At 65.0% G+C, this 54,325-nt stretch carries 52 protein-coding genes, 1 tRNA gene and 4 pseudogenes (1 of these 57 cut by a window edge); 26 read left to right on the top strand and 31 right to left on the bottom strand.

The window, feature by feature from the left end:
- The 5 genes from ACG0Z3_RS03850 to ACG0Z3_RS03830 form a co-directional block, all read left to right on the top strand.
- Positions 1-351, top strand: the end of a protein-coding gene (locus tag ACG0Z3_RS03850) for a permease (RefSeq protein ID WP_394395482.1). It extends 561 nt beyond the left edge of the window; the window shows 351 of its 912 coding nt (coding positions 562-912); the start codon falls outside the window, past its left edge; it ends in the stop codon at positions 349-351.
- Entirely contained in the window at positions 309-806 is a 498-nt protein-coding gene (locus ACG0Z3_RS03845; RefSeq protein WP_394395480.1) for a hypothetical protein, read from the top strand. Before ACG0Z3_RS03850 ends, ACG0Z3_RS03845 begins: the two co-directional genes overlap by 43 nt.
- Entirely contained in the window at positions 790-2,001 is a 1,212-nt protein-coding gene (locus ACG0Z3_RS03840; protein ID WP_394395479.1) for an SDR family oxidoreductase, read from the top strand. The genes ACG0Z3_RS03845 and ACG0Z3_RS03840 overlap by 17 nt, the downstream gene beginning before the upstream one ends.
- 1 nt (position 2,002) lies before the next feature.
- Entirely contained in the window at positions 2,003-3,070 is a 1,068-nt protein-coding gene (locus ACG0Z3_RS03835; protein ID WP_394395477.1) for a class I SAM-dependent methyltransferase, read from the top strand.
- A gap of 144 nt (positions 3,071-3,214) precedes the next feature.
- Complete coding sequence (locus ACG0Z3_RS03830) at positions 3,215-3,898, top strand: helix-turn-helix transcriptional regulator (protein ID WP_394395474.1); 684 nt, start codon at positions 3,215-3,217, stop codon at positions 3,896-3,898.
- A gap of 347 nt (positions 3,899-4,245) precedes the next feature.
- On the opposite strand, the gene ACG0Z3_RS03825 is transcribed toward ACG0Z3_RS03830, so the two are convergent.
- The 9 genes and pseudogenes from ACG0Z3_RS03825 to ACG0Z3_RS03785 form a co-directional block, all read right to left on the bottom strand.
- Positions 4,246-4,380: a hypothetical protein gene (locus ACG0Z3_RS03825; protein ID WP_394395472.1), complete on the bottom strand. Its 135-nt coding sequence runs from the start codon at positions 4,378-4,380 to the stop codon at positions 4,246-4,248.
- A gap of 44 nt (positions 4,381-4,424) precedes the next feature.
- A pseudogene (locus ACG0Z3_RS03820) lies at positions 4,425-5,411 on the bottom strand (DUF3387 domain-containing protein); the annotation flags it as partial.
- A gap of 66 nt (positions 5,412-5,477) precedes the next feature.
- Positions 5,478-7,565: pseudogene (locus ACG0Z3_RS03815) on the bottom strand (type I restriction endonuclease subunit R); the annotation flags it as partial.
- Positions 7,566-7,618: 53 nt separating this feature from the next.
- Positions 7,619-9,118, bottom strand: a complete 1,500-nt coding sequence (locus ACG0Z3_RS03810; RefSeq protein ID WP_394395470.1) for an RNA-binding domain-containing protein — start codon at positions 9,116-9,118, stop codon at positions 7,619-7,621.
- Positions 9,119-9,159: 41 nt separating this feature from the next.
- Positions 9,160-9,468 (bottom strand): annotated as a pseudogene (locus ACG0Z3_RS03805) (type I restriction endonuclease); the annotation flags it as partial.
- Entirely contained in the window at positions 9,465-10,559 is a 1,095-nt protein-coding gene (locus tag ACG0Z3_RS03800; RefSeq protein ID WP_394395467.1) for a Fic family protein, read from the bottom strand. The pseudogene ACG0Z3_RS03805 and the gene ACG0Z3_RS03800, both read right to left, overlap by 4 nt.
- 85 nt (positions 10,560-10,644) lie before the next feature.
- Entirely contained in the window at positions 10,645-11,799 is a 1,155-nt protein-coding gene (locus ACG0Z3_RS03795) for a restriction endonuclease subunit S (RefSeq protein ID WP_394395466.1), read from the bottom strand.
- The gene (locus tag ACG0Z3_RS03790) at positions 11,789-13,357 is read right to left on the bottom strand and encodes a class I SAM-dependent DNA methyltransferase (protein WP_394395465.1); all 1,569 of its coding nucleotides are present in this window, start codon (positions 13,355-13,357) and stop codon (positions 11,789-11,791) included. Before ACG0Z3_RS03790 ends, ACG0Z3_RS03795 begins: the two co-directional genes overlap by 11 nt.
- 4 nt (positions 13,358-13,361) lie before the next feature.
- Positions 13,362-14,144: an NYN domain-containing protein gene (locus ACG0Z3_RS03785; protein WP_394395464.1), complete on the bottom strand. Its 783-nt coding sequence runs from the start codon at positions 14,142-14,144 to the stop codon at positions 13,362-13,364.
- A gap of 216 nt (positions 14,145-14,360) precedes the next feature.
- Here ACG0Z3_RS03785 and ACG0Z3_RS03780 point away from each other — a divergent pair, with 216 nt between their 5' ends.
- A complete protein-coding gene (locus ACG0Z3_RS03780) occupies positions 14,361-14,621 on the top strand; it encodes a helix-turn-helix transcriptional regulator (RefSeq protein WP_394395461.1) in 261 nt (86 codons plus the stop codon).
- 254 nt (positions 14,622-14,875) lie between these two features.
- Here ACG0Z3_RS03780 and ACG0Z3_RS03775 read toward each other — a convergent pair.
- Positions 14,876-14,951 (bottom strand) — tRNA-Arg (locus ACG0Z3_RS03775).
- A 139-nt stretch (positions 14,952-15,090) separates the two neighbouring features.
- Between ACG0Z3_RS03775 and ACG0Z3_RS03770 the strand changes: the two genes are divergently transcribed.
- The 4 genes from ACG0Z3_RS03770 (at position 15,091) to ACG0Z3_RS03755 (ending at position 21,651) form a co-directional block, all read left to right on the top strand.
- A complete protein-coding gene (locus ACG0Z3_RS03770; protein WP_394395460.1) occupies positions 15,091-15,630 on the top strand; it encodes a c-type cytochrome in 540 nt (179 codons plus the stop codon).
- A 164-nt stretch (positions 15,631-15,794) separates the two neighbouring features.
- The gene (locus ACG0Z3_RS03765) at positions 15,795-16,943 is read left to right on the top strand and encodes an efflux RND transporter periplasmic adaptor subunit (protein ID WP_394395459.1); all 1,149 of its coding nucleotides are present in this window, start codon (positions 15,795-15,797) and stop codon (positions 16,941-16,943) included.
- Positions 16,944-16,961: 18 nt separating this feature from the next.
- Positions 16,962-20,249 (top strand): efflux RND transporter permease subunit, encoded by a 3,288-nt coding sequence (locus ACG0Z3_RS03760; RefSeq protein ID WP_394395458.1) that lies wholly within the window; start codon positions 16,962-16,964, stop codon positions 20,247-20,249.
- A 1-nt stretch (position 20,250) separates the two neighbouring features.
- Positions 20,251-21,651 carry an efflux transporter outer membrane subunit gene (locus ACG0Z3_RS03755; protein ID WP_394395457.1) on the top strand — a complete coding sequence of 467 codons (1,401 nt, stop codon included), beginning with the start codon at positions 20,251-20,253 and terminating at the stop codon, positions 21,649-21,651.
- 44 nt (positions 21,652-21,695) lie between these two features.
- Here ACG0Z3_RS03755 and ACG0Z3_RS03750 read toward each other — a convergent pair whose 3' ends face one another.
- Positions 21,696-22,238 carry a lipocalin family protein gene (locus ACG0Z3_RS03750; protein WP_394395456.1) on the bottom strand — a complete coding sequence of 181 codons (543 nt, stop codon included), beginning with the start codon at positions 22,236-22,238 and terminating at the stop codon, positions 21,696-21,698.
- A 198-nt stretch (positions 22,239-22,436) separates the two neighbouring features.
- Between ACG0Z3_RS03750 and ACG0Z3_RS03745 the strand changes: the two genes are divergently transcribed.
- From ACG0Z3_RS03745 to ACG0Z3_RS03735, 3 genes are read left to right on the top strand one after another with little or no spacing between them, the layout of a single operon-like run.
- The gene (locus ACG0Z3_RS03745; protein ID WP_394395454.1) at positions 22,437-23,483 is read left to right on the top strand and encodes a sensor histidine kinase; all 1,047 of its coding nucleotides are present in this window, start codon (positions 22,437-22,439) and stop codon (positions 23,481-23,483) included.
- A complete protein-coding gene (locus tag ACG0Z3_RS03740) occupies positions 23,471-24,163 on the top strand; it encodes a LytR/AlgR family response regulator transcription factor (protein WP_394395453.1) in 693 nt (230 codons plus the stop codon). The genes ACG0Z3_RS03745 and ACG0Z3_RS03740 overlap by 13 nt, the downstream gene beginning before the upstream one ends.
- Before the next feature lie 60 nt (positions 24,164-24,223).
- On the top strand, positions 24,224-25,399 hold the full coding sequence (locus tag ACG0Z3_RS03735) for an acyltransferase family protein (RefSeq protein ID WP_394395451.1): 1,176 nt from the start codon (positions 24,224-24,226) through the stop codon (positions 25,397-25,399).
- Here the strand turns inward: ACG0Z3_RS03735 and ACG0Z3_RS03730 are convergent.
- Both ACG0Z3_RS03730 and ACG0Z3_RS03725 read right to left on the bottom strand, forming a co-directional pair.
- On the bottom strand, positions 25,377-26,588 hold the full coding sequence (locus ACG0Z3_RS03730; RefSeq protein WP_394395449.1) for a cyanophycinase: 1,212 nt from the start codon (positions 26,586-26,588) through the stop codon (positions 25,377-25,379). The genes ACG0Z3_RS03735 and ACG0Z3_RS03730 overlap by 23 nt on opposite strands.
- 58 nt (positions 26,589-26,646) lie before the next feature.
- Positions 26,647-27,447 (bottom strand): class II glutamine amidotransferase, encoded by an 801-nt coding sequence (locus tag ACG0Z3_RS03725; protein ID WP_394395447.1) that lies wholly within the window; start codon positions 27,445-27,447, stop codon positions 26,647-26,649.
- A 290-nt stretch (positions 27,448-27,737) separates the two neighbouring features.
- Here ACG0Z3_RS03725 and ACG0Z3_RS03720 point away from each other — a divergent pair, with 290 nt between their 5' ends.
- Together ACG0Z3_RS03720 and ACG0Z3_RS03715 are read left to right on the top strand one after the other, a co-directional pair.
- Positions 27,738-28,406: a helix-turn-helix transcriptional regulator gene (locus ACG0Z3_RS03720; protein ID WP_394395445.1), complete on the top strand. Its 669-nt coding sequence runs from the start codon at positions 27,738-27,740 to the stop codon at positions 28,404-28,406.
- A gap of 59 nt (positions 28,407-28,465) precedes the next feature.
- The gene (locus ACG0Z3_RS03715) at positions 28,466-29,098 is read left to right on the top strand and encodes a Crp/Fnr family transcriptional regulator (protein ID WP_394395442.1); all 633 of its coding nucleotides are present in this window, start codon (positions 28,466-28,468) and stop codon (positions 29,096-29,098) included.
- Positions 29,099-29,113: 15 nt separating this feature from the next.
- Here ACG0Z3_RS03715 and ACG0Z3_RS03710 read toward each other — a convergent pair whose 3' ends face one another.
- Positions 29,114-30,067, bottom strand: coding sequence for a M48 family metallopeptidase (locus ACG0Z3_RS03710; protein ID WP_394395440.1), 954 nt, complete (start codon positions 30,065-30,067; stop codon positions 29,114-29,116).
- A gap of 58 nt (positions 30,068-30,125) precedes the next feature.
- Here ACG0Z3_RS03710 and ACG0Z3_RS03705 point away from each other — a divergent pair, with 58 nt between their 5' ends.
- Together ACG0Z3_RS03705 and ACG0Z3_RS03700 are read left to right on the top strand one after the other, a co-directional pair.
- Positions 30,126-30,602, top strand: a complete 477-nt coding sequence (locus ACG0Z3_RS03705; protein WP_394395438.1) for a flavin reductase family protein — start codon at positions 30,126-30,128, stop codon at positions 30,600-30,602.
- Positions 30,603-30,649: 47 nt separating this feature from the next.
- Positions 30,650-31,093 (top strand): SRPBCC family protein, encoded by a 444-nt coding sequence (locus ACG0Z3_RS03700; RefSeq protein ID WP_394395436.1) that lies wholly within the window; start codon positions 30,650-30,652, stop codon positions 31,091-31,093.
- Here ACG0Z3_RS03700 and ACG0Z3_RS03695 read toward each other — a convergent pair whose 3' ends face one another.
- From ACG0Z3_RS03695 to ACG0Z3_RS03675, 5 genes are all read right to left on the bottom strand, one after another.
- A complete protein-coding gene (locus ACG0Z3_RS03695; RefSeq protein ID WP_394395434.1) occupies positions 31,094-32,542 on the bottom strand; it encodes a hypothetical protein in 1,449 nt (482 codons plus the stop codon).
- Positions 32,542-33,426, bottom strand: a complete 885-nt coding sequence (locus ACG0Z3_RS03690) for an ABC transporter ATP-binding protein (protein ID WP_394395431.1) — start codon at positions 33,424-33,426, stop codon at positions 32,542-32,544. The genes ACG0Z3_RS03695 and ACG0Z3_RS03690 overlap by 1 nt, the downstream gene beginning before the upstream one ends.
- Positions 33,423-33,815 (bottom strand): GntR family transcriptional regulator, encoded by a 393-nt coding sequence (locus ACG0Z3_RS03685; protein ID WP_394395428.1) that lies wholly within the window; start codon positions 33,813-33,815, stop codon positions 33,423-33,425. Before ACG0Z3_RS03685 ends, ACG0Z3_RS03690 begins: the two co-directional genes overlap by 4 nt.
- Before the next feature lie 646 nt (positions 33,816-34,461).
- On the bottom strand, positions 34,462-34,980 hold the full coding sequence (locus ACG0Z3_RS03680) for a hypothetical protein (RefSeq protein WP_394395427.1): 519 nt from the start codon (positions 34,978-34,980) through the stop codon (positions 34,462-34,464).
- A 583-nt stretch (positions 34,981-35,563) separates the two neighbouring features.
- Positions 35,564-36,118, bottom strand: a complete 555-nt coding sequence (locus tag ACG0Z3_RS03675) for a hypothetical protein (protein WP_394395425.1) — start codon at positions 36,116-36,118, stop codon at positions 35,564-35,566.
- A gap of 136 nt (positions 36,119-36,254) precedes the next feature.
- Here ACG0Z3_RS03675 and ACG0Z3_RS03670 point away from each other — a divergent pair, with 136 nt between their 5' ends.
- Positions 36,255-37,337 (top strand): IS110 family RNA-guided transposase, encoded by a 1,083-nt coding sequence (locus ACG0Z3_RS03670; RefSeq protein ID WP_394395424.1) that lies wholly within the window; start codon positions 36,255-36,257, stop codon positions 37,335-37,337.
- A 301-nt stretch (positions 37,338-37,638) separates the two neighbouring features.
- Here ACG0Z3_RS03670 and ACG0Z3_RS03665 read toward each other — a convergent pair whose 3' ends face one another.
- The 4 genes from ACG0Z3_RS03665 to ACG0Z3_RS03650 all read right to left on the bottom strand — a co-directional run bounded on the left by ACG0Z3_RS03665 (position 37,639) and on the right by ACG0Z3_RS03650 (position 42,090).
- Positions 37,639-38,877: an AAA family ATPase gene (locus tag ACG0Z3_RS03665; protein ID WP_394395422.1), complete on the bottom strand. Its 1,239-nt coding sequence runs from the start codon at positions 38,875-38,877 to the stop codon at positions 37,639-37,641.
- Positions 38,878-39,360: 483 nt separating this feature from the next.
- Positions 39,361-40,047, bottom strand: coding sequence for a restriction endonuclease (locus ACG0Z3_RS03660; RefSeq protein ID WP_394395421.1), 687 nt, complete (start codon positions 40,045-40,047; stop codon positions 39,361-39,363).
- Between the two features lie 612 nt (positions 40,048-40,659).
- On the bottom strand, positions 40,660-41,328 hold the full coding sequence (locus tag ACG0Z3_RS03655; RefSeq protein WP_394395418.1) for a hypothetical protein: 669 nt from the start codon (positions 41,326-41,328) through the stop codon (positions 40,660-40,662).
- Between the two features lie 435 nt (positions 41,329-41,763).
- On the bottom strand, positions 41,764-42,090 hold the full coding sequence (locus ACG0Z3_RS03650; RefSeq protein ID WP_394395416.1) for a helix-turn-helix domain-containing protein: 327 nt from the start codon (positions 42,088-42,090) through the stop codon (positions 41,764-41,766).
- A gap of 44 nt (positions 42,091-42,134) precedes the next feature.
- Between ACG0Z3_RS03650 and ACG0Z3_RS03645 the strand changes: the two genes are divergently transcribed.
- From ACG0Z3_RS03645 to ACG0Z3_RS03635, 3 genes are read left to right on the top strand one after another with little or no spacing between them, the layout of a single operon-like run.
- On the top strand, positions 42,135-42,422 hold the full coding sequence (locus ACG0Z3_RS03645; protein WP_394395413.1) for a DUF4031 domain-containing protein: 288 nt from the start codon (positions 42,135-42,137) through the stop codon (positions 42,420-42,422).
- A 23-nt stretch (positions 42,423-42,445) separates the two neighbouring features.
- Positions 42,446-43,750 (top strand): nucleoside triphosphate pyrophosphohydrolase family protein, encoded by a 1,305-nt coding sequence (locus ACG0Z3_RS03640; RefSeq protein WP_394395410.1) that lies wholly within the window; start codon positions 42,446-42,448, stop codon positions 43,748-43,750.
- On the top strand, positions 43,747-44,418 hold the full coding sequence (locus ACG0Z3_RS03635; protein ID WP_394395408.1) for a uracil-DNA glycosylase: 672 nt from the start codon (positions 43,747-43,749) through the stop codon (positions 44,416-44,418). Before ACG0Z3_RS03640 ends, ACG0Z3_RS03635 begins: the two co-directional genes overlap by 4 nt.
- A 13-nt stretch (positions 44,419-44,431) precedes the next feature.
- On the opposite strand, the gene ACG0Z3_RS03630 is transcribed toward ACG0Z3_RS03635, so the two are convergent.
- The 6 genes from ACG0Z3_RS03630 to ACG0Z3_RS03605 all read right to left on the bottom strand — a co-directional run bounded on the left by ACG0Z3_RS03630 (position 44,432) and on the right by ACG0Z3_RS03605 (position 48,790).
- Positions 44,432-45,268, bottom strand: a complete 837-nt coding sequence (locus ACG0Z3_RS03630) for a thymidylate synthase family protein (protein ID WP_394395406.1) — start codon at positions 45,266-45,268, stop codon at positions 44,432-44,434.
- A gap of 2 nt (positions 45,269-45,270) precedes the next feature.
- Positions 45,271-45,711 (bottom strand): C1 family peptidase, encoded by a 441-nt coding sequence (locus ACG0Z3_RS03625; RefSeq protein ID WP_394395405.1) that lies wholly within the window; start codon positions 45,709-45,711, stop codon positions 45,271-45,273.
- A gap of 194 nt (positions 45,712-45,905) precedes the next feature.
- Complete coding sequence (locus tag ACG0Z3_RS03620; RefSeq protein WP_394395403.1) at positions 45,906-46,991, bottom strand: ImmA/IrrE family metallo-endopeptidase; 1,086 nt, start codon at positions 46,989-46,991, stop codon at positions 45,906-45,908.
- On the bottom strand, positions 46,988-47,356 hold the full coding sequence (locus tag ACG0Z3_RS03615; protein WP_394395400.1) for a helix-turn-helix domain-containing protein: 369 nt from the start codon (positions 47,354-47,356) through the stop codon (positions 46,988-46,990). Before ACG0Z3_RS03615 ends, ACG0Z3_RS03620 begins: the two co-directional genes overlap by 4 nt.
- Positions 47,353-47,622, bottom strand: coding sequence for a hypothetical protein (locus tag ACG0Z3_RS03610; protein WP_394395398.1), 270 nt, complete (start codon positions 47,620-47,622; stop codon positions 47,353-47,355). Before ACG0Z3_RS03610 ends, ACG0Z3_RS03615 begins: the two co-directional genes overlap by 4 nt.
- A 271-nt stretch (positions 47,623-47,893) precedes the next feature.
- Positions 47,894-48,790 carry a hypothetical protein gene (locus tag ACG0Z3_RS03605; RefSeq protein ID WP_394395397.1) on the bottom strand — a complete coding sequence of 299 codons (897 nt, stop codon included), beginning with the start codon at positions 48,788-48,790 and terminating at the stop codon, positions 47,894-47,896.
- 200 nt (positions 48,791-48,990) lie between these two features.
- On the opposite strand from ACG0Z3_RS03605, the gene ACG0Z3_RS03600 reads away from it, so the two are divergent.
- On the top strand, positions 48,991-50,241 hold the full coding sequence (locus ACG0Z3_RS03600) for an N-acetylmuramoyl-L-alanine amidase (RefSeq protein ID WP_394395394.1): 1,251 nt from the start codon (positions 48,991-48,993) through the stop codon (positions 50,239-50,241).
- 123 nt (positions 50,242-50,364) lie between these two features.
- Here the strand turns inward: ACG0Z3_RS03600 and ACG0Z3_RS03595 are convergent, their stop codons facing one another.
- Positions 50,365-51,231 carry an ImmA/IrrE family metallo-endopeptidase gene (locus ACG0Z3_RS03595; RefSeq protein ID WP_394395391.1) on the bottom strand — a complete coding sequence of 289 codons (867 nt, stop codon included), beginning with the start codon at positions 51,229-51,231 and terminating at the stop codon, positions 50,365-50,367.
- Positions 51,231-51,554 (bottom strand): helix-turn-helix domain-containing protein, encoded by a 324-nt coding sequence (locus tag ACG0Z3_RS03590; RefSeq protein WP_394395388.1) that lies wholly within the window; start codon positions 51,552-51,554, stop codon positions 51,231-51,233. Before ACG0Z3_RS03590 ends, ACG0Z3_RS03595 begins: the two co-directional genes overlap by 1 nt.
- A gap of 159 nt (positions 51,555-51,713) precedes the next feature.
- On the opposite strand from ACG0Z3_RS03590, the gene ACG0Z3_RS03585 reads away from it, so the two are divergent.
- From ACG0Z3_RS03585 to ACG0Z3_RS23405, 4 genes and pseudogenes are all read left to right on the top strand, one after another.
- The gene (locus tag ACG0Z3_RS03585) at positions 51,714-52,679 is read left to right on the top strand and encodes a CBASS oligonucleotide cyclase (protein ID WP_394395385.1); all 966 of its coding nucleotides are present in this window, start codon (positions 51,714-51,716) and stop codon (positions 52,677-52,679) included.
- A 5-nt stretch (positions 52,680-52,684) separates the two neighbouring features.
- Positions 52,685-53,203 carry an HORMA-1 domain-containing protein gene (locus ACG0Z3_RS03580; protein ID WP_394395383.1) on the top strand — a complete coding sequence of 173 codons (519 nt, stop codon included), beginning with the start codon at positions 52,685-52,687 and terminating at the stop codon, positions 53,201-53,203.
- The gene (locus ACG0Z3_RS03575; RefSeq protein WP_394395379.1) at positions 53,200-54,129 is read left to right on the top strand and encodes an AAA family ATPase; all 930 of its coding nucleotides are present in this window, start codon (positions 53,200-53,202) and stop codon (positions 54,127-54,129) included. The genes ACG0Z3_RS03580 and ACG0Z3_RS03575 overlap by 4 nt, the downstream gene beginning before the upstream one ends.
- 79 nt (positions 54,130-54,208) lie before the next feature.
- Positions 54,209-54,325, top strand: a pseudogene (locus ACG0Z3_RS23405) (IS5/IS1182 family transposase); the annotation flags it as partial.

Below are 54,325 nucleotides of genomic sequence, written 5' to 3'. Positions count from 1 at the left end.
TTGGTCGGCGGCCTCTTGATCGGCGGCCTCATCTACGGCGCCGTGCCCAAGGAGATGTTGCTCGGCCTGGTCGACAGCGTGCCGCCCGCTCTGCTGTTCGTCGTCTGCGCGTTGATCGGCGTTCCTCTCTATATCTCGCCGATCGCCGCGCTGCCCATCGGCTTCGCGCTGATCGAGAAGGGCTTCCCGGTCGGGCCGCTTGTGACGTTCCTGGTGTCGGCGATCGGCACGAGTCCACCGGAAATCGTGATGCTGCTTCGCCTCTTCCGCCTGCCGCTGGTGTTGGCGCACACCGCGACGGTGATTCTTTGCGCGCTGCTGCTCGGGATCGTGGTCTCGGCAGTCCTCTGAGCTTCATTCCCATCCACAAGGAGCAAGACATGTTTGGATTCTTCAAGAACCCCCACGCCAGCAACGACGCCGCTCTGGTGAAGCAGGCACTTGGCCCGCACGTGGCCGTCATCGTGTCCGCCAGTTGCTGCGTGCAGGGCACAGCGGATACGGATGCCAAGGTCGATGCGGTCGTGCAGTCGGCGCTCAAGAAGGCCGGGCGCGATTGGCCCGTGTTGACCGTGACGGTGACGCAGGCACAGAGCACGCTCGGCACCATTGCGCGCGAATTGGACGAAGCGCAGAGCCAGGTGGCCCGTGAGGTCAGCGAGCTGTTCGCAACGACCGGCCTCAGTGCCTTCCCCGTGCTCATCGTCGATCAGCACATCGTGTCCTACGGCGGGGTTCCTGGCGAGGCGCTGGTGACCGATGCATTGAATCGCAACAGGCAGGTGAGCCATGAAAACGCTGCGTGAGCACGAACGGTTGGGCGGCCGTGTCTTCCTGACGGGCGGCACCGGCTACCTCGGATCGTTGCTCGCCGCCCAGATGCTCCACGATGGCTGGGCGGATGCCGTCGTCATGCCGACACGGTGCGAGACCGCCGGCGAGGTACCGGAGAATCTGGAGCGCGAGCTGAAGGCATTGGGTGCGGCACCCGATGCGGCTGTCGGTCGCGTGCGCACGATTCATTGGACGGGCGCCGAGACAGCCAGCGTCGAATCGCTGGCCGCGCTCCTGCAAGAAGCTCGCATCACGAGCGTCGTTCATTGCGCCGGTTGCCTGGACTACTTCGATGCGCAAGCACTTCGTGCCCTCAATGTCGACTTCACGGCCAAGCTCGTCGAGGCGTCGAAGCAGGCGGGTGTCGGCTGCTTCGTCTTCGTCTCCACCGCCTATTCGGCTGGTTATTCAGAAACGGTGGTTCCAGAGAGTGCATTGAGCGAGCCTGCGCGCGATCCGACTGACTACACGCTGACCAAGCGAGCCGCCGAGCACGTCGTCGCGAAGAGCGGCCTGCCTTTCCTCGTCGTGCGCCCGTCGATCGTGATCGGCAGCTCAGCCGATGGCCGCTACAGCGGCAAGCGCTACGGCCTCTACCAGCAGTGGATGGGTGTCGAGCGCCTGCTGACGGATCGCTACCACCCCGAGTTGCACACGGTGGCGACGGACCAGCCGCTGAACCTGCTGCACCAGGACGTGTTCCAGCGCAGCATGCACGCCACGCTGCGCTGGGTGCCGGACAACGAGTTCGTGAACCTGGTGGTGGCCGACGACGTGGCACCCTCGATGAAGGACCTGTGGCGCTTGTTCTGCGATGTCACGCGACCGCAGCGCGTCAACTTCTACGGCAGCCTCGACAAGGTCGACTTCAAGGCGATCAACGTCCGGCAGCGGGCCTACCTGAGCTTTGCGCAGACGAACCTGGAGATCGGCGCGTATGCGTGGCGCTTTGAGCGAGCCTGGCTCAGCCGCCTGCAGGAGAACGGACTGGTCTTCACGGACACGTCGATGCACACGCTGCGCATCTGCCAGGATCGCTTCGTGTCGACCTCTGCGGCGATGCGCCGTTATCACGAGCGGTTCGGCGATCAGCTGCCGGCTGAAATCGAGTACTGCGATGTAGACGCAACGCCGGCCGCCGTAGCGCTCCAAGCCAAGGCTGCATGACATGAACGCACCACACGAGAACGTCGCGCGTCTGTCGCCCTGGCTGCGCAACATGGCTGGCGCCGCTGACGTGCTGCGCGGCAAGCTCGTCAATGATGTCGACAGCGACACCTGCCGGCTGCTCTGGTGGGGCGTCCATTCCGAGCTGCTGGGCAACTTGGGCGTGCTGGAGGATATCGACGTCGTCGTCGTTGATGCGGACTCGCGTCGCCTGCGGCGCAGCCTGAACGGCGCGGCGCCCGGTGCACAGAAACTGCGGCTGCTGGACTTGGCCGACCTGCGGCGCGACGCTGCGGGCGTCGAGGCCGTGCTGAATGGTTCCGTTGCGCGTGATCTGGACGGTTACCTGGCCCTGCAAGAGCGGCTGGCTCAGCGCTTTGAACAAGCGCCGGCGGTAGCCAGCGGGTCGGTTGACTACATCGTGCAGGACTTTGCGCTGAATCGCGTGGTGGCGGTCGATGAAGCCAGGCTGTTGCAGGAGGCGATGCGTTGCCTGGCCCCAAAAGGGCGGCTGCTCAGCGTGGTCCTCGTTGCCGACGAACTGGTCGCGGAACCCGTGGTTCTGCGAGAAGGCCCGCAGGGTCCGGCGATGCGGCTGCCGACCGAGCGTGAACTGCTGGCAGCCTTCGAGAACGCTGGTTTCCACGGCATCTGCGTGCATTGGGCAGACGCCGACAATCCGGCGGCACTTGAGCGCATCGGTGCCGTCGAGGTGCGTGCCTGCGTCATTGAGGCGTTCAAAGGCAAGCGCGGCCCCTGCTACGAGCTGGGCCAGGCCGTCATCTACGGTGGGCCATGGCGCGAGGTCAAGGATGACGATGGCCACGCCTACCCGCGCGGCGAGCGGGTGGCGGTCTGCGCCAAGACGTTCGACCTGCTGATGCGCGCACCGTATCAAGGGCAGTTCACCGGCCTGCGCAGCGTCAATGAGCCGCCGCTGGATCAGGCCAGGTTGTTCGACTGCAACACGCCGACGCTGCGCGCGCCAGGCGTGACGAAGGGAACGTTGCCATTTGATGGCGCGCAGGCGCCCTCGCAGCTGTGTGCGCCAGGTGGCGGCTGCTGCTGACCCTCCGCAATCCCGGGCTCTGACCTAGGGGGACTCGGTTCAGCGTCCTCTTTGGGCTCATATAGTGCCGAACCGTCCGCACAGTCCGTCATTTTGGAGGGGGACGCTGCCGCGATGCGGCGTGGTTCATTGAAGGATGTGGTCATGGAGCGGGAGAGAGAAGACTGGTCAGAGTTGACTGCCGTGCTGCGGCTGCCGCATTACCAAGGCCTTGATGTCGACTGTGTCGCTGTGGGCCTGTCGTCGCTCGATGTCGCCGCCGTTCAGATCCAGAAAATCCTGTTCCTGGAAGGCGAGATCCATGAGGACCCGCAGACGCTGCAGAGTCATTGCGCTTCGCTGATTGCTGTCTGGAGCGCGGTGAGAGCCCCATCCATGTTGGACCTTGGCGAATGCACCTGTGTTGGACGCCGCATCCTCTTCGGCGAACCCAAGGCGGGCCGCCGTTTTTCCGTTCACGCCCACCCCTTGGGGAACGGCCAGGCCTTGTTCGCCGTCTTCAGTTCGACCACCCGTTGGGACAGTGCTGAATCGGTCAAGGCGCTGGCACTGGATCTGACCGAACGCGCGCGCGAAGTGGTCGAGCGCGTCGGTACCGGGCCGTTTCCGGCCTTGCCGGATGAAGCGGCCAAGGGGTTGGACTGGTATCTCTTCACCGCCCGGGAGATCGAGATACTCAAGCTGGTGGCCGCCGGCCTCAGCAACAAGCAGATCGCGCGTGAGCTGGGCTCCAGCCCGAACACCGTACGCAACCAGATTCACGCCGTTTTCCGCAAGACCGGGGTGTCGAACCGTACGGAGCTTGCGCTCAGGGCAGCGATCGCTTGACCGGCGAGCTGGCGGGGTGCTAGCCAGGCCCGGACGCCGCTCGACCTTGGAGGGGCGGGCGAACGGCCAGCAAAGCGGCCATCGCACTGAGCGCGAGCGCGGCCGAGAACCACCGCGCTGCGGTACCGCACTCCGCCAATAGCAGGCCGAACAGCCACGGCGATAGCGCCTGCGCCAGCCGCGCCGGCAGCGCCCGCCACGCCTACAAGCGCTGTGGCGGGTTCGGGGCGTTCATGGACTTCTTGAAGTCGAATGTAGGGCGGGCAAAGCAATTGGTAGCTGTGCCCGCCCGAGTTCGATAGCAAGCGACCGTGCGAGACCGGCATTGACGGACTCCGAGCGGCGACTCAGCGCCTGCCTTGCGCTCGCCGCGCAGCGCGCTGCCCTCCCGCGCGCTTCAGCATGGAGCCAAAGCCCCAGGCCAGGGCGACCAGCGCGATCGAGATCCAGAAACCCGGGTTGGTGAGCAGTTCGGTGTCCATGCGGCCGATGCTAGTGATTTGGCCTGCGCGTTCAATGCCCCCGGTCAGCTCCAGCTCTCCCCCAACGCCTGCGCCTGCTGCAACACCAACTCCACCGCCGCATCCTGCATGTCCGGCGGGTACTTGTACTTGCGCAGGATGCGCTTGACCATCAGCCGCAGGCTGGCCCGCACGCTCTCGCGCTCGGACCAGTCCACGCTCAGGTTCTTGCGCAGGTTCTCGGTCAGCTCGTGGGCAATCTTCTTCAGCGTCTCGTCGGTCAGCTCCCGCACTGCTGATTCGTTGTTGGCCAGCGCGTCGTAGAAGCGCACCTCGTCATCACTCAGCCCCAGGGCCTCGCCGCGTGAGGCCGCCTCGCGGAACTTCTTGGCCATCTCGACCAGCTCTTCCATGACCTGCGCGGTCTCGATGGAGCGGTTCTGGTAGCGGGTGATCACGTTGCCCAGCAGCTCGGAGAACTTCTTCTGCTGCACGACATTGCTGGCGAACTTGGACTTGATCTCGCCCTCCAGCAATCGCTCCAGCAGCTCCACCGCCAGGTTGCGCTCGGGCAGGTTCTTCACCTGGGCCAGGAACTCGTCGTCGAGCAGGCCGATGTTGGGCTTGTCCAGGCCGACAGCGTCGAAGATGTCCACCACGGCGTCGGACACCACAGCCTGGCTGATGATCTGGCGGATCGCCTGCTCGCGCTGCTCGTCGGTCTTCTTCTGCGCCGAGATCTCGCGCTTGGTCAGGATCACCTTGACCGCTTGCAGGAAGGCCACTTCTTCGCGCACGGCCTTGGCCTCATCCAGCGTGCAGCACAGCGTGAAGGCCTTGCTCATCGCCAGCGCCGCGTCGGCGAAGCGCTTCTTGCCGTCGCGATTGCCCTCGGTCTTCAGGCCCAGCACATGGTTGGCTGCGCCGGCCAAGGTCTTGTGGCCGCCGGTCAGGAAGCCGCTCCAGTCGTAGCCGTGCAGCATGGCGCGCAGCACATCCAGCTTTTCGGCCAGCACCGCGTAGGCCTCGTGCGCATCCACGGTCGGGCGGCCGCGGCCCTGGCTGGCCGTGTACTCGCGCATGGCCGCTTTCAGCTCGTTGCCAATGCCGATGTAGTCCACCACCAGCCCGCCCTGCTTGTCCTTGAACACGCGGTTCACACGGGCAATCGCCTGCATGAGGTTGTGGCCCTTCATCGGCTTGTCCACGTACATGGTGTGCACGCAGGGCGCGTCGAAGCCGGTCAGCCACATGTCGCGCACGATGACGAGCTTGAGCGCATCGGCCGGGTCCTTGAAGCGCTTCTCCATCCGCTTCTTGACCTGGCTGCTGTAGATGTGGGGGCGCAGCAGCGCTTTGTCGCTGGCCGAGCCGGTCATGATGATCTTGACCGCCCCCTTCTCAGGGTCAGCGTCATGCCAGTCCGGCCGCAGCTTGATGATCTCGTCGTACAGGTGGACGCAGATGTCGCGGCTCATCGCTACGACCATGGCCTTGCCGCGCTGGGCAGCATCGCGGGCTTCGAAGTGCGCCACCAGGTCGGCCGCCACGCTGGCCACGCGCGGCCCGGCACCGACCACTTTCTCCAGCGCCGCCCACCGGCTCTTGAGCTTGGCCTGCGTGCTTTCCTCTTCGTCCTCGGCCAGCTCGTCCACCTCGTCGTCGATGGTGGGCAGCTCTTCGTCTTTCAGGCGCAGCTTGGCTAGGCGGCTCTCGTAGTAAATGGCGACGGTCGCGCCATCCTCCTTGGCCTGCTGCATGTCGTAGACATGGATGTAGTCGCCGAACACGGCGCGCGTGTCGCGGTCCGCCGCTGACACCGGCGTGCCCGTGAAGGCCACGAAGGTGGCATGGGGCAGGGCGTCACGCAGATGCTGGGCGTAGCCGACCTGGTACTTGGTCTTGTACGCGGGGGACTCAAAATCCCCCGCCATCAGCGCAGGCGCCACGCCATCGGTGCTCAGGGCTGTCGTCGCTTGCCCGCCGCGCACCTTCACCTCCTTCAGCTTGGCCTCAAAGCCGTACTGCGTGCGGTGGGCCTCATCGGCGATGACGACGATGTTGCGCCGGTCCGAGAGCATGGGGAACAGGTCCTCGTCCTCACCGGGCATGAACTTCTGGATGGTCGCGAACACGATGCCGCCCGACGGCCGGTTGCTCAGCAGCGTGCGCAGCTCCTGCCGTGTCGTCGCCTGCACCGGCTGCTCGCGCAGCAGATCCTGGGCCAGGCTGAACACGCCGAAGAGCTGGCCGTCCAGGTCGTTGCGGTCGGTGATGACGACGATGGTCGGGTTCTCCATCGCCGGCTCTTGCATCACCCGAGCCGCGAAGCAGGTCATGGTGATGCTCTTGCCGCTGCCCTGGGTGTGCCACACCACGCCACCCTTGCCGCGCTGCGCCGCGCTGCTGTCTGGCCGGGATGCTGCCACGACCTGCTCGATGGCCGCGCGCACCGCGTGGAACTGGTGATAGCCGGCGACCTTCTTGATCAGCCGCCCGTCATCCTCGAACAGCACGAAGTAGCGCAGGTAGTCCAGCAGCATGGCCGGGGCCAGCGCGCCGCGCACCAGCGTTTCCAGCTCGTTGAACTCACCGAGCGGGTCCAGGTCCGTGCCGCTGATCGTGCGCCACTGCTGGAAGCGCTCTTCATCGGCGGAGAGCGACCCCATGCGCGCTTCGCTGCCGTCCGAGATGACCAGCACCTCGCTGTACTGGAAGACGTCCGGGATCTGGGCCTTGTAGGTTTGGATCTGGTCGAAGGCCTTCCAGATGTCGGCATGCGTGTCAGCCGGGTTCTTCAGCTCGATCAGCACCAGCGGCAGGCCGTTGACGAAGAGCACGATGTCAGGCCGGCGCGTGTGATGCGCGCCCTTGATCGTGAACTGGTTGACCGCCCACCACTCGTTGCTGGCAACCTGGCCCCAGTCCACCAGGCGCACGTAGTCGCCGCGTGTCTCGCCGTCCTTCTGGTACTGCACCGGCACGCCGCCCATCAGCAGCTTGTGGAAGGCGCGGTTGGCCGAGAGCAGCGCCGGGGTGCCAAGGTCCAGCACCTGCGCCAGCGCATCCTCGCGGGCGCTGGCCGGGATGCCCGGGTTCAGCCTCGCGATGGCAGCGCTGAGCCGGCCGCGAAGCAGCACCTGGCGGTAGTCGCTGCGCTCGGGTGTGGCGCTGTCGGGTGCGATGTCGGCGCCATGGCGGTGCACATAGCCCAGCTCGGCCAGCCACAGCAGTGCGTCGGTTTCGAGTTGGTCTTCGGTCACGGCAGCACCTCCCACACGCCGCCCTTGTTGGGCCCAACTCGGCGCAGGCGGCCTTGCTCGCGCAGCTTTTGCACGGCGCGCTCGATGGCGCGGTCTGATTTGCCCAGCGCCACTGCCAGCTCCGCCATCGTCATGGCCGGGCGGGTTCGCAGCAGGCCCAGTATTGCCTCCGGCGTTTTTTCCGGCGTTTTTTCCGGCGTTTCTTCCGGCGTTCCCGCCGAAGCGTTGGTGTTCATCCCTTCAGCCGGCGCCCAACGCATCTCCAGCACCGTCTGGTCAAACGGCTCGAAGCTGTCCGACAGGCGCAGCGTATGGCCCGCCTGCTCCCAGCCGCTGCGGATTTTGGGTACGCCCGAGCCGGCCCGCTCGCCCAGGTTGATCAACAGGAACATCTGGTGCAGCGTGCGGTTGCGGCAGTCGCTGGCGCCGCCGTGCAAGGCCTGCGCAGTGGGCAGGCGCATCACGCCCGGGTTGCGGAAGCTGAAGCCAGCGGGCGATTTCGTCACCAGCACCGAGGCGCGGTCCGAGTAGTCGGCGTGGATCAGGCAATTCACCAGCGCTTCGCGCAAGGCCTGGTGCACGGGTGTGTCGTCAATGCGCACGCCATCCTTCAATACAAAGGGCACCTTCAAGTCGGCCGTGAGCTTGCGGATCACGCGATGGAAGAAGTCGTACAGATTGCCCGACCACGAGCCATCGGCCACCACGCGGTCGAGCCAGCGGACGTTGGAGCCCGGGTCGGCCGGGCGCTCCTGGTAGTCCACGAAGTACAGCGGAAACACCTCGGGCAGCGCCGGCCAGCGCCCGAACATCAGCAGCCCGGCGGCGGTCAGCCCTGAGGTGCCGGTGGCGCGGTCTTCACGCCAGCCGCCGATCATGTTCAGGAACGCCGCATCGTCCAGCGCCACCCAGGGGTGGCCTGGCCGCTGCACCGCAAACGCATTGCGGTAGGCGTGCAGGCTGTCCAGGTCCAGATCGGCCAGGCCGAAGTGTTCCAGGATGCGCGTGTCGCGGCTGTCTTCCATCTGCTCGGCCAGCATGCGCTTGACCGTCTCGTCGTCGCAACGGCGGTCGCCGTCGTGCAGGCGCCGCCAGGTGTGCCCCAGCGGCTGGCCGTTCAGGTAGACCGGCCGCTGCTTGCGCGAGGCCTGCGGCACCTGGACCGCCAGCACAACCTGGCCCTCCCAATGCAGCTCCTGCACATCGGCTTCGGTCAGCAGGTTCACGCTCACCTTGGCCGGGTTGTTCAGGTTGTTGAACAACTCGGTGCGCAGCTTGCCCGGCCGGGCCACGCCAGCCACGCTGAACTGCCCGGCCTTTTCCCGCACGCCCAGCAGCACCAGCCCGCCCTGCGCATTGGCCATGGCCGAGTAGGTGGGCCAGAAGTCCTTGGGCAGCTCGCCCTGGCCATCGGCGCCCTGCGCCAGCTTGCATTCCAGGTCGGTGGACTCGCGCAGCAGCGGCAGGTCTTCGGGGCGCAGGGCTGCGGGGCTCATGTCAGGGCCTCTTCGAGCGTTTCAGTGGCTTCGGCGAGCATCTCTCCATCCATCTGCTGCTGCACCGGCACGCCGCTCACCAGCAGCTTGTGGAAGGCACGGTTGGCCGAGAGCAGGGCCGGGGTGCCCAGGTCCAGCACCTGGGCCAGCGCGTCCTCGCGGGCACTGGCCGGGATGCCGGGGTTCAGCTGATGAATCGCATGGGCCAGTCGGCCGCGCAGCAGCACCTGGCGGTAGTCGCTGCGCTCGGGCGTTGCACTATCGGGCGCGATGTCAGCGCCATGGCGGTGCACATAGCCCAGCGCTGCCAGCCAGGCGAGGGCTTCCCGCTCGAGTTGGTCTTCGGTCATGCCGCTGCCTCGCCGGAGCGGGCCGGTGGCCGTTGCAGAACGGCGGTCAGCGCCTCGTTCACGTAGTAGTTGCCGCGGCCCATTCTCTGCTTGCGCACAAAGCCCGCCTCGGCCAGCGCGTCGAGGTACTTGGTGGCCGTCAGGCGCGAGACCTGCAGGTCGCGTTGCACGAAGTCGATGCGGGTGTACGGGTGCGTGAAGAGGTTGTTGATCAAGTCCTGGCTGTAGAACTTGAAGCCTTCGCGGATGCGGTGCTTGTAGTCGAACAACGCCGCCTTGATGGCGTGGATGGTGGTGATGGTGTGCTGCGCGGTCTGCTCCACCGCGTCCAGCATGTAGAGCACCCAGTCCTCCCAGGTGTCGTCGTCGCGCACCGTCTGCAGCAGGCGGTAGTAATCGGCCTTGGTGCGCACGATGTGGCTGCTGAGGTAGAGCACCGGGATATCGAGCAGGCCCTCCTTCACCAGGTAGAGCACGTTCAGGATGCGGCCCGTGCGGCCATTGCCGTCGTAGAACGGGTGGATGCTTTCGAACTGGTGGTGGATCAACGCCATCTTGATCAGCGGGTCCACCGGGAAGAGCGCGGGGTCGTTGATGAATCGCTCCAGCGCGCTCATCAGCGCCACGATCTCCGCCGGGTCCTGTGGCGGGGTGTAGACGGTCTGGCCGCCGCCATCCTTCAACGCCGTGCCGGGCAGCTTGCGAAAGCCGGCGTTGTTGCGCTCCAGCTCGGCCTGGATGTTGATGATGTGGTTGGCGGTGAGCAGCCCGCTGAGGCGCACCTCGTCTAAGCCGACGCGTAGGGCCTGCCGGTAGCGCAGCACCTCCTTCGCGGCCGGGTTGGCAAACGCCTCCGGCAGCACGTCGTCCTTGAACAGCTCGTCATGCGTGGTGACGATGTTCTCGATCTCCGAGCTGTCCTTGGCCTCCTGCAGGCCCAGCGTGTTGATCAGGATGCCCTGGTTCGGAATCGAGGCCGCAATGCCCTTCAGCTCGGCCAGCCGGCGGCTGCTGCTGGCGAGCTTCTTCAGAATGGCCGGCGCATCGAAGCGGGCCGCGTCCAACTGCTCAAGCGCTGCAATCCCGGTCATGAGAGCCTCCCCTGGGCGTTGATCTGTATAGAAATCGCAATTTTTTATACATGCTAAGCGCGACGTGTACAGAAATCCTCGATTTCTAGACCTGTGCTTCCTCCGCGGCTTCGGGCAGGCGCAGCTGGCCGGAGATCAGGCGGGGGAGGAGGGTGTCGCGGAGGGCGGCGAGAGTCTCGGCATGCCCAGCGTTGTGGTCGATGCGGCGTCGAATACTGCTGACGACGGCATCGAAAGCTGCAATGACGCGATCCGGCACCGAGGGAACCAACAGCCGATAGACGTTCTCACGGTTGATGCCAGGCACCGCTGCGTCGGTGTTCATGCCTTGCAGCCCTAGAGTCTTCAGCAACTCAAAGCAGTACGACATCGGCAGCGAAGTCCTCACGTAGAAGACTGTGTCTATCGGGAAGAAGGGACGGCTCTCCCAATACAGGCTGCCGACTGTGCCTTTGCGTCCAACGACGATGGACGGCTCCGCGACAAGTGCCGTGTCATGCCAGCCCGTGACGCCACCAGAACCATAGACGGGGACCGGCCCAGGTCGCCGTGACTCTGCCTTGAGCGCTTTGCCGTACGCGAGCTCAAGCAAGCTGTCGAGTCGGCACGGGAGCCACCCCCTCGGCACCTCCCCCAACTCCGAGTCCTCGAAGCTGTCGGGGAAGAGGGCGGCGGTGGCTTCGTCCATGCCTTCGGGGGCGCGGCCGTCGCGCTTGGCGCGCACGGGGTCGAAGTCCACGAACCAGGACTTGAACAGCGCCTGGGCGATGGCTTCCAGCGTGGCGTTGGTTTCGCGGAGGAGGGTGATGCGTTGATCCAGCATCCCCAGGAATTCGGCAATCTTGCGTTGTTCCCTTACAGGAGCGAGTTGAACCTTCGCTTCATGCAAATGATTTCGGTTGATGCCAGGAACCGCCGCCTTGTCAGAGAAAGCTAGGAAATCGACGGTTTGCAGAAAATAGCTGATGAAGCGTGGGTCGTTGCCTTTGAAGTCACGCACGTACAGGGTGGTGTTTAGAGGCCAGAAGTCCTCCTCGACGTAAAAGACCTGGCCAATCGTTCCATATCGGCCGGTCACCACCCCTGGGCCCCTGACCATGGGGGAACTGTGTTGGTCGCTACGGCCTGAAGACGAAATGAGAGGGAACGGGCCAGCTTCACGTTTCGCCTGGGGCAAGTCATACCCCCGCTTCAGCTCGATGAACTCCCCCAACTTGCCGTCACGCCATTCAGAACTCATATCCGAGCCCCCCCAGCTTCGCCCGGATCACCGCATCCAGCTCCGCCCCCTTCGCCATCTGCTCACCCAGCCGCTCGGTCAGCCGCGTCATCTTCTCGGCGAAAGCCTCGTCGTCGTCCTCAACCACTTCAGCGCCCACATAGCGCCCCGGCGTCAGCACATGCCCATGCTGGGCAATCTCGGCCAGCGGCACGCTGCGGCAGAAGCCCGGCACATCGGCGTAGTCGCCCACCACCTCGCCCGCTGCCGCCTCGCCGCGCCACGCGGCCACGGTGCCGGCAATGCGCTCAATTTCTTCATCAGCGAACTCGCACTGCACGCGGCTGATCATGCGGCCCAGCTTGCGGGCGTCGATGAACAAGACCTGGCCCTGGCGTGCTGCGGGCTTGCGCTTGGCCAGGAACCACAGGCAGGCCGGAATCTGCGTGTTGAAGAACAGCTGCCCCGGCAGGGCCACCATCACCTCCACCACATCGGCGTCCACCATCGCCGCCCGGATGACGCCCTCATTGTTCTGACTGGAACTCATGGAGCCATTGGCCAGCACGATGCCGGCGCGGCCGGTGGGCTTGAGGTGGTGCAGCATGTGCTGCAGCCAGGCGTAGTTGGCATTGCCCTGGGGCGGGTCTCCGTACTGCCAGCGCGGGTCGCCCTCCAGGCTGCCATGCCACCAGTCGCTGATGTTGAAGGGCGGGTTGGCCAGGATGAAGTCGGCGCGCAGGTCGGGGTGCTGGTTGCGCGTGAAGGTGTCGCCCGGCTCGCGGCCCAGGTTGAAGTCGATGCCGCGGATGGCCAGGTTCATGGCCGCCAGGCGCCAGGTGGTGGGGTTGGCCTCCTGACCGTAGATGGACACATCGCCCAGCTTGCCGCCGTGCGCCTCGATGAAGCGCTCGCTCTGCACAAACATGCCGCCCGAGCCGCAGCAGGGGTCGTAGACCTGGCCATGGTGCGGCGCGAGCACCGCCACCAGTGTCTTCACGATGCTGGCCGGCGTGTAGAACTGGCCGCCCCGCTTGCCCTCGGCGCTGGCGAACATGCCCAGGAAGTATTCGTACACCTGGCCCAGCACGTCGCGGGCGGCGCTGGGGTTCTCGCCGAAGCCTATTGCTGACACCAGGTCCACCAGCTCGCCCAGCTTGCCGTCGGGCAGCTGCGCGCGGGCATAGCGCTTGTCCAGGATGCCCTTGAGCTTGGGGTTCTCAGCCTCAATCAGGCCCAGGGCCTCGTCGATGAGCTTGCCGATCTCGGGCCGCTTGGCCTGGGCGCGCAGCGTTTCCCAGCGGGCGTCTTCGGGCACCCAGAACACGTTGACGGCGGTGTAGTAGTCGCGGTCGTCGGCCTCGGCGGCCAGGTCTTCCGCGCTGGCGTCGCCGTAGAAGTATTCGTCGTCCGGGTCCGCCAGCCGGGCCACCACCTCGGCGCGGCGCGCGGCGAAGGTGTCGGAGATGTACTTCACAAAGATCAGGCCCAGCACCAGGTGCTTGTATTCGGCCGCGTCCATGTTGGCGCGCAGCTTGTCGGCCGTGGCCCAGAGGGTTTTCTTGATGTCGTCGAGCATGGAATCAGGCAGCGGTCGCGGCGGCCGGCGCTGGGGCGGCGGCCTTGGGTTTGAGGCTGACCCAGTGGCCGGAGTTGTTCTCCTGGGTCAGCAGCAGTTCGGGGTAGGCCCGAACCATATCGGACAGCGCGGCGTGGCCGTGGGCCTTGGGCGAGAAGCCGGGGTCGGTTCGCTTGAGGTACTGGCCCAGCGCGCCCAGCCCGACGCGGCCGTCGGGCGTGTCGGCCGCCAGCAGGCTCACGGCATTGAGCACGGCCTTGGGGCGCTTCTTGGGCACAGGCTTGGGAGTGGGCGGCGGTGCGGCCTTGGCCGCAGCAGCCGACCCTGCCGGCTCAGCGGGGGGCTCAGGGGGCAGCCATTCGAAGAACTGGTCGCTGGCGTTGCGTAGCGCATCCGGCGTCTTCGCCTCGCCGACGATGTGCACCGTGGCGCCGCGCTCGCGCAGCTTGCGGCAGAGGTAGGCGAAGTCGGAGTCGCTGGTGACCAGGCAGAAGGTGTCGGCGCGTTGGTCGAAGAGGGCCTCGACGGCATCCAACGCCAGCGCGATGTCGGCGGTGTTCTTGCCGGCGGCGTATTGGTATTGCAGGCAGGGCGTGAACGCCAGGCGCACCAGCGCTTCCTGCCACTTGTTGGCCAGCGTGGCGTGGTTGCCGTAGCCCCGGCGCAGCACCACACGGCCGAACTGGGCGACCACCCGCAGCGCGTACTCCAGGATCTCGGGCGTGGTGTTGTCGCAGTCCACCAGCACGGCGACGCGCGAGTCCGCGCCCGTCTCTGTTGATGCCATTGGCTTCCTCCCTGATCTTTGGGAGCGATGTTATGCGGGCTGCTGACGGGCCAAGTCAGCGCAGGCGGAAGGCATGGCCTGCCCGCGGTGCTGGCGCGATGAATTTAGTGGTCAGCATGCGGTGCGCGGGTTTCGGGGGGTGATTTGGCGTGGAACCCGGTGCTCGATGGTCAGCCGTAGATCCAAGAATGGGCGCATCACTGCCCCGAGGTGCTCATGAACCGTCAAGCCTTGTCATCCCAGCTGCCGACCGAGTTCCTTGGCGGCGATGTGCTGCTGACGGTGCGCCAGGTGATGGCGATCACGGGTTTGAGCCGCAGTTCGATCTATTCGTTCATGGCGGCGGGGGCGTTCCCGCTGAGCGCGACCGTGGGTGGCCGGTCCGTCAGGTGGAGCTTGCTCGAGGTTCGGTGCTGGATGGCCGAGCGATTCGCGCTGCGCGACAAGTCCGGCCGAGCGAGGGGCGCGATGCGCTGACGCCGCCTACCAGGCCAGCACATGACGGGCCTTTGGGCCTGCCGCACGGGAGTGGTCGGTAGGCGGGGGGCGGCTGGCCCGGTAGCCCCGGGCAGGTTCTCTTCTGTCCCTGCTGTCAATGCGGCTCATGCAGGTGGCAACAAGCGCTGGTGCGTCGCCTGGCTGCGCACCGTCGGTCAGGGGCTGTTTAGGCCACTTTTAGGACACCGACAAAGAAAAAGCACCTAGCCGCGAGGCTAAGTGCTTGTCATGTCTGGTGCGCCCGGTTGGGATCGAACCAACAACCCCTGCCTTCGGAGGGCAGTACTCTATCCATTGAGCTACGGGCGCGAAGCCGTGCATTCTAGCAGCGGGGTTCCCCGCAGCAGGAGACGGGTTGGGCGCTGCCATAATTCGGGCGCTTCACGCGCCGCAGGCCGCCTCGATGGCCTGCAAGAAAAACACCGACGAGGACAGTCAAGAGGACTCCATGAGCGCCAGCCACGACCACGACCACGACGACGCCCACACCGGCCCGATCAAGACGCCCAAGCAATTGGCCTGGGCTGTGTTCTTCGCGTTCGTGGTGCCCATCATCCTCATCATCCTGCTCGCGAACTACGTGACCACGTCCAGCAAGCCGGCGGCCGGCACCGGCGCGCTGGAGGGCGAGGCGGTGGCCGCGCGCATCGCGCCCGTCGGGCATGTGGAGGTCAAGGACGCCAATGACGCGGCCGCCATGAAGACCGGCGAGCAGGTCTACCAGGCCCAGTGCGCCGCCTGTCACGCCACCGGCGCGGCTGGTGCGCCCAAGCTGGGGGACGCCGCAGCCTGGGGCCCGCGCGTCAAGACGGGCGTGGAAGCGCTGCTGAACTCGGCGCTGAAGGGCAAGGGCGCCATGGGCCCCCAGGGCGGCGGCGATTTCAGCGACTTTGAAATCAACCGCGCGGTGGTCTACCTGGCCAACCAGGGCGGCGCCAAGTTCGACGAGCCCAAGGCTCCCGCCCCGGCCGCCTCAGCGGCCAACTGAGTGGCCCTCCCTTCCGCATGAAGCCCGCCTCGAGCGGGCTTTTTGTTGCCCACACTTTCCTGATGTTGACAATGAATGTCAGCAGGATCGGTGGGTTAAGCCCCCAACTCATTCGCAGGCAAGTCGATCTGGCTAGAGTCGCGCGCTTGCATTCGGAGTACTCCATGACCAAGAACCGCCTGGCGCTTCCCTTCCTCGTCGTCCTGGCTGCCTGCGGGCAGCAGCAGGGGGGCCAAGCCGGCCATGCGGGCGGCCCGCCGCCCGTGTCCGTGGCGCCGGCCACGCAGCGTGAGATCCAGGAGTTCGAGGAGTTCACTGCCCGCCTGGAGGCGCCCGACACGGTGGATGTGCGCGCCCGCGTGGCCGGCACTGTCGAGGCGGTGCGCTTCAAGGAAGGGCAGTTCGTGCGCAAGGGCGAGCCGCTGTTCACCATCGATGCCCGCGCCTACCGCGCCGAGGTGGCGCGCGCCGAGGCGCAGGTCACGGCGGCCCGGACGCAGGCCGAATTGGCCAAGACCGACCTGGCGCGTGCCGAGAAGCTGGTCAGCGCCAACGCCGTCAGCTCGCAGGAGATCGATCAGCTGCGCGCGGCGCAGCGCGGCGCCGAGGCGAGCCTGAAGGGCGCCGAGGCGGCGCTGGTGCAGGCGCGGCTGAATGTGGAGTACGCCAACGTCACAGCGCCGGTCAGCGGCCGCACGTCGCGCGCCAACGTGACGCCGGGCAACCTGGTGGGCGTGGGTGATGCGGTGCTGACGACTCTGGTGTCCAGCGACAAGGTCTACGCCTACTTCGACGCCAGCGAGGCGGCCTACCTGCGCTACATGCGCGCGGCCAAGCCGGGCACGGTGTCGGTGGCCATGGGCCTGTCCGACGAGCAGGGCCACCCGCATGCGGGCAAGCTGGACTTCATCGACAACCGCCTCAACCCCGCCACCGCGTCCATCCGCGCCCGTGCGGTGTTCGACAACAAGGGCGGCCAGTTCACGCCGGGCCTGTATGCGCGGCTGAAGATCGGCGGCGGCGGCAGCTACAGCGGCGTCGTCGTGCCGGAGCGTGCGATCACGACGGACCAGACCCGCAAGGTGGTGCTCATCGTGGGCCCCAACAACATCGTGCAGCCGCGCCCGGTGAAGCCCGGCGCGCTCATCGACGGCATGCGTGTCGTGGACGGCGTGAAGGCGGGTGAGCAGGTCATCGTGGATGGCGTGCTGCGCGCTATGCCCGGCGCGCCGGTCACGCCGCAGGTGCTGAAGGTGGACGACAAGGGCATGCCCGTGCCGGCCGCGCCCGCCGCCCCGGCCGCAGCCAAGTAAGCGCGAGGTTCGCCCATCATGGACATCTCCCGCTTCTTCATCGACCGGCCGCGCTTCGCGACCGTGTTGTCCCTCTTCATCTTCCTGATCGGCGCGCTGGCCATTCCGCTGCTGCCGATCTCCGAGTACCCCGAGGTCGCGCCGCCGCAGGTGGTCGTGCGCGCCCAGTACCCCGGCGCCAACCCGCGCGTGATCTCTGAGACTGTGGCTGCGCCGCTGGAGGAGCAGATCAATGGCCTGGAGAACGTGCTGTATTTCGAGAGCCAGGCCACCGGTGACGGCGGCATGAGCCTGACGGTCACGTTCAAGATCGGCACCAACCCCGAGGCGGCTGAGACGGCGGTGCAGAACCGTATCAACCGCGCGCTGCCGCGCCTGCCCGACATCGTGCGCACCATCGGTGTGACGACGGAGAAGAGCAGCCCTAACCTGACCATGGTGGTTCACCTGGTCAGTCCGGACAACTCGCGCGACGCGCTCTACTTGCGCAACTACGGCTCGCTGAACGTGCGTGACGACCTGCTGCGCGTGCCTGGCATGGGCTCGGTGCAGACCTTCGGCGCCGGCGACTACGCCATGCGCATCTGGCTGGACCCGCAGAAGCTGGCCGCCCGCAGCATGACGGCCACCGAAGTGGTGGGCGCCATCCGGGAGCAGAACTCGCAGGTGGCGGCCGGCGTCGTCGGCGCGTCACCCGCGCCCAAGGGCACGGAGTTTGAGCTCGCGATCAACACGCAGGGCCGGCTGACCAGCGAGGAGGAGTTCGCCAACATCATCGTGCGCGCCGACACACGCACCGGCGCCATGGTGCGTCTGCGCGACGTGGGCCGCGTCGAGATCAGCGCCAACACCTACGCGCTGCGCAGCCTTCTGAACAACAAGGAGGCCGCCGCCATCGCCATCTTCCAGGCGCCGGGCTCCAACGCACTGGCGATCTCGGAGAACGTGCGCGCGACGATGGAGCGGCTCAAGCCCAACTTCCCGGCGGGCGTGGACTACGCCATCGTCTACGACCCTACGCGCTTCGTGCAGACCTCCATCGAGAAGGTGGTCACGACGCTGTTCGAGGCCGTCGCGCTGGTGGTGCTGGTGGTCATCATCTTCCTGCAGACATGGCGCGCGTCCATCATTCCGTTGGTGGCCGTGCCGGTGTCCATCGTCGGCACCTTCGCAGTGCTGTTGCTGCTGGGCTTCTCCATCAACACGCTGACGCTGTTCGGCATGGTGTTGGCCATCGGCATCGTCGTGGACGACGCCATCGTGGTGGTCGAGAACGTCGAGCGCAACATCCAGGACGGCCTCACGCCGCGCGCCGCGACGGTGAAGGCCATGCAGGAGGTCTCAGGCCCCATCATCGCCATCGCGCTGGTGCTGTGCGCGGTGTTCATCCCGCTGACGCTGGTGCCGGGCCTGTCGGGCCAGTTCTACAAGCAGTTCGCCGTCACCATCGCCATCTCGACGGTGATCTCGGCGTTCAACTCGCTGACCCTGTCGCCGGCACTCGCCGCCATCCTGCTGCGCCCGCATGACGCGCCCAAGGACGCGCTGACGCGCGGCATGGACCGCGTGTTCGGTGGTTTCTTCCACTGGTTCAACCGCATGTTCCACCGTCGCTCCGAGAGCTACGGCCGCGGCGTGACCGGGCTGCTCAAGCGCAAGTCGGCGGCTCTGGTGGTCTACGCGCTGCTGCTGGGCGTCACGGCGCTGCTGTTCATGCGCCTGCCCAGCGGCTTCGTGCCCGCGCCGGACAAGCAGTACCTGATCGGCGTGGCCCAGCTGCCGGCCGGTGCCAGCCTGGACCGCACCGAAGAGGTGATCCGCAAGATGAGCGAGATCGCGCTGAAGGTGCCGGGCATCGTCGACTCGGTGGCCTTCCCCGGCCTGTCGGTGGCCGGCTTCTCGGCCGCGCCCAACGAGGGCATCGTGTTCTTCGGCCTCGAGGACTTCGACAAGCGCACCAGCCCCGACAAGAGCAAGGAAGCCATCCTAGGCGCGGTCAACGGCGCCATCCAGCAGATCCAGGGCGCGCGCATGTTCGTCGTGCCGCCGCCGCCGGTGGACGGCCTGGGCATTGCGGGCGGCTTCAAGATCCAGGTGCAGGACCGCAGCAGCCAGGGCGAGCAGGCCCTGTACGGCGCCGTGTGGGGCACGCTGGGCCAGGTCTACGGCAACCCCAAGACCAGCATTGGCACGCCGTACTCCAACTACGACATCAACGTGCCACAGCTGTTCGCCAACGTGGACCGCACCAAGGCCAAGCAGATGGGGGTGCCGCTGGCCAACATCTACGACACGCTGCAGATCAACCTCGGCTCGCTGTACGTCAACGACTTCACCAAGTTCGGCAAGACCTACCAGGTCATCGTGCAGGCCGACGCGCCCTATCGCGCGCACGCCGACGACATCACCAAGCTCAAGACCCGCAACGAGGCCGGCGAGATGGTGCCGCTGGGCTCGCTGATGAGCGTGGAGCCCACCTTCGGCCCCACGCGCGTTACGCGCTACAACGGCTTCCCGGCCGCAGACATCAACGGCGCGCCCAACCCCGGCTTCTCGTCGGGCCAGGCCGAGGCCGAGATCGAGCAGCTGCTCAAGGGTCTGCCGCGCGGCATGAGCTACGAGTTCACCGACCTCAGCTACCAGGACCGCCTGACCCGCGACGTCGCCGTGCCCGGCACCACGCTGAAGATCCCGACGCTCGCCGCCGTGCTGCTGTTCTCGGTCGTGCTGGTGGTGCTGGTGCTGGCCGCGCAGTACGAGAGCTGGAGCCTGCCGCTGGCCATCATCCTGATCGTGCCGATGTGCATCCTGTCGGCACTGTTCGGCGTGTGGATCTCGCACCTGCCGCCCTTCATGCAGGCGGGAGACCTGAACATCTTCACGCAGGTGGCGCTGGTCGTACTGGTGGGCCTGGCGTGCAAGAACGCCATCCTCATCGTCGAGTTCGCCAAGGAGCTGGAGGAGAAGGGCCGTTCGGTGGCGGATGCCGTCATCGAGGCCTGCCGCCTGCGGCTGCGCCCCATCCTGATGACGTCCATCGCCTTCTGCGCTGGCGTGATCCCGCTGATCCTGGGCAGCGGCGCCGGCAGCGAGATGCGCCGCGCGATGGGCATCGCCGTGTTCAGCGGCATGCTGGGCGTGACCTTCTTCGGCATCTTCCTGACGCCGGTGTTCTACGCGCTGCTGCGCAAGGGCACCGAGAAGCGTCGCGCTCGCGCTGCCGCGCTGCGCGCCCAGGTCGAGGCCTCGGCCCACGCCTTCCACCCCGGTGTCGACGACGACGTGCCGACGAACAAGGGCCACTGACATGAAGACCCAACTCACCCTTCTCGCCGCGGCCGCGCTGTTGGCCGGCTGCGCCGCGCCCGGCCTGTCGCAAGGCCCGGCCAACCTGGCGCCCGCCGCGTTCGCGCAGTTGCCTGCCATCGACGCTCGTGCCGGCAACAGCGCCGCGACGATGACCGCCGCCTTTGTCGATAGCGCGCAGCTGCAGCGCGTCGTTGATGACGTGCTGGCCCACAACCGCGACCTGCGCGCCGCCGCCGCACGCCTCAAGCAGGCCCAGGCGCTGGCCGACGCGGCCGGCGCCCAGCGCCTGCCCAGCGCCGGCGTGGGCGCCAACGCCAGCCGCCAGCGTGCTGCCAATGACCAGGGCCAGTACAACACCTTCAAGAGCTATGGCGTCAACGCGACGGCCGGCTGGGAGGTCGACCTGTGGGGCCGCGCGTCGGCCACGGCGCAGGCCGCCGGCTACGACGCGCAAAGCGCCGCGCTGGACCGCGACGCGGCCCAGCTCAGTCTGGCCGGCACTGCGCTGAACCTGCAGACCCAGCTCATCGGCCTGGGCCATCGCCTGAAGCTGGCCCAGGAGACCCTGGTGGTGCAGAACCAGCTGCTGGACCTCGTGAAGGCCCGCGTCGGTGCCGGCCGCAACACCGCGCTGGACCAGGCCCGCGCCGAGGCGCTCGTCGCGCAGACCGCTGCCAGCGTGCCCGCGCTGCGCAACGCGGCGTGCCTCACGCGCCTGCAGCTGGATGTGCTGCGCGGCCAGCCGCCGGCCGACTGTGGCAAGGCCGACAGCGATCCGCTGCCCGCCATGCCCGAGCCGCGCCTCGTCAGCCTCGGCACGCTGCCCGACCCGGCCGGCCTGCTGGCCGCGCGCCCCGACGTGAAGGCCGCCGCCACGCGCGCGCAGGCCGCCGCGTCGCGCGCCCAGGTGGCCTGGGCCGCGCGCTGGCCCAGCATCGGCCTGTCAGGCTCCATCGGCTGGAGCACCGGCCGTGCCGAGGACCTGTTCAAGAGCGCCACGCGCGTGCACAGCCTGGCCGCCGCGCTGAACTGGAACTTCCTCGACTTTGGCGCCCGCGCCGCCGAGGAGCGCGCTGCCCGCGCCGGTTTCGAGGGTGCCGTAGCGGCCGCCGAGCAGGCGCAGCTTGTCGCGTTGCAGGACGCGCAGGGCAGCCTGTCCACGCTGCGCGAGACCGAGCTGCAGGCCGTGTCCCAGGCCCAGGCCGCCGACGCGACCGTGCGTGCCCGCGACCTGGCCTTCAAGCGCTACGACGCCGGCGTGACCGACTTCTACGCGCTGCTGAGCACCGAGCAGGAACGCCTGGCCGCGGCTGATGCGCTGATCCAGCTGCAGACCCAGCGCGCCGCCGCGCTGTTGGCGGTACACAAGGCATTCGCGGCGCGCTTGACGGCGCCCTGACGCCGCGCGGGCGGGCGCCGCGCGCGCCCGCTGTTCGCCAGTGTTCAGTCCAGCGGCTGCGTCTGCGGCGTGAGCTGGAAGGCGGCCTTGTCGAAGCCCAGCGCGGCCGCGCAGTCCAGCAGCGCCTGCAACGTGGCCTCGTCCAGCTGCGGCGTGCGTGACAGCACCCACGCGAACTTGCGGCTGGGCGCGCCCACCAGCACGTGGCGGTAGTCGGCGTCCAGCGCCAGCACCCAGTAGTCGCCATAGAACGGCCAGAAGAAGCTCACGCGCAGCTTGGCGTTGCCGCTGTCGGCGACAAGCTTGGCATGGCCGGTGATGTCGTCCACGCGGCCATCGGCCATGCGGCAGCGGTTGATCACCTGCACACGCTCGCCGTCCAGGCGGTAGCGCGCCTGCGTGTCGGCGACGCACTGTTTCTGGAAGCGGTTGGGCAGCAGCGCGATCTCGTACCAGGCCCCGGCGTATCGGGCCAGGTCCACCTGCGCGACGGTGGGCAGCGGGGCCGGCGCGGCGTTGGCCGTGCCGACGCACGCGGCGCAGGCCAGTGCAGCGGCGAAGGCGCGTCGGACGGTGAGTGGCAGCATGGCGTGAGCGACTGGAAGTGGAGCCGACATTCTCCGTTGCGGCCAGGTCATGGGCGTGTCAGCGCGCCGATCAGGCTGTCGTGCGTGATGAGCCGCGCCGGCATGCGGAGTCTAGGATCCCACAGTCGCCGGGGCGAATGGCAGCGCGGGTGGGGTGAACGGCGCGGTTGGCGGCGCGGCGGCGGGGGACACTGCGCCATGCCCATCCTGCCGCGCCGCTGGTGCCTGCCCTATGTCGCGCTGCTGACCGTCGTCGGCGGGCTGCTCAGCGCCTCGGCGCTGGAGGCCTACCGGCTGGGCGGCGGCACGCAGCCGTGGGAGCCCTTCCTGTGGGAGTACAGCTCGGTCTTCGTCATCGGCGCGCTGGCCTTGTGCGTGCACGCCCTCGTCGGTCGGCTGCAGGGACAGCCCTGGCCGCGGCAGCTGCTGGCGCATGCGGTGGCGCTGCCGGTCTTCAGCGTGCTGCACATCGCTGGCATGTTCGGCCTGCGTCTGCTGGTCTATGCGCTCGTGGGGGCGGGGTACCACCCCGACGACATCCCCACGCTGCTCGTCTACGAGGGCGGCAAGGATGCGGTGAGCTACCTCAGCTTTTGCCTGATCTCGCGCGGCGTCTGGATGGCGCAGGCGGCAGAGCGTGCTCGCTGCGAGCTGGCCGAGCTGCGCCTGGCGCGCCTGGCCGACCAGGTGCAGCCGCACTTCCTGTTCAACACGCTGAACTTGATCTCCTCGGTCATGTACGAGGACGTGCCTCGCGCCGACCGGCTGCTGTGCCAACTGGCCGATCTGCTGCGCCAGACGCTGGCCGCGCAGCAGCGCGCCGAGCACACGCTGCGTGAGGAGCTGGCGCTGGTCGAGCCCTTTCTTGCGCTGATGCAGGCGCGCTTCGGCCCCGAGCGGCTGGTGGTGCGCCTCGACGCCGACGACGCGGCGCTGGCCTGCCGGGTGCCGGCGCTGCTGTTGCTCGCGCCGGTGGAAAACGCCGTCAAGCACGACGTGGCGCGGCACCGCGGCCGTGTCGAGGTCGTCGTGGCGGCGGCGCGCGACGGCGAGCGCTTGACGCTGCGTGTCAGCAACCATGGCGACACGCCCGTGCCCGCGTCGCCGCCTGACCCCGACGGCGGCCTGGGCCTGCGCAACCTGCGCGAGCGGCTGGCGGCACGCTATGGCGGCGCGGCCAGCGTGCGGCTCGGGCCCGATGGCCGCGGCATGAGCCTGACCGTGGAGTTGCCGTGCGGGTGTTGATCGTCGACGACGAACCCGCCGCGCGCGCCCGGCTGCGCCGGTTGCTGGCCGCCGAGCCCGACGTGGCCGAGCTGCTGGAGGCGCCCGACGCGCCGGCCGCGCTGGCCCTCGTGCAGACGCTCGCCGCGCCGCCCGATCTCGCGCTGCTGGACATCGAGATGCCTGGTGGCAACGGCGTGCAGCTGGCCGCCGCGCTGCGCGAGACGGGCGTGCGCAGCGTCATCTTCTCGACCGCGCACGCCGAGCACGCGCTGCAGGCCTTCGAACTCGCGGCGCTGGACTACCTGCTCAAGCCCTACACGCCCGAGCGCCTGGCCGCTGCGCTGGCCCGTGTGCGCGAGCGCTTGGCGCAGCCGCCCGCGCCGGTGGGCGAGTGGTGGGTGGGTGGCGAGCGCGTGAAGCTGGCCGACGTGCCGTGGATCTCGGCGGCCGACAACTACATCGAGCTGCACCTGCCGCCGCGCTGCCTGCTGGAGCGCGCCACGCTGGCTGACGCGCTCGCCCGCCCCGGCTGGGCCGCGCGCTTCCTGCGCGTGCACCGCAGCCACGCCGTCAACCCGGCGCATGTCCGGCGCATCGAACGGCTGGGCAGCGGCGAGGCGGTGCTGACGCTGACTTGCGGCGAGGTGCTGCGCGTGTCGCGCGGCTACCGTGACGTGCTGGACGCGTTCGCCCCATAGCGAACGCCACTCGCCCCGCCACCGTCGCGCCGCGCGGCCGGGCCGGCGACGCTGCGGGCCATGAACACACCACGCCTGCCCTTTCTCGACGGCCTGCGCGTCGCCGCTTTTGCGCTGTTGATCCCGTACCACGTCGGCATGTACTACGTGACCTGGGACTGGCACGTGAAGAGCCCCGCCGCCAGCAGCACGCTGGAGCCCTTCATGCAGCTCAGCTCGCCGTGGCGGCTGTCGCTGCTGTTCCTCATCGCCGGCGCGGCCTGTCACGGCCTGTTCGCGAAGCACGGCGTGCTCGGCACGCTGAAGGACCGCTCGGCGCGCCTGCTGCTGCCGCTGTTGTTCGGCATGGCCGTCATCGTCACGCCGCAGGCCTACTTCGAAGTGCTGACGCAGGCGCCCGAGCTGCTGCCGGGCGACGGTGGCTATCTGGACTTCTGGGCGCGCTACCTGCAGGGCGGCGAGCTTTGCCGCGGCGACGACTGCTTGGACCTGCCGACCTGGAACCACCTGTGGTTCCTGCCCTACCTGTGGGTCTATGCGGTGGTGGGCGCCGCGCTCGCGTCGCTGAAGCTGAAGCCGCGGGCCATCGAGCTGCCTGCCTGGGCCTGGCTGCTGGCGCCCGCGGTGCCGCTGGCGCTGCTGCGCGTGACCGTCATGCCGCATTGGCCCACCACGCACGACCTCGTGCACGACCTCCACAACCACCTGCAGTACGGCTTCGTGTTCGCCGTCGGCTGGGCCAGCCGCACGCCGCTGGCGCAAGGCCTGTGGCCGGCGGCGCTGCGGCTGCGCTGGGTGGCGCTGGCCGTGTCACTGGCGACCTGGGTCGCGCTGCTGGCCTTCAATGCTCGCTATGCGGACGCGGCGCCGCCCGACGCCGTGCTGGTGGCTGCCCGCACGCTGCGTGGCGCGCTGACCTGGTGGGCCATCGTCGCCTGCTGTGGCTGGGCGCAACGCGCCTTCCCGCGCGAGACGCCGGGGCTGCGCCAGGCGGCCGCGGCGGTGTTCTGCCTCTACATCCTGCACCAGAGCGTCATCGTGCTGCTGACGCAGGCGCTGAAGCCTCTGGCACTGCCCTGGGGCCTGGAGGCGCTGCTGCTGATCGTGCTGACCTTCGCGGTTTGCGCGCTGGCCTACCTGGGCGCGCGCCGCGTGCCGGGGCTGGCGTTGCTGCTGGGCATCCAGCGCCGGCCGCGCGTGGCCGGCCCGGCCGTCAGTTCGGCAGCAGCGGCGTGAACAGCGGCGCGGCCATGCGCACCGGCGTCACGTCCAGCCGCACCTTCAGCACCGTGTAGTCGTCGCCGCCCAGCGCATTGCTGAACCAGCCGACCGTGCCCGGCCCCTTGTAGAGCCGGAACTCGAAGCCCAGCTCCGGCGCCAGGTCGCCCGGCCGCGGCCGCACGCGGTAGGCCAGGCCGCGCACCTCGGGCGAGCGCGTATCCAGCAGGTGCGCCATGGCGGTGACGAGGGTGTTGTCGGCCAGGATGTCGAGGAAGTAGTGGTCGAACTGCAGCGCCGGCCGGTAGTCGGCGGCGGTGGGATCGATCTTCTGGTCGCGCAGCTTGTGGGCGGCCGGCGTTGTGAGGCCGGTGGCGAGGTCGTGGCGGTCGCCGCGGTCCAGGTAGCTGAGCTGTGCGCCGCGCAGGTTGAAGGCCGGCAGGCGCGGGTCGCTCGTGGCCTCGGACAGATCCACCAGCACCGCACCGCGCGCGCCGACGATCTCGACCTGCCGGCCCTTGATGACGGCCGCGCTGTTCTCCTCGATGCCCAGTGCCAGCGTGTAGCCCAGCGCCCGCATCGCGGGCAGCAGGCGCCCGATGCGGCCGCGCTTGAGGAAATGTTGGTCCACGAAGAGGCCCGCTTCCACGAAGCCCAGGCCCTGGTCGTACTCGCGCTTCTCGCGCCACAGGCCCTTGAGGATCTGCAGGTTGTCCGGCGCGTCGCGGAACATCACGCGGCTCATGATGGCTGCCCCCGCGCTGGTGCCGGCCACGACGCCGCCCTTGTCCATCACCTGGCGGATGGCCTTGAGCATCGCGGTCGGCTCGCCGCCGGGCTGCAGCGTGTCGACGATGTACTCCTGCGCGCCGCCGGAGAAGAACACGCCGGTTGACGCCGCCACCTTGGCGATCAACGCCGGGTCGTTGAGGTGGGCCTGCCAGTCCACGTCCTTCTGCCGGGGTGTCACGGGAATGGCCTCGGCCTGCGCACCGCGGCGGTTCAGTGAGGCGACGATCAGCCCTGCCGCGCGCTCGGGGTTGGCGGCGGCCGTGGCGAACACCGCGATGCGTGCGCCCGGGCCGCCCGCCTCGTCGACGACACGCTGCCAGACGGCGTCGTTGTCACTCTTGGTGGCGCCGCCGATGACGATGGCCGTGCCGGCCTGCGCGGCGAGGTGGAGGAAGAGGGCCGCCGCAGCGGCCATTCGCAAAGAAATCAAAGGGAGGAAGCGCGTCATGCCGCCATGTTGGCAGCAGAACGGCTCAGGCCGCCGCCTGCGTGCGGATGCCCTCGCTCAGGAAGATGCAGTCACCCTGGTCGAACACCCGCACCTCGCCCGGCCGGAACGCCTGCCAGTCCTCGTCGTGCGTCAGCGGCTCGGTGGCCACGAGCGTCATGCGGTCGCGCGGGCCGTTCAGCAACGCGAGGTCGAGGCGCAGGCCGCCGTCACGCAACTGCACCTGGCCGAACGGCGCCTGGCGGCGCAGCCAGTGCAACCGCGTGGAGGCATGTGCCAGCATGGCGCGCCCGTCCGTCAGCAGCAGGTTGAAGCGGCCGTGCTCGGCCACCTCGTGCAGCCAGGGCGTCAGCGTGGCGGCCAGCTCGGGCCAGGCGGGGAGCCGGTGGCCGAAGCGCTGTTGCAGACGCTGCATCAGCCAGCAGAAGGCGCGCTCGCTGTCGGTCTGGCCGGCGGGCGTGAAGCTGCCGTCCAGGTCGGGATGGAAGTCCTTCAGGTCGCCGTTGTGGGCAAACACCCAGCTGCGGCCCGCCCAGTCGCGGCGGAAGGGGTGGCAGTTCTCCACCGCGCGCACGCCTTGTGTGGCCTTGCGGATATGGGCCACGATGTTGCGGGCCTGCACTGGATGTCGGCCGTAGTGCGAGGCCAGTGCCGACTCGGCGGCCGGCCGGTCCTCCACGATCACCTCGCAGTGCTCGCCGGCATGAAAGGCCACGCCCCAGCCATCGACATGGTCTGCCGTGCGGCCACCGCGCGCCGCAAAGCCGCTCAACAAGAAGTGGGCGGCGGCGGCCAGGCGGCTGTTGAGGGCGAAGAGCTCACACATCGGGCGTCGGTGCAGTGCAGATGGCAGGGCAACGCCGCCAGTCTGACGGCGGTTGACCGTCATGCCCAGGACGCTTTCCGCATGAGCTCATGCGGGCGTGTTTTATGCACAAAGGGCTGTTGCGCATGGCCTGCAATCCCTAGTTCGGCGTCGCGTTTGCTGCGGCTGACGCTCGTCAGTGATTCCTTCACAAACACATCCCGCAACATTTACGCCTGCTGCCAAACATGCTCTCCTACGCTTTAGGGAAGCTCCCTGAGGGTAGGCGAGCAAGGAGTGCAGCCGTGTGGATGAGTGAGTTTGTGCAGCCGGGCCAGGTCCCGGGTCGTCGCGAGGAGCGCCGCCAGGCCGCCTCGTTGTCCAGCCAGTGGCTGGGCCTGGTGCTGGAGGAGCTGGACCATGGCGTCGTGCTGCTCAACGGCACCGGCCGTGTGCTGCATGCCAACCTGGCGGCGCGCGCGACGCTGGACGACAACCACCCGCTGGAGCTCGTCGGGCCGCACCTGCGTGCGCGGCTGTTGACCGATGCCGTGCCCTTCGCCGAAGCGCTGGAAGGCGCCGAGGCCAGCGGCCGCCGCTGCCTGCTGCGGCTGGGCGACGAGCGCGCCGGATGCGGCCGCGCCAACGTCGTCGTCGTGCCGCTCAACCGCGATGTCAGCCAGGCGGCCGTGCTGTTGATCCTGGAGCGCCGCCAGCTGTGCGGCGACCTGGCCGCGCAGTGGTTCGCGCTGCGCTACCAGCTCACGCCGGCCGAGACGGAGGTGCTCAAGGCGCTGTCCAACGGCGTCAAGCCCACCGAGGTGGCACAGCGCCAGGGCGTGGCCATCTCCACGGTGCGTAGCCAGATCCAGAGCATCCGCGCCAAGAGTGGTGCCGACAGCATCGGCGACCTGATGCGCCAACTGGCGCTGCTGCCGCCGCTGGTGTCGTCGCTGCGGCCGCAAAAGCAGGTCAACTGACCTGGTGAACTAACATCCGCCGCGTCGCAGCGTGGCCTCTTGCCCGCTGCCACGCCCGGATGGCTGACCAACCTCTCGACAACGAACTCCTGTCCCTGCCTACCTCGCTGCGCCTGCTGGCGGCACGGGGTATCGCGCGCAGCTACCGCAAGGGTGTGGTGCTGATCGAGGAGGGCTCGGTGGGCGACAACCTCTATCTCATCCTGTCCGGCTCGCTGCGGGCCTACAGCAGCGATGCGCGCGGGCGCGAGATCACCTATGGCATCTACGGCCCCGGCGAATACGTCGGCGAGATGAGCCTGGACGGCGGGCCGCGCTCTGCCAGCGTCATCACCGAGGCCGGCAGCCGGCTGGTGATGGTCACGCGCGCCAGCCTGCTGACGCACATCAGCGAACACCCCGAATTCGCGTTCGAGCTGCTGACCAAAGTCATCCGCCGCGCGCGCTCCGCGACGCTGTCGACCAAGCAACTGGCGCTCAACGACGTCTACGGCCGCCTGCGCGCGCTGGTCGACGAGATGACGCAGGACGGCCGCCACCTGGAGCTCACGCATCAGGGCATGGCGCAGCGCCTGGGCTGCTCGCGCGAGATGGTGTCCAAGCTCGTCAAGGACCTGGAGCTGGGCGGCTACTTGCGCCGCGTGGCAGCCGGCCAGTACGAGCGGTTGAAGAACCTGCCGGCGCGCTGGTAACAGCGCGCGGCCCTGTCAGCCCGCCTTAAGCGGCGGCGCGACGGGGAAGCGCTTGTCCGGCCGAGGCGCGCGCCCGTACAGGCCCGCCACCTTGGGCAGGTTGGCCTGGATGTCGCGGATGCGGGTCACGTTGGCCGGATGGGTGGACAGCCACTGGGGTGGCGCGCCCTTGCTGGCGGCCATCATCTTTTCCCACAGCCGCACGGCGGCCGCCGGGTCATAGCCGGCGCGGGCGGACAGTTCGATGCCCACGAGGTCGGCCTCGCTCTCGTCCTGGCGGCCGAAGCGCAGCGACAGCAGCTGACCGCCCAGCCCGGCGGCGTAGCGGCCCAGGTCGCCCAGGCCCAGCAGCGCCGAGCCCAGTTCGACGATGCCGTTGGTGACAACCGACTTGCCCACACGCTCACGGGCGTGCTCGCGCAGCGCATGCGCCACCTCGTGGCCCATGATGGCCGCGACCTCGTCGTCCTCCAGCTTGAGTTTTTCGAGGATGCCGTAATAGAACGCGATCTTGCCGCCCGGCATGCAGAACGCATTGAGTTGCGCGTCGCCCAGCAGGTTGACCTCCCACTTCCACTGGCGCGCGCGCTCGTTCCACTCGTAGCTGTGCGGCACGATGCGCTGCGCGATGTAGCGCAGTCGCTGCACCTGCGGGTGGTTCATGGGCGCCAGGCCGCGCTGCTGGTTGGCCTGGGTCATCATCTGCGCGTACTGCTGGCCGCCGGCCTTCTCCAGCTGCTCGGCCGAGACCAGGCCGGTGAACTTGCTCTTCTCGCCCACCTCCACGCCTTCACGCCCCCAGGCCGGCGCGAACGCTGCGGCGCCCAGCAGGCCGGTGAACAGCCGCCGCCCGCGCTGGCGGGGCGGTGCACAGCGGCCGGCCGCGCAGTCGGCGCAGGCGCCGAACTGGCGTTGCGGCAGGTGGGGCAGTCGCAGGTCGTCGTGGACGATGAAGTCGTTGGCGTGCATGACCGTCATTGTGCGGTGGCTGTGTGGCAGGCGCCGTAGGACTGGCGACAATCCCGCCATGGACAGCCAGCATTTCCGCGCCGCTCTCGGCATGTTCGCCACCGGCGTGACCGTCATCACGGCGCGTTCGGCGGACGGCAGCCTCGTGGGCCTGACGGCCAACTCCTTCAACTCCGTGTCTCTGGCGCCACCGTTGGTGCTGTGGAGCCTGGCGCGGCGCGCCGGCTCGTTGCCGGTTTTCACGCACGGCTCGCACTACGCGATCAACATCCTCGCGGCCGACCAGAAGGAGCTGGCCCAGCGCTTCGCCACGCGCGATATCGACCGCTTTGCCGGCGTGGCCTGGCGCGAGGGCGCCGGCGGCGCGCCGGTGCTGGACGGTACCGTGGCCGTGTTCGAGTGCGCCAATCGCAGCCGCTACGAGGAGGGCGACCACGTCATCTTCGTCGGCGAGGTGGAGCGCTGCACCGCGCAGCCCGGTGCGCAGCCGCTGATCTTCCACGGCGGCCGCTACTTCACCGAGCTGCCGCTCTGAGCCGCCCGCTCGCCGCCAGAGCGAGCCTTCTCCCACCAGGACGCCCCATGCCCCAAACCGTCAGCTTTCACCGCGTGCTGCGCTGCCCGCCCGAGCGCGTCTACCGCGCCTTCACGACACCCGCCGCCATGGCCAAGTGGCTGCCGCCTTTCGGCTTCACGGCCACGGTGCACGAGATGAACGTCGTGGTGGGTGGCACCTGGCGCATGTCGTTCACCAACTTCACGACCGGCGGCTCGCACAGCTTTGGCGGCTGCTACCTGGCGCTGCGGCCCGGCGAGTCGCTGAGCTACACGGCCACGTTCGACGATGCCAACCTGCCCGGCGAGATGACGACCACCGTCGAGCTGCGCGCGGTGTCCTGCGGCACCGAGGTGAACATCCGCCAGGACGGCATCCCCGATGTCATCCCGGCCGAGGCCTGCTGCCTGGGCTGGCAGGAGTCGCTGACGCTGCTGGCCCAGTTGGTGGAGCCCGAGATCCCCGGATGATCAGCTGAGCCGGCCGGTCGGCAGCGCGGCCGGCGCACGCAGCAGCACGCGCCAGCGCCAGGCCAGCAGCCCGGCCGACAGCGCCGGCACCGTGACAGCCAGCAGCGCGAGGGGCGCACCCAGCCGCGACAGCCCGTACAGCAGCCCCGTCACGGCGAAGAAGGCCAGCACGGGCCACACCGTCGTCGTCACCTGCGGCGCGCGCATGGCGGCCGGCTGTCGGGTGAGGTTGATCACCATCACCGGCATGGCCGCCAGTGGCAGGCACAGCAGCCAGTCATTGTGGGCCGCCAGGCCCAGCGCCAGCAGCACGAGGCTGGTGGCCAGCCAGGCCATGGCCGCGTTGCGCAGATGGCCGGTCGCCACGGCGCGGTTCAGCGCCGCGCCGCGCGGCATGCCCGGCAGCAGGCACAGCAGGGCCTGCTCGCGCCGGCTCTGCCACAGCGCGGTGGGAAGGGCGAAGGCGGGGTTGAAGCCCATGCTCGCGATGGCCACGCCCATGCCGAAGGCGCCGGGCAAGAAGGTGGCCAGCGGCACGTGCATCACACGGGACACCGCCACGAACGCGACAAGCACGATGACGGCCAGCACGGTGATGCCCATCAGCTGATACATCCAGTGCTGCGCGCCGTGCAGCACGAGGGCGGCACGCGCCATCACGTTGGCCGGGCTGCCGTTGTCGGCGCACGCCAGCAGCCGGCGCTGCCAGGCGTCCAACACCAGGCCGAACGGGCGCGTCAGCCATTCGACGGGCCGCCCCCAGGCCGCCGCGTTGACCTGCCGCCCGTCCAGCTGCAGGCGCATCGCGTTGCGCATCAGGCTCTGGCGTGCGTAGCGGGCGGTGTGGCGGGCGCCGCCCGCGCCGAAGGCCAGCACCACCAGCGTGGCCTGGGTCAGCAGGCCGGCCAGCAGCATCAGGCCGGTGTGATCGCTCCACAGCGTGGCCAGTGCCCGCCCGGCGGGCGCCAGCGTGCCGTTGAACGCGCCCAGCAAGGGCGACAGCAGCGTGAACAGCAGCCACAGCCACACCATGCGCGATGCCCACAGCAGGAACACCGCGATGAAGCCGCAGCTCAGCAGCATCAGCGGCACGGCGCCGGTGGGCGGAAAGATGGCCCACAGCAGCAGCGTCGTGAAGCCGGTGCACAGCGCCCAGCCCAGCAGCGCGGCGCGCTTGAGGCTGCGCACATGGCCGGGCACGGTGCGGGCAGCGGTCGGGTGGTTCTGCTCTTGCAGGCTGCCGCACACGGCCAGCCAGACCCCCAGATCCACCAGCAGCAGCAGGCCGGCCACCAGCCGCCAGCCGGCCTCGGGCGGCAGCGCGATCAAGCCGGCCATGCCGATGAGCACGAGCAGTGCCATCACGAGCCGGCGCCCCAGAGGCGCTTGCAGGTCGCGCTGTCGCCAGAAGGCCAGCAGCAGCTGCGAGTAGCGGGCGGCGGCGTTCATCAGGTCAGCTCCGTGAACAGGTCGTCCAGGTTCACCCGCTCGGCGGCCAGGCCGGCCGGCAGCGCGCCGCCGGCCGGCAGCCGCGCCAGCACGCGCTCGCGGCCGGCTTCCAGCGGCGTGCGCTTGAGCGGCTGCGCGCCGAGGCGCCCCATCAGCCCGGCCATCTCGGTGACGCTGCCGGTGAAGGCGCGCACCTGGTCCAGCAGCTCGTCCAGCGGCGCCTGAAGTGCAATGCGGCCCTGCGTGAGGAAGGCGACGTTGAAGGCCACGCGTTCCAGGTCGGACAGGATGTGGGTGGAGAACACGACGGTGGCGCCGCGGTCCAGCACCTCGCCGACCAGCTCGCGCAGGAAGTCGCGCCGGCCGGCCGGGTCCAGGCTGGCGACGGGCTCGTCCAGCACCAGCAGGTCGGGCTCGTGGGCCAGCGCACGGATGATGGACAGGCGCTGCTTCTGGCCCCCGGATAGCTTGCGGATGGGCTGGTCGGCGCGGATGTCCCAGCGCGACATCAGGCCTTCCACCTTGGCCTCGTTCCAGCGCGGGTAGAAGCTCTTGAAATAGGCCAGCAGCTGCGCCGGCGTGAAGCCCTCGAACAGGTCGCTGTGCTGCGGCACGTAGCCAATGCGGGCTCGGGCGGCGTCGTCCAGCTGCAGCACGTCCTGGCCGAACAGCTGCACGCGCCCGGCGTCGGGCTCGCGCAGTCCCAGCAGCGTCTCCAGCAGCGTGGTCTTGCCGGCGCCGTTGCGGCCCAGCAGGCCCACCACCTGGCCGGGCAGCAGCTGCCAGTCCAGGCCGTCCAGCACGGTGGGGCCCTTGGGGTAGGCCAGGTTCACGCCGCTGAGTTCGGCGCTGGCGGATTCGGTGTGCGGAAAGTGCGGGGTCATGGGGCCTCTTCCAGGATGGTTTTGAACAGCTGCAGGGCCTGCGCCTTGGACAGCTCCAGCTGCCGCGCCTCGGCGGCGGCCTTCTCCAGCGTCGGGCGCAGCAGCTCGACGCGGTCGGCAGTGGGTTGGGCCTGCTGGTGCTGCGCCGCCACCACCATGGACAGGCCGCGGCGGCGCTCCAGCACGCCGTCGCTTTCCAACAGCGAGTAGGCCTTGGAGATGGTCATGGGGTGCACGGCCAGCGCCTGCGCCAGCTCGCGCACCGACGGAATCTCGTCGCCCGCCTTCAGCTGCCCGGCGGCCACGCGGCGCTTCACCTGCTCGATGAGCTGGCGGTAGATGGGCTCGGGCGAGCCGGTGTTGATGTGGACGAAGTGGGTGGGATCCATGTGTACTGCCAATGTGTACTAGTACGATAGTACACATGGACACTGTGCGTCAAGCGAGCACACCCAGCGGAGTTGCGCAAAATGTGTCGAAAACTATTGTCGAAATTGTCGAAAACCATTCAGTTCTGAACTTTGTTCATTCAAGTCTGAACTTTTCCGATGTATGGAGCACGGTCGCCGGGCTCGGCGCAGGGATGCCGGGGCCTGCAGGGCAGGGTGCAGGATGCGATAGCCGACGATGGGCCCAAGGCGGGCGTAAGGCCGCTTGCAGGGCCGTTCGCCACCCACGACAGGCCTTCCGCACTGAGTGGGAGCAGGAGCGCCTCCCGGCGCTGCTTAATTCAACTTGCCCGGCAGCCAACTTTTGCAGCGAAAGGTGCGCGGGGAGGAGTTGCATTCCCGTCTCAGATGCGCAGAGAAGTCAGCTCAAGGCTGGAAGCCGACCTCTGCGTCGGGTCGAACAACTGGCCGTTGCCGACCCAAAGCGGAAGTAGCACTAGGCCGGATGGACCGCCTCTAAGCGGACGTTCAACGTTCGAGCTGAGCGGGCGTCAGCGGCGGGGCTCTAGGGTAGACGGACGGAATATCCGCCAGCCCGGCCGGCGGGCTTGGCTGCGTGCTGTTGGCTCTCCGCTTGAGCGAGTGTTTAAGCTGCCCCTCTGCGGCGTCCGACAGGCCGATTGATTGCTACTTTTGACGCCTGTTCATGAGTTGCTTCCCAGTCGATGCTGGGCGCGCTGAATTTGGCAGCTTCTTTTGGCATTGGAAACTCAAGGGCGTGCCATACATCTGCAAGCGGTAGAGAGCGCCAAATTGACAGGTAGCGATCGATCAGAAAAACGCGGACATCCCACTCGATACAGTCCAGACGAAACCATATCTCACTCAACTTCCTGAGTTTGTCTGCCGTAAGGGGATTGGTGTCCTCAATTTCGAAGAGATAGACGACTTTAAAATCATCGTCGATTAGGTACGCGTCTGGGATAATGCGATGTCGACGAAGCAGCGGCCTAAGTTCGTCTGCGTCGAATTTCCCGTTCACTCGCTCCATTGCGGCGCAAAGCGTTTTCGTGAACCCGCCGATCTTCATCCTGGGATCCAGCCCCAATAGCCACGCTGCGCCCAGCTTGCTGAACGTCAAGTTCGGATCGTCGAATAGGTCCATCTGGCTGGATTGTTTAGCCGAACTACTGGTTTACTGCCTAAGTTACTCCGCCTCGATGGCCTTACGGCGTGGTAGCCGCCGCATCGCCGAATGTCGACGAGCCGGGTGAAATTTGTCCACCGCCCCCCCCCCCAAGACGGGGGGCGATGGGCGTCCAGCCTGCCAAGAACCGAGTGCGCCGCGCAAGCCAGGGCGAGGGAACGAGCGCGGCCGCGTGTGCGTGGACCTGCGCGGCGTGGGATCGGCTCAACCAATGACGCGTTCAGCCGAGCTCCGCATGCCATTGAAAAATGGCATCAGCGATATTTTGATCAAAGCCGTGAGGCAGCTTCAAGTGGCATGAAGTCAGCACGGCTTCAGTTGTGACCGACTCCTGACGCTCCGTTGCTGTCGACCGCCGACCGAATGTCGGTTCTAGGCTGGGAGCCGTCCTTCGTCGGGGAAGACCTTTGCCGTCAAAGTTTGACCCGTCGCCGCAAGCGCAACCAGCGAGTGATTTAACGCCTAAGCGATCATGGGCACGATGGCACAACCAGCAAATTCTTGGATTGACGGTATCAATGAGCTTTGATTTGACGCCTTACTAATCTTCGAGCCTTTTTTTGCCAGCAAGAATGGGGCGAAGAGTTTCGCAAACATCGATCGGGAGGAATTGAGGAAAATCGCAAATGACATGAAGCATCTGCTCCTTAAGAGCGCCGTCGTCGCGACCTCTCTTGATTGCATTGAGCTCCGGTATTTTCTCCAGAAGCTTGACTTCATATGTGTGCCCATGAAGCATCAAGAAGGCATCTGGATAAATTAGATCGAATCCATTTTCCAGCTTAACTGGGCTCTTCGACCCCGTGTTCAATCCAAGCGAGTTAAGTATTGAATCAACGATCGATTGAAGTTCGGCTTCCGTTAGCGCGTCGCCTTCGATATAAACGCTCTTGCTCTGGATGGAAAAATCAGAAAATCGCTTCTTTCCGTGCCTAATAAGACCAAGCGCGATGAATATTGGATCAAGAAGGTAGTTTTCTATGGCATACCGTCGCCTACCTCCGAGAATATGGATGAGCTTGGTGCCTATGTTTGCATTGTCATAGTCTATGATTCCGCAAATTGGATGCCCTCCTGATTCCTCTAACTTCTTCACGATATCAATAACATCAGTGCAGTTCGTAGTGCCCGAGTGAATACGAAGGGACTTCCCACCTTCTGGCCCACGGCGTCGAGGCGCCAAGATTGATGGTGCGAATCGTCAATCTGCGGTCCTATGAAAGGGGAAGCCCATGAACGAGATTACCCGAGTCGGGGTCGATCTGGCCAAGCGCGTGATCCAGGTCCACGCCGTCAATGCCACCGGCCGCGTCGTCGCCGCCAAGGCTCTGCCTGCCGACAAGTTCGCCGCCTGGTGCGTGCAACTGCCTGCCGGTTGCCTGGTCGCCATGGAGGCCTGCGGCGGCGCCCACCACTGGGCGTGCAAGCTGCGCAGCTATGGCCTTGACGCGCGCCTGATCGCCGGCCACTTCGTCACCCCCTACCGCATGGCCGGCAAGGGTGGCAAGAACGACGCGGCGGATGCTGCCGCCATCTGCGAGGCTGCTGGTCGTCCGCACATGCGCTTCGTACCCGTGAAGACGCCCGCCCAGCAGGCCCTGCTGGCCATCCACCGCCTGCGCGAGGGCTACAAGGAAGACCGCACCGCCTGCATCAACCGCATCCGCGGCCTGCTCACCGAGTTCGGCATCGTCTTCGCGCAAAGTCCCGACGCCCTGCGCCTGGGTCTGGCCGACGTACTGGAAGACGCCAGCAACGAACTGCCCGGCATCGCACGGCTGGCGATTCAAGAGGCGCGGTTGCACTGGATCGAGCTGGAATGCCACATCGCCAGCTGCGACGAGCGCATCACTGCGCATGTGCGCTCGGACCAGCAAGCCAAGGTGGCGGCACAGCTCAGCGGCATCGGCCCGGTGACCGCATCGGCCCTGATCGCTACGGTGGGCGACTTCAAGCAGTTCAAGAGCGGTGCGCAGTTCGGCTCATGGCTTGGCCTGGTGCCCCGGCAGAACTCCAGCGGCGGCAAGACGCAACTCGGGCGCATCACCAAACGCGGCGACGACTACCTGCGCACGCTGCTGATCCAGGGCGCCAAGTCGGCTGTGATGACGGCGCACAAACGCAGCGACAAGATCTCGCAGTGGCTGGTGCAGTTGCTGGCCCGCGTGGGCTGGCAGAAGGCGGTGGTGGCGCTGGCCAACAAGAACGCGCGCATCGTCTGGGCGCTGCTGGCCAAGGGGCGCGAGTTCGATCCGAACTACGTGTCGGTCAAGCCTGGCGAGGTTCTGCCGATGCCGCCCGTGATGCCGGCCTGAAACCCATTCTCGACAAAACAAGTTCTTCCCCGTAGACGTGCGTTCGAAGATGCAATTCACAGGTCAGACCGGCAGCAGGCAAGCTCGACTAACCCTGTGCCGCGCCAGTTGTGGCGACGGCGGCGAGTGAATGGAGCCCTGCTGAGCGGTTGGTATCTGGGCCCGCACCGAAACCCGAGTGCAACAAGGCCGCCTGTAGATGTGCAGTCTGTTCTCTGTGAAGCCGCATCGAACCCGAACTCCGGTCTTGAGGAAAACAGCAAAGGCGACTATCGGATACCGCCCACATCAATCCGCTTGATCAACTGGGAAGTCCCTGTAGAGGTGCAAGGAAAACAGGCTCGTAGAAAAACGTAGTCAAGCGTCTCAATGCTTTTACAAGGCCTTCATAGTAAGCAACGTCAAACTTGCTTTCAACAAATATTGGAAGCCGCTGTTCGTAACGCACACTCAGAGACGGAACGCCTTGGAGTAGCGTTTCAAGAGCACGCTCGCGGCTTACCTTCAAGGGCGTATCTCCGATAGATCGATCCAGATTGTGGATCGCTGCTTCGGGAACAATAGCCACCGTGATGGGCGAGTGTGTAGTCATGACTGCTCGCACCTGCTTCTCCGTGACTAATACCTCAGTAAGAATCCGAATGTATTTCTTGATGAAAGAGGGATGAAGGTGTGTATCGGGCTCATCCAGCAAGAGCAACTTGTACTTGCTGTTCCCATATTCCGAGGTGTAGTGTAGAAATACCATTGAAACAATCACCTTCTCGCCGGCGGAGAGGTCGTTCGGCGATAGTGTGACGCCCTTTGCCTTATCAAACAACTTCAACTCGAATTCAATCGACTTGCTGAATACCGATGGCTTTGGCTCCGCTGGGGCCTCTACACCAAATGGAAGCTCCGCCAACTCAAAAATTCGGTTTAGCAATACCCATGGAGCCTCTCCAAACTGATCGACAATTTGTTTATCGGTCATCTTGCGATTGCGTGCCTCCGCCTGAAGCACGGCATATGACAAGAATAGCAAGGCCAAGTCGGGGTTTGGTCCAGACAGGCGACCGTATGAGATAACGGAAGGAGTAAGCCGTTCGCGAAATTCATCCTTAGACGGCGTCAGAATCTGATGCTCGTTTTGCGCGCCCTTCTTGGATGAGAAGCCTGCATATAGACTTCCTGAAGCTCTCCATGCTCCATTCGGGTCGTTGACTGGTCTTCTGTAGAGCGTATCAATCAATTCTTCTATATCGCGCAAGCTAGAAGAGACCTTGAATTGAATGCTCTTCTCAGCCTGTACGTACAAGATGTCCCCTGTCGCCAGAGGGAAACCATGAACCACTCCCGGTTTTGAATCGCGCCCATCGGCACTCTTTTCGATATGATACCCCAGCGATGAAGCGATCAACTCAAGCAGATGAGTCTTTCCCGAGCCATTAACGCCCGTGACCACTGAGAAATTTGGCACGTCGCGCCAATCAACGCGCTTGAGCGATTTGTAGGGGCGAAGTGATTGAACGGAAAATGTAGACATTTCGTAAAATGGCAAGGCGTAAAGGGCGCTATCTGCTCGTGCCTGTTTGATATGGCGCCGATTCTGCAGCCAATTCCAGACACTGCAAGATCAACCCCCTATCTGGGCAGTTGCGCATTTCCGATCTCGCCACAGCTACGGCTAAGCTGCTGGCGAATGCCAGCTTCCGCTGCATAGGCGACACGGGGCACGACAACTGGCTTGAAAAGTTCAGAATTGAATGAGCACGGAGTTCAGGACTCAATAAGCATGGCTGCGGCAAGCCGTTGATCCAGCTCTGGGCTCCGGTTCGGCCGGGAGCAGTTTTCGGCAGGGTTGTTCGAGCGTGGCGCTAGTGTCGCGCTGGCGCGAACGACCGCTCTCGCCCGCTGCGGCAGTCACTTTACGACCCATTGTGAACACCGCGCCGGGTCGGTTCGATGGCGAGAAGAGGTCGAACAACGTAGGAATTCAGAGGCGCCGCGGGGCGTTCGCAGCAATGATTGGTTAAAAGTCCCCTCACACTGCCGCGGCCTTCAATCGCGCCTCTAACTCTTCAACAATCGGCAAGATCGTTGCGATCACGTCCTGAACGGAATGAAATTGATGATCCTTGCCGAACTCAATCAATGCCTGAAGTGACTCAGGTCCAAATGGATAGCTGCCTCGAAAGGCACGCGTGAGAAGTTCGACACAAATCTCGATTGACCGAGCCCCGGAGTACCCCCACTCGCCAACTTCAGCTCGCAATCCCTTTGCAATTCGCTCGCTCTTGGATATATCCCAGTACATCTGACGGCATGACTCAACTCGGTCAAAGAGTTCACGCAATCGCATGGAGGCGAGATCGCTACCTGCCGTCAGGCGTACATTTTCAAGTGATGTGACCAAAACGTTCGTAAGCTTCGCCGCCTCAATTGCACCGCTTTGAAATCCAGCTTCACACAGAAGAATTCCTCGATCCGCTCCAGCGTCTGAAACGATCTCCCGAAGTGCCAGTACGTGCAATTTTGATACTGCAGATTTCCAGTGTTTGCACTCAACCAGCCAAGTGACGCCGAAGCCTGCATGGTGTGACTTCACCACGACGTCCACATCGTGCGTGGTTCGAACGCCCTGTATCGTGACGTTGGTGACCGCATCCAAACCCATGGATCGGAAGAGCGCGGCAGCCTCTTCTTGGTAGTCGTCCCAATCTGCTGCCATGTTGTTTATTGGTAGATTTAATCTGGAGAAATTCAGACGCCCGAGGTAAGCGGCTCCGAAAGTGAAGTCGGAGGTCGCCAACGCAGGTCAAGCAACTGGCGGAGCCATGGCCGATGTCTGCGCCCGGTTGACTAAACAGCTAAGCGACGGATATTGGATTTGACCTTGCATTGCATTGCAATTTCGTATGCGCGACTAACCTAGCGATTAGAAAAAGTCGAGACGTGAACTTGATACGTCAAGGGTGGTGGTTAAAATTCAAGTCAGCGTTCATTTGCTCGAATGTGTCGCGCATATATTGCATTTGTGTGTTTTGACTTTCCTGAGTCAGGCGCAACCAGATTGAGCCATGTTTCACCATTGTGCTTGACCTCGATTGAGGCTATTCGCCATACGCAATCGAAGTTTGTGTAACTCAAGTGGACGAGCATGCCTACGCGAAGTTCGTTTCGCGCAACTTGCTGACCAGTATTGTGGCGCTTGGAGTAAAATCCCCCCAATTGATTTCCTTTCGCTGAATCGTCTACGTTTGACCCTCGCAAAGGCTGCATTAGCCTAACTATCAAGCTATCTATTTTCCAAGTCAGTTGGTTCAGCCGAGGATGTGGCCAATCAGGTCGACGTCGCTTGCCCCGCCTCTACCCGGCGCTTCTCCGTTGCCTTCTTGTTGTTCTCGATCGTCTGTAACGAGGTCGCAAGCGCTTCGACATCAGAAATGAACTCACTTGGTTCAGGAAGCGCCGGCGGAGCCTCTGCGCCACCCTCGTGCGTGAAGTTGGAACACCGGGTCATCCCGTTGTAAACAGCACTCGCCTCAGCGTCATCAACGGACACATAGCGAAGCTTCGATGTCTCGATGGCTCGCCTGAAGCGCTTCACCGTGCCGGCAAAGAGGTGCTCCTCGATGAGCAGCTCCCAGGTGTCTCGCATCCGCCGATAGCCAGACTTCCCAGCGCCGTTGTGCCCGTACACGATGGTTAGGCCAGTCGCTTGAAATGTCAGCGCCTGGTTGGGATCAATCGCATTCAGGTTCTGCGGAGAACGCACCGCCGCCAAGCTGACGTCCACACCATCTTGCGCGGCTGCAGGTAGCGTTTTGGGATCAAGCCGCACGGCAACGCGGCCTTTCGGACCAGGAAGCCCGTGCTCCGCCTTGGCAAGTGCGGATAGCTCCTGGAAATCCTGGGGTGTCAGGCCGCCCGCCACGAGCCGGCGAACGGCATCGTCAATCCAAGCTGGCTGTTGCGCAGCCCATGCCGCAATGCTCTGGATGATCTGCATCCAAGCCTCCCTGCCCGTCAATCGAGCTATCAGCACCAATGTTGCCACGCTCTGGTGCGCTCTGAGGCGGTTCGACCCGGTGGCCAGTAGTTGGGCCGTTCGGGTTCGTCAAAAGAGTTGGTCTAGTCCACTGAATCGTTGAGATTGGCGGTGTCCCCGCCATGAAAGACGCGCCGCCGACTTCAATGAATCAATGGACTAGGCACCGCGTCGTCAGCTGAGCCTATGACCGCTTCGTATCCCGGAGAAGGAGTTGGGCTAGTTGCCGCGGAAGACTGCAACCACTGCGAAGCCGAAGTCTAGAACCGGTCGGCTGCTAGGCGGGTTGCTGCCGTTCTCGGCTAGCTCATCCCATGAGCCGTCGCGTCGCGACAATGGGTCAAGAACGGAAGCAGCCGTGTGGGCCCGCTGGTCAGTACAGGTGTTAACGCGTCTTCACATCAACCGCTCGAGCGCGTCCACGAACGCAGTGGCCGCTTCGGCATGTCGGTTGGAGCGCCCGACGATTGCCGCGAAACGCTCTACGACGCTTGGGGCGCGGGCTTGTGTCCGTGTCGCTTCCAGCTTTTGCAAAGCGGTGATGTACTTTTGCAAATTCCCACCATCGCGGCGCATTTGGCCATTTTCGATGCGCGACAGCTGGCCGACGTCAACGGACGTGATCTCGGCGATCTCCGTGAGAGTCTTACCTAGCGATTTGCGCCGTTCGCGAAGTGCTGCACCCAGCGCCTGCGGATCGGCGACTGGCTTGCGTCGCTGCATGATTTTGCATAGAATTATGCAAATATATTTGCAATAAGGCAAGCATGGCCGTCTACGTCGATGACGAGCTGATCCCCTGGCGAGGAAAGCTTTGGTGCCACCTGGTGGCCGACTCGCTTTCTGAGCTGCACGCTTTTGCGCGCAGTCTGGGCCTGCGAGAAGCCTGGTTCCAGTCGAAGTCCGTCTATCCCCACTACGACGTCACTGTCAGCGTGCGCGACCGCGCCCTGGCGATGGGTGCAAGCATGGGTGATCGTCAAACCATCATCAGCTGTGCGAAGCTTCTCAAGCACGAGCTGAGTCTGGAAACGCAGCCTGTGCCACAGTCCTGACCACAAGATGGGAGGACAACAACATGAAGAACTCAGCAGGCGCGACGCAGGCAAAAGCGCTGATGACACTGGAGGCCTACCAAGCGCGTGCCGACCAGGCGAATCAGTTCAAAGGCAAGCCTGACGGGCTTAGCCAGCTCAGGTTTGGGCTCATCGGCGAAGTGGGCGGGCTGCTTGCAGCAGTCAAGAAGTCGTATCGTGATTTCGGCACGGCCCAGCAGGCAGTCGTGAAGGAAGAGCTCGGGGACTGCTTCTGGTACTTGACGGAGGTCGCGGTTGGCTACGGTCACACGCTGTCGTCGGTCGGGGCTGCGGGACTTGAAGAACTGCAGCGTAGGTTCGGTGTCACCGGACCGCCACCGAACGGGCAACTGACGTTCATGCCGTTTGATGGCATCTACGCGATGTGTCACGAGCAGCTCAAGTCGCTCGACCGTAGCAAGCAGTTGTCCGACCTCGGCGCGCATGTCGGTCAGTTGATGGGCGTCACCGTTCCACCTGACCTGGTGAGTTCGACACCCTCGGCGCTGCTCGCTGAGTTGCTGGCCGACCTCGTCACCGTCGCGTGGATGTTCGAACTCAAGTTCGTCGACGTCGTCAGCGCCAACCTGGAAAAGTTCGAATCGCGCTGGCCCCAAAAGGGCGCTCAGTACACGCCCCCGTTTGACCTCGGCTTTCCCGCGCATGAACGCTTCGAGCGCAAGTTCGAGGTGTCCTTCATCGAGCGCTACTATGACGAGGGCAAGGACAACGAGCGCCCCTACGTCATCCAGCAGATCCGCGACGTTAACGTGGGCGACCGGTTGACGGACAACCGGACAGAGCCCGACGGCTATCGCTTCCACGACGTCTTCCACCTCGCCTACGTGGCGCATCTCGGGTGGTCTCCGGTGATCCGGTCGCTGTTGAAGCTCAAGCGAAAGAGCAACACGAGGTTCGACGAGAACCAGGACGGTGCGCGAGCCGCCATCATCGAAGAAGGCATTGCGACCTGGATCTTCAACCACGCTGACCGACACGACTTCTACGAGAACACAGATGTAGGCAAACTGGAGTACGGTCTGCTCAAGCAGGTGCAGGACATGGTCGAAGGCTACGAGGTCGCTGCCTGCCCGCTCTGGCAGTGGGAACTTGCCATCCTTGAAGGCTTCAAGGTTTTCCGTCAACTTCGCGATGCTGGCAGCGGCGTCATCACGGTGGACATGGACGCGCATGCGATCACGTTCGCACCGTTGATCCTGCCGCCTGAACACGCCCCCGAACCCAAGCCGCGGCGGCCGAGAGAGATCGGCGCCGCTCTGCCCCTCAAACCTGTTCCGAAGCCATGACCCCACGCGCCTTCGTCGCCGCGCTCGCAGATGTGCAACTGCAGGGCGTCTTCAATCCGTACCGCGATCACTGCGAGGTGCACGATCTCGCCAACGCGCCGGCGATGCGACGGAAAAATCTGCGCGACTACCTAGGGGCGGTCGAAGCGCTCGGTACCGATACGATCTGGATGGGGCGAGACCTCGGCTACCGCGGTGGCAGGCGGACCGGCCTGGCGCTCACGGATGAGGCGCGCTTGCCGATGTTCGCGACCCACTATCCCGGCTCAGCGCCCGCCAAGGCCACAAAGGGACCGTCGGTGGCTGAGCGCACCGCGACCGAGATTTGGGCGGTCCTGGCTCGGCTCGACCTTCCGCCCTTGCTCTGGAATGTGTTTCCGTTGCATCCGCACGATCCTGACGACCCGATGACCAATCGCCGGTTTGCTGCGCGGGAGTTGTCGGAGGTGACGGAGTTGAACCGAGCCCTCATCGAGTGGCTAGGCATCCGGCGCATCGTCTGCATCGGCCAGGACGCTATGGCGTACGCAGCGACGTTCGGTGTGGAAGTCGAATGCGTTCGCCATCCCAGCTATGGTGGCGTTACTGAGTTCCGCCAAGGCATGCAGCGCATCTATGGCAAGGCCATGCGACCAGCGCAAGCCTCGACGCAAGTCGCGCTGTTCTAAAGCATCTCCGCGGTTAGGTTCCGAGGATTGTGTTCGCGCTTGCCACGCCACCCCATTCGCGAACATCAAGCTCGGCATGCGTCGATAGGCAACTGAGCGTTCCGACCTTCAGTTGGCTCTCTTCAGCGACAAAAGATAGCAACTGTGCCAGCCCGAGCAGGTTCCCCAGAGCGCGCGCGCAATAGTGGTGTGATCGGTACATCGCGGTCAGGTCGACCGCATGCCCGCCGTCGCGAGGGACGCGCTTGAAGCTGAGATGTGACAGGCAAGGCAAACCCAGCCAATCGTTCCTGTCCAAGGCCGGGTTGTAGGTGGGCACATCGCCTCCCTCGTCCGGCTCAGGTGTCGGCTCAAGAAGAAGATCTTCCTCAGGATCGGCAACGCCAAGTTCGTAGGTAGCTGTAAAAGAGACCTTAACCCCGTCTTTCCGCTGGGGCTGGCCTTCATTGGCCAGCTTGTTCACCAGATCATCGAGCGGGTTGATCGTCGTGCCGGGCTCCTTGCCAGGCCGCGAAATCATCCGGTTCGCATACGTGCCCCAGGTGTTTTCAGCCTGGCCTCGCTCAAGCATCGCCTTGTACTTGTCGTAGTAGCCGGGCCGCCCGAACTTGCGATACATCGGCAGCGGGAAGATCGTTCCAGCGACGGTTCTCAATGTGAGCTCGCGGGGCGCAAGCGCCTCGTCCACCTTCGCCATCATGGCGCGGTCGTCATCCGTCAGCTCCATCGGATTCGGAATCTCGAGCAGCAAATTCCTGGCTTGGCGCTTTGGACGCTGCTTGTTGAGATATCGGGCGGCAGCCGCCCACGTCGGAACGATGCGAACTTGGTCGTCGATCAGCTTGGCCATGGTCAGATCAAGAAGCCTTCCACGAGGAGGATGTCCAGGAGCGCAAAGGGGAGCCAGGCGTGCCCGTCCACGCCCCAGGTTCCGCCCCAAGAATTGCGGACAAGGATGAAGCTTTCGCCGGTGTCCAGATTGATGCCCAGTCCCACGCCGATGACAGCGTGATATTGATCAGGCAGGACGAGCGGATCAAACGAGACAACGCCGTTGTCGGGTTGCATGAGCGATTGACACACCTGGATCACCAAGCCTACAGGGCTCCCAGCAGCCAAGTGACTCACCACAAATGCGGTCGTCATGTCCTGCCGTCGCGCCGATGCTGAGGCGTGCAACTCGAAATCACCCGACGGTGCTGTGAGCGGCGCGTCGTGGATGCCGTGGCGGTAGGGATACGTTTCTTCAAGCGGCTGACCAGGCGCGCGTACGGCACCGAGAACGTGGTCCATCTGGAACCCTCGGCCAGGCTGCCAGTCTCCACAGAGCCGAGCGGCGTGATGGCAGAGAAACTCAGTGCTGAGATGAGCGACGCCGTGCGCGGCCGAGTTCAAGTCGGAGCCGGCGAAAACCAGGCAAGTGGGGCGATCGCCTTGGTCTCGCGCCGCGCCCAGCCGCGCAGAAAGATCAACTTGCGGTGTGATCATCAGGCGAGGCGCGAGGTGACAAGGCGGCGATGGCGCTCGGGCTGAGGCAATCCGTCCTCCAGCTGTTCGAACTCCGCGAAAAGGTTCAGCTGACCGCCAGCTGTGTCCTGCTGCTTCCAAGGTGCGCGTTCGGTGAGTGCGATTGCGCGCTTTCGGACCCCCAGCATCGATACAGGCTCGTCGTCGTCCACTTCATCGGCCGAATCAGCCGGCGATGCGAAAGGTGTCGTCATCAACTCATATCGCAGCGTCGCCCCGTCGCCTCCGACGATGAACTGCGGGTCGCGACGAGCTGGCACTGTGCGTGCATCCCGCACAAATGGCTTGAGCGTGAATCCTTCGCTCTGCGCGTCGTCAACTGACCAAAGCCGCCCGGATCCAGAATGATTCGGCAGCGAGAACACAAGCTGGTCGCCCCGACCAGGCTCCAGGACGCGATCCCGGTCTGCCTCGGTCAACATCCAGACGTCGCTGCGGGAATTGTTCGGCGCCACACCACCTAGGAGGTGGCGCTTGAGAGAAATCGGCTGCACATCGACGATGTCCAAGGCATCGTTGAGCAGAAGATGGCCGAGTCGATGTAGCGACCAGACCATGGCCTTGTAGCTCATGCCGAGCCGTAGCGACATCTGATAGACGACGAACGGATCGCGCAGGTTGCTGCGACCCCAGCGCTGGCTGCGCATCGTCTGCGACACCAACCATGACGGGGCCAACAGCGCATATGCAAACTGATTGGCGGTGCGCTCGACGATAGCGGCGTCTTTCGACACGTCGACGGTGGTGTCGGCCGTGCTGTCGTGGCCGAGCGCGAAATGACCCAGTTCATGCGCGCACGTCATGTGAACCAAGCCGCGTGGACGATCCCAGTTCACGATGATGCCGGGCGTCCCATCCTCTACGAGGAAGCCGCCAAGCAGAAGCTCGAGCTTGCGGTACATGACAACCACGTCCGAGGCTGACGCGAGCTGTTCAGCGTCAATGCGGGTGTAGCCAGCATCGATGCGCTTCCTAGCCTCGAACTCATCGAGAACCTCAGTCGCCCGGCGAGCCGCGGCCATCAGCGCATCGTTTTCCTCCTTCATGACGAGCGCCTCTTGGCCTTAGGCGAGTTTTTCAGGAATGCTGCGAACCTGGCCAGTTCGTCAAGATCGCTGTCGGACAGACCCTTGGTCGCGCGAGCGAGGAAGGCGACACGCGTGTCTTCGGCAGGTGCGTCGCCAGTCAAAAGATAGTCGACCGTCCTGCCGTACAACTCGCTCAGCTTGTTGAGTTCGAACGCCTCAACCTTTCTGGAGCCGGACTCAATGTTCCCCACGGCCGGTCTGGAGATCGACAGGGCGAATGCAACTTCCTCCTGCGAAAGCCCGACGTAGTCGCGCGCCTCCTTCAAACGCCGTCCTAGCCGCACCCGGTCGGCATCGCCCTCGTCGTCGTTGGATCCGCTCATGACTTCGACTTCTTGGCCACGTAGGCCAGCACTGCGGCTGAGAGCTTATTGACGAACTCATCACGCGTCGCATAACCGCCGGCCTGAATGACCGAACTCGGCAACTTCATCCCCGTGATCTTGTCGAGCGCAACCAGCACCTCGACGGCGATCATCGACTCCACCGGCCCGATCAGATCGTCCACCGTCGCGGGTGCTCCGCCCTCGGCTGGAATGGCATGCTCATCCCAGAACGCTTCCAACGCAGCTTTGATCTGGTCTTCCATCTTGCCTCCGATAATCCGACATCGCTGGTACGAAAATCGTACATCATGGTTGCTTCGTATGCAAGCGGTGCGGAGCAGCGGAAACTGCCGTTGGCGGAGTTCTCGGAACGACGATGCTTTATCCAGATCTCAATCGCACCGGCGCGATGCGGCATGATCTCTGCGTGCATGGCGGCGGCTACGCGTTCGTCCGCGAGTTCGATGCCGGGCTGAAGGAAGCCTCTATGGATTGCTGGCGTGGCAGCAATCCAGCAGCAACGGCTTCAGCAACTTACCCTGCAGTCGACGCGACGCACTTGGCAGCGTTAAGGCGAAGTAGTCGGAGCGCCGTTGTGCGGGCTTTGCGAACATCGTCCGAGACGCTGCTGTCTTCATTCGTGGCCGCGAAGAGCGGCATGACCCCAGCGGCCGTCTTGACCGGTATCACTTTGTCGCGGACTGCCTTCTCGCGGTCGTAGGCGCCACGCAGTTCTTCAAGGTTCACGCCCGTCAGCTTGAGATCATTCCGCTGCGCGCGGATCAGCTTCGTCAGAACCAGGTTCATGCTCCGGTTCACGGCGGGGAAGACATCGTTGAGCTCGAGCTGCGCCGTCTCCTTGGCGGCCGCGTCCGCAGAGTCGAGGACGCCGGTGAACTCGCCAGCTCTGTTGAAAAATTTCCACGCCCCCAAGGGAACTCGCTCAACCTCAGTGGCAATGCAGTCCATTGCATCGGCGGCAGTCTGGTAGTTCTGCGCTTGCACCTCGACCTTGTAAGTGCTGGAGACGCTTCCAAAAAGCGCGGCGCCAATGCCGGCGTAACGGGCGGACCGGAAGTTGGACTTCACTGCTTCATAGGCTGCCCAGAGAACCGCAAGGTCGCGGGCACGCCCAGGGATGTCTCTCATTCCCAGCAGCAGATCCCCTTCCACACCTCTCCAGAATCCAGCATAGACGGCGAGCTGCCCTTGAAGCTCGGTCACCTCAGTCGTCTTCGGAATGCGAAGCAACCCCTTGTCATCGGCCTGCTTCTGAGCCCAGGTCTTTCCAGCGGCGGGCTTTTCTGGAACCTCCACAACGCTGGGTGTGAGTGCGCACCCAGTGACCACAAACGTCGTAGCCAGGAGCGCGGCGTTGCCGATGTGACGAGCACAAATCCTCCATTCGGCCGCACGCGATGTCGTCGCCATGTTTTTCTCCCTAATCTAGTGGCATCTCGAAAGGCTATCAGTCGGACCTTACAGTCCCATCGGGTGTATCCCGCGTCGGCGCTGCTCGGTGCCGCTTGGCGACCCAGCAAGACTTCACGACGCATCGAAGCCTCACCAGAATTGCGGATGCCGCTCGCCTATCCAACTGCTACAAGGTCACCCCCTAAAGGAAGGTGGTTATGGCCAAGTGTCCGTTCGCACAGTGGAAGCCGATCACGAACGAGCGGGGATGCGGTCGCTACCTCGGCGGTCCATTCAAGATCGTTCATCACACGACCCAAGGCGACACCGCGAATAGCGCCTTCACGACATTCGCGAAGCGTGGGTCTGACCCTCACTTCACCGTTGACGCCAAAGAGATCTATCAGCATGTTGACACTGACTATGGCGCTCTGGCTCTGAAGAACGCGAAGGATGGCGTTGAGACCAACCGGGATTCGGCAGTTCAGATTGAGCTCGTCGGCTACGCGGAGCGCGCCAAAGATCGCGATGCGTTAAAGCGGGTAGCGCGTCTTTGCCGATGGATTGAGGCGACGCACGGTGTGCCCCGAGTCTGGCCCGCCGGCGTACCCCGGCCCGCGAAAGAAGGGAAGGACCCTGGCGGTCACATCAGAGACGCGTTCTTGTGGGACGCGACGGGCGGTCACTACGGGCACAGCCAGGTGCCGGAGAACTCGCATTGGGATCCAGCCTACACAGCCGAAGAAGCGTCATTCGTCCTGGCCGCCGAGTTCGATGAACTTGGCGACCTGCTTGTCCAGAATTTCGTGCAGCCCGCCGAAGCGCCGGACAAGCCCAGCAGGTTGCTGGCCACTATCACCAATGATGGCGTCGTCAGCGTGATCATGGAAGATCCGGACGGGCGCGTGCACTTCACCGCAGACGCGGACATCGATGCAGATGGGGCCAACGGGCAGAACGGCGCTCCCTGGGCATACCGTGCAGACGACAGTGGTAGCGATGCGCTCGCGAACGCCGGTATGGCGCGCATCGGCGGAAAGGTGGTGTGCAAGCACGCATGGGCTCGCAGCGTGGTTCTTCTGGATGTTGACAATGAACCTAAAGTTTTTCCCGGCGGCGGGATCGCTTCCTGCACCTGGTACAGACATTCCGGCAAGGCCAAGACCGATCCGAGCGCCTACGTGGACTCTGAGACCGTAGCGTATGTCGTCGTACCTCCGGTGATCGTCCAAAAAACGCAAGGAGTGGTCCGAGGCTGCAGGGCGCTGGTGACTTACCGAGGCAAGACTATTGAATGCGTGGTGGCGGACAAAGGGCCGGCAAACAAGATTGGTGAGCTCAGCATTGCAGCCGCCCGCCAGCTCGGGATTCCATCAAGTCCGAGATCCGGCGGGGTATCTGGCCCAAACGTCCACTACGAGCTCTGGCCAGGCATTCCTGCAGAAGGTTTCGAACTTCAGCCTGCATAGCGTTTCTGGCGCTGCGACCCCACGGATCCCGGCCAGCATGAAGGCGGCTCTGAAGCGCGATTGGTACGCTAGACCAGGGCCAAAAAGTGGCTCAGTTTTCGGTCGGCGCCAACAATCTAGAGCTCAATTGCTGGGCTGCTTCCAAGGCGGCCAGACATCCGCGGAGCGTGGCAGGACCAGCAGCGTCAACACCGAGCCAAATTTCTCCGAGGTAACCTTCAACTCGGTCACGGGCGTTTCCGCTGTTGCGTGCTTGAACCAGACCGATGCGGGCAGCTTGATGCCACAGCGGTCGTGCTTGACTGAGGTATTCGCCGCCAGCGACCCGTCGGGTACCGGGACGACCTGGCTTCGGGTGCGGAAGAATGCGCCCGCTTTCGCGGCCGGGTCGCTCGACCACGCCCAATTCATGAAGCCGTCGTTGGACAACACCATGACAGCCTTCTCGTCGGTGTACTGCAGCCATTTCAAGACGGCGGCCGTCAGCGAAACGCCATAGCGCAGGGCGCAATGCTTGAGCACCTCAAGGTCTACATTGACCGGCACCTGCTTGCGGAAGTCGTCGAGGGGCATGAGCAGGTAGGACGCGAACATGTCGGCCTGACCTTCAAGGTTCTTATCGTCCTGGGTCCAGTTCAGCATGTCCGCATCGCTGCACTGAAATGACTCGCGGAGCGTGCGATGAAGGACATAGTGCCCAAGCTCATGGGCCTGCGTGAAGCGCACACGCCCAGGCGACTCCAACCGGTCGTTGTAGAGGAGTAGCCACTCCTTGCGATCGTCACCGGGGAAAAGAGCCCCCTCGAACCCCTTGATGTTGGCGGCCTGCACCTGTGTGATCGGGTCAGGCCAGCTGAATATGCGCGCCGCCTCCATCGCGAGTGGCGGCACTTCAACCGGGAACCGATCTAGCCCGTGCGCCGAGCTGAAAGCCTCCGCGACCTTGACGAGCCGGGTCGCAGCGCGCTGAGGGGTCCAAACCTCTGCCATCAACCCGGTTTCTTGAAGGTGTTGAGGATCTTTCTCAGCTGCTCCTTCGCATCGGGCTCGAGCTTCTGGTAGTTCCGAAAGAACGCTTCGTCCAAGTGGCGTTCCTCGGGGGCGCGCACGTCTTCCTCCAGGAAGTACGTTGCCGCAACGCCCAGCGCATCAGCCAGTGCGGTCAGCTTCTCTGCTGACGGGCGCTGGGATTCGCGGTTTTCGAGCTCCCAGAGGTAGCTCTTGCTGAGGTTCGCCATCTCCGCGAGCTTGTCCAGCGTGAGCCCGCGTTCCTTGCGCAGGTCGCGCAACTTCTCTCCGAGACGAGTGGGCATGGTCCGTCTCCTGTCCAGTCTGTTCCAAACGAACGGTATCACGATACCGAACTTTTTCTTTGACAGGCGCGGCAACAGGCGTAACATCCGCTCTGTTCACGATTCCGAACTTTTTGTATGACTCGCTAATACGAGCCGCCTGACAAGGAGCAGCGCCAGATGTCTCGAGCCCATATCGACCACAGCGATCTCGTCCGCTTCGCTGAAGATAAGGTCAACCTTCCCAAGGACAAGGCCGACGAGTACCGAGGCCAGGCCGGACGCCTGCGAGAGAAGTTGGAGGCCTACATCTCCGACCATCCCGGCTTTTCGCTGAAGAAGATCCAGTTGTCGGGCAGCCTGGCGAAGGGCACGGCGCTGCGCTCGCTCAATGACATCGACATGGCGGTGTACGTCAGCGGCTCTGATGCGCCGCATGATGTCCAAGCCCTGCTGGACTACTTGGCCGAGCGGCTGCGCAAGGCCTTTCCGAACTTCACGCCAGACCAGGTGAAGCCTCAGACCTACTCGGTCACGGTGTCGTTCAAGGGCAGCGGCCTGGACGTTGATGTGGTGCCGGTGCTCTACGCAGGACTGCCGGACTGGCGGGGCGACCTGATTAGCCAGGACGACGGCTCGCGTTTGGAGACCAGCATCCCGCTGCATCTCGAATTCGCACGCAAACGCAAGAAGGCCCAGCCGACGCATTTCGCCCAAGTGGTTCGCCTCGTCAAGTTCTGGGCACGACGCATGAAGCAGGAGCGAGAGGGCTTTCGCTTCAAGTCCTTCATGATCGAGATGATCCTGGCCAAGTTGTGTAACGACGGGGTCAACTTCTCCGACTACCCCGAAGCCCTGCAGGCCTTCTTCACCTACCTGGCGAAGTCCAACCTGCGCGAGCGCATCGTCTTCGAGGACTACTACTCCGCCAGCAGTGTCGGCAAGCTGTCCGACCCGGTGCAGATCATCGATCCGATCAACGCCACCAACAACGTGGCGCGCCTGTACACCACCCAGAACGCTGACGACATCGTCGAGGCGGCCCTGGACGCCGGTGAGGCCATCGATGCAGCGCTGACCGCTCCGACCAAGGAGCTGACGGTCCGCTATTGGCAAAAGGTTTTCGGCCCCTCTTTCCAAGGTTGAACGTCATGAGCTACAGCTTCACTACCACCCAAACTCGCACGTTCACGGTGACGCATGCCCGGCACATGGCCGCCAAGGTCGCCGCCGACCTCAAGCGGCTGCAGCGCCTGTACGGCCACATCTCCGACACGCGGATTGCGGAGTTCGAGGGTGAAGTCACCGAGCTGCTGCGCCAGGGCTATCTTGGCGAAGTCACATACGGCTTCAAGCGCGACAACAAGTGGATCGAACCCACGCTTCGCTACACCGCTGCCGAGCTGGCTGATGGCGGCGCTGACGACGATCCAGGCCGCGTACCTGCCGGGCGGGATATCAGTGGCGCGGTCTTCGGCAGTTTCCTGAGCTACAGCTCTGCCTGGTATGCGCTCACCACTCAGCAGCAGGAAGCCGTCGAGAACCAACTGCCACTGAAGCGGGGTTCAGGCACTAGCCCCGCCGTACACAACGGCTACTTTGCCAATGACAAGACCTATTCGTCGGGCGGCCAGTCGCTCGGACGTGCCAGCGTCAGGAGCTACACATGAGCAATACCCAAGACAAGAGCTTGTTCGAGCGCACAACCACGCTCCCTGATCCGGACGCACAAGGACGTCTAAGCCGCCTGGTCGGCGTTGACGACAAGATCAAACGCCTCGCCAACATCCTCGGCGTGCTGATCAACCCGGCCGGCCTCAAGAGCTGGCAGCAGAAGCACCATGACGACGCTTACGGCCTGCTCGACACGGTGACGCGCCGTCCGCCGCTGGTCGTGCTCTCCGGTGACGTGGGCTCAGGAAAGACCGAGCTGGCGGAGACGATCGGCGACAAGGTCGCGCGTCAGGAGGAGATCGACATCACGCTGCTGCCGCTGAGCTTGTCTTCTCGCGGCCAGGGGCGTGTGGGAGAGATGACCCAGCTCGTCACGGCTGCGTTCGAGCGAGCGTTCGATGAAGCTTCAAAGCTGAAATCGGCAAAGGGCCCCGCTCGTGGCGGCGTCATTCTGCTGGTCGATGAAGCCGATGCCCTTGCCCAGTCCCGCGAGGCCGAGCAGATGCATCACGAGGACCGCGCCGGCGTGAACGCCTTCATTCGCGGCATCGACCGGCTCGCCAACGGTGGCCTGCCGGCCGTGGTCATCATGTGCACCAACCGGCTGAACGCGTTGGACCCGGCCGTGCGTCGCCGCGCCGCAGACATCCTGGTGTTCGAGCGACCCAATGAAGAGCAGCGATTGGACGTTCTTGCGCGCCGGCTCGCCGGCACGGGATTCAGCCAAAACGATCTGAAGGCCCTTGCGGCGGCCACGGGCGAGCAGCCCAAGCGCCCCTACGGGTTCACGTATTCCGACATCACACAGCGATTGCTGCCGGGCATCGTGCTGGACGCCTATCCCGACGCCCCCATCCGGCCGGCCAGAGCGATCGAGTTGGCCAAGGCCATGCTTCCGACGCCGCCGTTCAAAGACAGCTGATCTAAGGCTACGCTGATTAAGGTCCGCCTTCCGGGTTGATCTGGTGGCAATGCTGGCACCACTTCGAGGTCATGCTGGCATGAAGCAAGCAACCTTGGCAGCGGCAGCCGATCAAGGCGCGGAGTTCGAACGATTCCGCAGGCCGACGCGGCGCGACGTGTTCCTGCAGACGATGGACACCATCGTGCCGTGGGCC

The organism is Pelomonas margarita (assembly GCF_043555875.1).
Taxonomy (GTDB): Bacteria; Pseudomonadota; Gammaproteobacteria; order Burkholderiales; family Burkholderiaceae_C; genus Pelomonas; species Pelomonas margarita.
This window is presented reverse-complemented; position numbering and strand designations above follow the sequence as displayed.

Bases quoted from the DNA above. Each gene is read 5' to 3' on its own strand.
- ACG0Z3_RS03830 (WP_394395474.1), top strand. From the start codon at position 3,215: ATGGAGCGGGAGAGAGAAGACTGGTCAGAGTTGACTGCCGTGCTGCGG.
- ACG0Z3_RS03600 (WP_394395394.1), top strand. From the start codon at position 48,991: ATGGCCAAGTGTCCGTTCGCACAGTGGAAGCCGATCACGAACGAGCGG.
- ACG0Z3_RS03790 (WP_394395465.1), bottom strand. From the start codon at position 13,357: ATGCTCGACGACATCAAGAAAACCCTCTGGGCCACGGCCGACAAGCTG.
- ACG0Z3_RS03595 (WP_394395391.1), bottom strand. From the start codon at position 51,231: ATGGCAGAGGTTTGGACCCCTCAGCGCGCTGCGACCCGGCTCGTCAAG.
- ACG0Z3_RS03700 (WP_394395436.1), top strand. From the start codon at position 30,650: ATGCCCCAAACCGTCAGCTTTCACCGCGTGCTGCGCTGCCCGCCCGAG.
- ACG0Z3_RS03780 (WP_394395461.1), top strand. From the start codon at position 14,361: ATGAACCGTCAAGCCTTGTCATCCCAGCTGCCGACCGAGTTCCTTGGC.
- ACG0Z3_RS03715 (WP_394395442.1), top strand. From the start codon at position 28,466: ATGGCTGACCAACCTCTCGACAACGAACTCCTGTCCCTGCCTACCTCG.
- ACG0Z3_RS03735 (WP_394395451.1), top strand. From the start codon at position 24,224: ATGAACACACCACGCCTGCCCTTTCTCGACGGCCTGCGCGTCGCCGCT.
- ACG0Z3_RS03770 (WP_394395460.1), top strand. From the start codon at position 15,091: ATGAGCGCCAGCCACGACCACGACCACGACGACGCCCACACCGGCCCG.
- ACG0Z3_RS03710 (WP_394395440.1), bottom strand. From the start codon at position 30,067: ATGCACGCCAACGACTTCATCGTCCACGACGACCTGCGACTGCCCCAC.
- ACG0Z3_RS03680 (WP_394395427.1), bottom strand. From the start codon at position 34,980: ATGGACCTATTCGACGATCCGAACTTGACGTTCAGCAAGCTGGGCGCA.
- ACG0Z3_RS03625 (WP_394395405.1), bottom strand. From the start codon at position 45,711: ATGGACCACGTTCTCGGTGCCGTACGCGCGCCTGGTCAGCCGCTTGAA.
- ACG0Z3_RS03795 (WP_394395466.1), bottom strand. From the start codon at position 11,799: ATGAGTTCTGAATGGCGTGACGGCAAGTTGGGGGAGTTCATCGAGCTG.
- ACG0Z3_RS03720 (WP_394395445.1), top strand. From the start codon at position 27,738: ATGAGTGAGTTTGTGCAGCCGGGCCAGGTCCCGGGTCGTCGCGAGGAG.
- ACG0Z3_RS03785 (WP_394395464.1), bottom strand. From the start codon at position 14,144: ATGGCATCAACAGAGACGGGCGCGGACTCGCGCGTCGCCGTGCTGGTG.
- ACG0Z3_RS03730 (WP_394395449.1), bottom strand. From the start codon at position 26,588: ATGGCCGCTGCGGCGGCCCTCTTCCTCCACCTCGCCGCGCAGGCCGGC.
- ACG0Z3_RS03635 (WP_394395408.1), top strand. From the start codon at position 43,747: ATGACCCCACGCGCCTTCGTCGCCGCGCTCGCAGATGTGCAACTGCAG.
- ACG0Z3_RS03810 (WP_394395470.1), bottom strand. From the start codon at position 9,118: ATGAGCCCCGCAGCCCTGCGCCCCGAAGACCTGCCGCTGCTGCGCGAG.
- ACG0Z3_RS03670 (WP_394395424.1), top strand. From the start codon at position 36,255: ATGAACGAGATTACCCGAGTCGGGGTCGATCTGGCCAAGCGCGTGATC.
- ACG0Z3_RS03575 (WP_394395379.1), top strand. From the start codon at position 53,200: ATGAGCAATACCCAAGACAAGAGCTTGTTCGAGCGCACAACCACGCTC.
- ACG0Z3_RS03825 (WP_394395472.1), bottom strand. From the start codon at position 4,380: ATGGACACCGAACTGCTCACCAACCCGGGTTTCTGGATCTCGATCGCG.
- ACG0Z3_RS03750 (WP_394395456.1), bottom strand. From the start codon at position 22,238: ATGCTGCCACTCACCGTCCGACGCGCCTTCGCCGCTGCACTGGCCTGC.
- ACG0Z3_RS03585 (WP_394395385.1), top strand. From the start codon at position 51,714: ATGTCTCGAGCCCATATCGACCACAGCGATCTCGTCCGCTTCGCTGAA.
- ACG0Z3_RS03690 (WP_394395431.1), bottom strand. From the start codon at position 33,426: ATGACCCCGCACTTTCCGCACACCGAATCCGCCAGCGCCGAACTCAGC.
- ACG0Z3_RS03800 (WP_394395467.1), bottom strand. From the start codon at position 10,559: ATGACCGGGATTGCAGCGCTTGAGCAGTTGGACGCGGCCCGCTTCGAT.
- ACG0Z3_RS03660 (WP_394395421.1), bottom strand. From the start codon at position 40,047: ATGGCAGCAGATTGGGACGACTACCAAGAAGAGGCTGCCGCGCTCTTC.
- ACG0Z3_RS03835 (WP_394395477.1), top strand. From the start codon at position 2,003: ATGAACGCACCACACGAGAACGTCGCGCGTCTGTCGCCCTGGCTGCGC.
- ACG0Z3_RS03685 (WP_394395428.1), bottom strand. From the start codon at position 33,815: ATGGATCCCACCCACTTCGTCCACATCAACACCGGCTCGCCCGAGCCC.
- ACG0Z3_RS03590 (WP_394395388.1), bottom strand. From the start codon at position 51,554: ATGCCCACTCGTCTCGGAGAGAAGTTGCGCGACCTGCGCAAGGAACGC.
- ACG0Z3_RS03630 (WP_394395406.1), bottom strand. From the start codon at position 45,268: ATGGCCAAGCTGATCGACGACCAAGTTCGCATCGTTCCGACGTGGGCG.
- ACG0Z3_RS03620 (WP_394395403.1), bottom strand. From the start codon at position 46,991: ATGAAGGAGGAAAACGATGCGCTGATGGCCGCGGCTCGCCGGGCGACT.
- ACG0Z3_RS03610 (WP_394395398.1), bottom strand. From the start codon at position 47,622: ATGGAAGACCAGATCAAAGCTGCGTTGGAAGCGTTCTGGGATGAGCAT.
- ACG0Z3_RS03650 (WP_394395416.1), bottom strand. From the start codon at position 42,090: ATGCAGCGACGCAAGCCAGTCGCCGATCCGCAGGCGCTGGGTGCAGCA.
- ACG0Z3_RS03725 (WP_394395447.1), bottom strand. From the start codon at position 27,447: ATGTGTGAGCTCTTCGCCCTCAACAGCCGCCTGGCCGCCGCCGCCCAC.
- ACG0Z3_RS03745 (WP_394395454.1), top strand. From the start codon at position 22,437: ATGCCCATCCTGCCGCGCCGCTGGTGCCTGCCCTATGTCGCGCTGCTG.
- ACG0Z3_RS03645 (WP_394395413.1), top strand. From the start codon at position 42,135: ATGGCCGTCTACGTCGATGACGAGCTGATCCCCTGGCGAGGAAAGCTT.
- ACG0Z3_RS03765 (WP_394395459.1), top strand. From the start codon at position 15,795: ATGACCAAGAACCGCCTGGCGCTTCCCTTCCTCGTCGTCCTGGCTGCC.
- ACG0Z3_RS03705 (WP_394395438.1), top strand. From the start codon at position 30,126: ATGGACAGCCAGCATTTCCGCGCCGCTCTCGGCATGTTCGCCACCGGC.
- ACG0Z3_RS03755 (WP_394395457.1), top strand. From the start codon at position 20,251: ATGAAGACCCAACTCACCCTTCTCGCCGCGGCCGCGCTGTTGGCCGGC.
- ACG0Z3_RS03760 (WP_394395458.1), top strand. From the start codon at position 16,962: ATGGACATCTCCCGCTTCTTCATCGACCGGCCGCGCTTCGCGACCGTG.
- ACG0Z3_RS03840 (WP_394395479.1), top strand. From the start codon at position 790: ATGAAAACGCTGCGTGAGCACGAACGGTTGGGCGGCCGTGTCTTCCTG.
- ACG0Z3_RS03615 (WP_394395400.1), bottom strand. From the start codon at position 47,356: ATGAGCGGATCCAACGACGACGAGGGCGATGCCGACCGGGTGCGGCTA.
- ACG0Z3_RS03640 (WP_394395410.1), top strand. From the start codon at position 42,446: ATGAAGAACTCAGCAGGCGCGACGCAGGCAAAAGCGCTGATGACACTG.
- ACG0Z3_RS03605 (WP_394395397.1), bottom strand. From the start codon at position 48,790: ATGGCGACGACATCGCGTGCGGCCGAATGGAGGATTTGTGCTCGTCAC.
- ACG0Z3_RS03695 (WP_394395434.1), bottom strand. From the start codon at position 32,542: ATGAACGCCGCCGCCCGCTACTCGCAGCTGCTGCTGGCCTTCTGGCGA.
- ACG0Z3_RS03655 (WP_394395418.1), bottom strand. From the start codon at position 41,328: ATGCAGATCATCCAGAGCATTGCGGCATGGGCTGCGCAACAGCCAGCT.
- ACG0Z3_RS03580 (WP_394395383.1), top strand. From the start codon at position 52,685: ATGAGCTACAGCTTCACTACCACCCAAACTCGCACGTTCACGGTGACG.